51 protein-coding genes (1 of these 51 running past the window's edge) are annotated in these 57,671 nt (G+C 44.8%); 19 read left to right on the top strand and 32 right to left on the bottom strand.

Annotation, left to right across the window (positions count from 1 at the left end):
* The 4 genes from ACHUET_RS13025 to ACHUET_RS13010 all read right to left on the bottom strand — a co-directional run.
* Positions 1-762 carry the beginning of a hypothetical protein gene (locus tag ACHUET_RS13025; RefSeq protein ID WP_394213387.1) on the bottom strand. The gene continues 1,458 nt to the left of window position 1, outside the view, so only the first 762 of its 2,220 coding nucleotides appear in the window; the start codon lies at positions 760-762; the stop codon falls past the left edge of the window.
* A 158-nt stretch (positions 763-920) separates the two neighbouring features.
* Positions 921-1,346, bottom strand: coding sequence for a hypothetical protein (locus tag ACHUET_RS13020; RefSeq protein WP_394213386.1), 426 nt, complete (start codon positions 1,344-1,346; stop codon positions 921-923).
* Positions 1,347-1,351: 5 nt separating this feature from the next.
* Complete coding sequence (locus ACHUET_RS13015) at positions 1,352-8,938, bottom strand: two-partner secretion domain-containing protein (RefSeq protein ID WP_394213384.1); 7,587 nt, start codon at positions 8,936-8,938, stop codon at positions 1,352-1,354.
* A gap of 263 nt (positions 8,939-9,201) precedes the next feature.
* Entirely contained in the window at positions 9,202-10,995 is a 1,794-nt protein-coding gene (locus ACHUET_RS13010; protein ID WP_394213382.1) for a ShlB/FhaC/HecB family hemolysin secretion/activation protein, read from the bottom strand.
* Between the two features lie 294 nt (positions 10,996-11,289).
* Between ACHUET_RS13010 and ACHUET_RS13005 the strand changes: the two genes are divergently transcribed.
* The 4 genes from ACHUET_RS13005 (at position 11,290) to ACHUET_RS12990 (ending at position 13,670) form a co-directional block, all read left to right on the top strand.
* Positions 11,290-11,595 carry an IS630 transposase-related protein gene (locus ACHUET_RS13005; RefSeq protein ID WP_394213380.1) on the top strand — a complete coding sequence of 102 codons (306 nt, stop codon included), beginning with the start codon at positions 11,290-11,292 and terminating at the stop codon, positions 11,593-11,595.
* Positions 11,570-12,133: a transposase gene (locus ACHUET_RS13000; RefSeq protein WP_394213378.1), complete on the top strand. Its 564-nt coding sequence runs from the start codon at positions 11,570-11,572 to the stop codon at positions 12,131-12,133. The genes ACHUET_RS13005 and ACHUET_RS13000 overlap by 26 nt, the downstream gene beginning before the upstream one ends.
* Before the next feature lie 693 nt (positions 12,134-12,826).
* Positions 12,827-13,132, top strand: coding sequence for an IS630 transposase-related protein (locus tag ACHUET_RS12995; RefSeq protein ID WP_075103765.1), 306 nt, complete (start codon positions 12,827-12,829; stop codon positions 13,130-13,132).
* Positions 13,107-13,670 (top strand): transposase, encoded by a 564-nt coding sequence (locus ACHUET_RS12990; protein WP_394213376.1) that lies wholly within the window; start codon positions 13,107-13,109, stop codon positions 13,668-13,670. The genes ACHUET_RS12995 and ACHUET_RS12990 overlap by 26 nt, the downstream gene beginning before the upstream one ends.
* Here the strand turns inward: ACHUET_RS12990 and ACHUET_RS12985 are convergent.
* The 4 genes from ACHUET_RS12985 to ACHUET_RS12970 form a co-directional block, all read right to left on the bottom strand.
* Complete coding sequence (locus tag ACHUET_RS12985; RefSeq protein WP_394213374.1) at positions 13,637-13,906, bottom strand: hypothetical protein; 270 nt, start codon at positions 13,904-13,906, stop codon at positions 13,637-13,639. The genes ACHUET_RS12990 and ACHUET_RS12985 overlap by 34 nt on opposite strands.
* A 187-nt stretch (positions 13,907-14,093) precedes the next feature.
* On the bottom strand, positions 14,094-15,428 hold the full coding sequence (locus ACHUET_RS12980; protein WP_394213372.1) for an ATP-binding protein: 1,335 nt from the start codon (positions 15,426-15,428) through the stop codon (positions 14,094-14,096).
* A 111-nt stretch (positions 15,429-15,539) separates the two neighbouring features.
* The gene (locus tag ACHUET_RS12975) at positions 15,540-15,683 is read right to left on the bottom strand and encodes a hypothetical protein (RefSeq protein WP_394213370.1); all 144 of its coding nucleotides are present in this window, start codon (positions 15,681-15,683) and stop codon (positions 15,540-15,542) included.
* The gene (locus tag ACHUET_RS12970; protein ID WP_394213368.1) at positions 15,683-15,919 is read right to left on the bottom strand and encodes a hypothetical protein; all 237 of its coding nucleotides are present in this window, start codon (positions 15,917-15,919) and stop codon (positions 15,683-15,685) included. Before ACHUET_RS12970 ends, ACHUET_RS12975 begins: the two co-directional genes overlap by 1 nt.
* 332 nt (positions 15,920-16,251) lie before the next feature.
* Between ACHUET_RS12970 and ACHUET_RS12965 the strand changes: the two genes are divergently transcribed.
* Entirely contained in the window at positions 16,252-16,755 is a 504-nt protein-coding gene (locus tag ACHUET_RS12965; protein ID WP_394213366.1) for a GNAT family N-acetyltransferase, read from the top strand.
* A 73-nt stretch (positions 16,756-16,828) separates the two neighbouring features.
* Here the strand turns inward: ACHUET_RS12965 and ACHUET_RS12960 are convergent, their stop codons facing one another.
* Entirely contained in the window at positions 16,829-17,002 is a 174-nt protein-coding gene (locus ACHUET_RS12960) for a hypothetical protein (protein WP_394213364.1), read from the bottom strand.
* A 241-nt stretch (positions 17,003-17,243) separates the two neighbouring features.
* Between ACHUET_RS12960 and ACHUET_RS12955 the strand changes: the two genes are divergently transcribed.
* The 9 genes from ACHUET_RS12955 to ACHUET_RS12915 all read left to right on the top strand — a co-directional run bounded on the left by ACHUET_RS12955 (position 17,244) and on the right by ACHUET_RS12915 (position 27,404).
* Positions 17,244-18,227, top strand: a complete 984-nt coding sequence (locus ACHUET_RS12955) for an ABC transporter substrate-binding protein (protein ID WP_394213362.1) — start codon at positions 17,244-17,246, stop codon at positions 18,225-18,227.
* Positions 18,224-20,194 (top strand): Fe(3+)-hydroxamate ABC transporter permease FhuB, encoded by a 1,971-nt coding sequence (fhuB, locus tag ACHUET_RS12950; RefSeq protein WP_394213360.1) that lies wholly within the window; start codon positions 18,224-18,226, stop codon positions 20,192-20,194. The genes ACHUET_RS12955 and fhuB overlap by 4 nt, the downstream gene beginning before the upstream one ends.
* Before the next feature lie 417 nt (positions 20,195-20,611).
* Complete coding sequence (locus ACHUET_RS12945) at positions 20,612-22,879, top strand: TonB-dependent siderophore receptor (protein ID WP_394213358.1); 2,268 nt, start codon at positions 20,612-20,614, stop codon at positions 22,877-22,879.
* Between the two features lie 135 nt (positions 22,880-23,014).
* Positions 23,015-23,089 carry a pyrroloquinoline quinone precursor peptide PqqA gene (pqqA, locus tag ACHUET_RS12940; RefSeq protein WP_075107140.1) on the top strand — a complete coding sequence of 25 codons (75 nt, stop codon included), beginning with the start codon at positions 23,015-23,017 and terminating at the stop codon, positions 23,087-23,089.
* 79 nt (positions 23,090-23,168) lie between these two features.
* Positions 23,169-24,080, top strand: a complete 912-nt coding sequence (gene pqqB / locus ACHUET_RS12935; protein ID WP_394213356.1) for a pyrroloquinoline quinone biosynthesis protein PqqB — start codon at positions 23,169-23,171, stop codon at positions 24,078-24,080.
* Positions 24,081-24,122: 42 nt separating this feature from the next.
* Positions 24,123-24,881 (top strand): pyrroloquinoline-quinone synthase PqqC, encoded by a 759-nt coding sequence (gene pqqC, locus ACHUET_RS12930; protein ID WP_394213422.1) that lies wholly within the window; start codon positions 24,123-24,125, stop codon positions 24,879-24,881.
* Complete coding sequence (gene pqqD / locus ACHUET_RS12925) at positions 24,878-25,174, top strand: pyrroloquinoline quinone biosynthesis peptide chaperone PqqD (RefSeq protein WP_238038351.1); 297 nt, start codon at positions 24,878-24,880, stop codon at positions 25,172-25,174. Before pqqC ends, pqqD begins: the two co-directional genes overlap by 4 nt.
* Positions 25,171-26,352 (top strand): pyrroloquinoline quinone biosynthesis protein PqqE, encoded by a 1,182-nt coding sequence (gene pqqE / locus ACHUET_RS12920; protein ID WP_394213354.1) that lies wholly within the window; start codon positions 25,171-25,173, stop codon positions 26,350-26,352. Before pqqD ends, pqqE begins: the two co-directional genes overlap by 4 nt.
* Positions 26,353-26,354: 2 nt before the next feature.
* Positions 26,355-27,404, top strand: coding sequence for a dipeptidase (locus ACHUET_RS12915; protein ID WP_394213352.1), 1,050 nt, complete (start codon positions 26,355-26,357; stop codon positions 27,402-27,404).
* 48 nt (positions 27,405-27,452) lie between these two features.
* Here ACHUET_RS12915 and ACHUET_RS12910 read toward each other — a convergent pair whose 3' ends face one another.
* From ACHUET_RS12910 to ACHUET_RS12845, 14 genes are all read right to left on the bottom strand, one after another.
* The gene (locus ACHUET_RS12910; RefSeq protein WP_394213350.1) at positions 27,453-27,770 is read right to left on the bottom strand and encodes a hypothetical protein; all 318 of its coding nucleotides are present in this window, start codon (positions 27,768-27,770) and stop codon (positions 27,453-27,455) included.
* A 431-nt stretch (positions 27,771-28,201) separates the two neighbouring features.
* Positions 28,202-29,251, bottom strand: coding sequence for a zinc-binding alcohol dehydrogenase family protein (locus ACHUET_RS12905; protein WP_394213420.1), 1,050 nt, complete (start codon positions 29,249-29,251; stop codon positions 28,202-28,204).
* Positions 29,252-29,356: 105 nt separating this feature from the next.
* A complete protein-coding gene (locus ACHUET_RS12900; protein WP_394213349.1) occupies positions 29,357-30,211 on the bottom strand; it encodes an SDR family NAD(P)-dependent oxidoreductase in 855 nt (284 codons plus the stop codon).
* A 355-nt stretch (positions 30,212-30,566) separates the two neighbouring features.
* The gene (locus ACHUET_RS12895; RefSeq protein WP_394213347.1) at positions 30,567-31,694 is read right to left on the bottom strand and encodes a M14 family metallopeptidase; all 1,128 of its coding nucleotides are present in this window, start codon (positions 31,692-31,694) and stop codon (positions 30,567-30,569) included.
* A gap of 178 nt (positions 31,695-31,872) precedes the next feature.
* The gene (locus ACHUET_RS12890; protein WP_394213345.1) at positions 31,873-32,697 is read right to left on the bottom strand and encodes a DODA-type extradiol aromatic ring-opening family dioxygenase; all 825 of its coding nucleotides are present in this window, start codon (positions 32,695-32,697) and stop codon (positions 31,873-31,875) included.
* 120 nt (positions 32,698-32,817) lie between these two features.
* The gene (locus tag ACHUET_RS12885) at positions 32,818-33,273 is read right to left on the bottom strand and encodes a DoxX family protein (protein ID WP_371532260.1); all 456 of its coding nucleotides are present in this window, start codon (positions 33,271-33,273) and stop codon (positions 32,818-32,820) included.
* A gap of 194 nt (positions 33,274-33,467) precedes the next feature.
* Positions 33,468-33,890, bottom strand: a complete 423-nt coding sequence (locus ACHUET_RS12880) for an acetyl-CoA carboxylase biotin carboxyl carrier protein (protein ID WP_394213343.1) — start codon at positions 33,888-33,890, stop codon at positions 33,468-33,470.
* Between the two features lie 54 nt (positions 33,891-33,944).
* Complete coding sequence (locus ACHUET_RS12875) at positions 33,945-35,132, bottom strand: NRAMP family divalent metal transporter (protein ID WP_394213342.1); 1,188 nt, start codon at positions 35,130-35,132, stop codon at positions 33,945-33,947.
* Between the two features lie 72 nt (positions 35,133-35,204).
* On the bottom strand, positions 35,205-35,939 hold the full coding sequence (pxpA, locus tag ACHUET_RS12870; RefSeq protein ID WP_394213341.1) for a 5-oxoprolinase subunit PxpA: 735 nt from the start codon (positions 35,937-35,939) through the stop codon (positions 35,205-35,207).
* Positions 35,929-36,852, bottom strand: coding sequence for a 5-oxoprolinase subunit C family protein (locus ACHUET_RS12865; protein ID WP_394213340.1), 924 nt, complete (start codon positions 36,850-36,852; stop codon positions 35,929-35,931). Before ACHUET_RS12865 ends, pxpA begins: the two co-directional genes overlap by 11 nt.
* Positions 36,853-36,891: 39 nt before the next feature.
* A complete protein-coding gene (gene pxpB, locus ACHUET_RS12860; protein ID WP_394213338.1) occupies positions 36,892-37,545 on the bottom strand; it encodes a 5-oxoprolinase subunit PxpB in 654 nt (217 codons plus the stop codon).
* A gap of 70 nt (positions 37,546-37,615) precedes the next feature.
* On the bottom strand, positions 37,616-38,962 hold the full coding sequence (accC, locus tag ACHUET_RS12855; RefSeq protein WP_394213337.1) for an acetyl-CoA carboxylase biotin carboxylase subunit: 1,347 nt from the start codon (positions 38,960-38,962) through the stop codon (positions 37,616-37,618).
* Between the two features lie 48 nt (positions 38,963-39,010).
* A complete protein-coding gene (gene accB / locus ACHUET_RS12850) occupies positions 39,011-39,532 on the bottom strand; it encodes an acetyl-CoA carboxylase biotin carboxyl carrier protein (RefSeq protein WP_394213336.1) in 522 nt (173 codons plus the stop codon).
* Positions 39,533-39,609: 77 nt separating this feature from the next.
* A complete protein-coding gene (locus ACHUET_RS12845) occupies positions 39,610-40,401 on the bottom strand; it encodes a putative hydro-lyase (RefSeq protein ID WP_394213335.1) in 792 nt (263 codons plus the stop codon).
* Between the two features lie 250 nt (positions 40,402-40,651).
* Between ACHUET_RS12845 and ACHUET_RS12840 the strand changes: the two genes are divergently transcribed.
* Positions 40,652-41,512 (top strand): hypothetical protein, encoded by an 861-nt coding sequence (locus tag ACHUET_RS12840; protein WP_394213333.1) that lies wholly within the window; start codon positions 40,652-40,654, stop codon positions 41,510-41,512.
* 129 nt (positions 41,513-41,641) lie between these two features.
* Here ACHUET_RS12840 and ampC read toward each other — a convergent pair whose 3' ends face one another.
* The gene (gene ampC / locus ACHUET_RS12835) at positions 41,642-42,862 is read right to left on the bottom strand and encodes a class C beta-lactamase (protein ID WP_394213332.1); all 1,221 of its coding nucleotides are present in this window, start codon (positions 42,860-42,862) and stop codon (positions 41,642-41,644) included.
* Positions 42,863-43,234: 372 nt separating this feature from the next.
* Here ampC and ACHUET_RS12830 point away from each other — a divergent pair, with 372 nt between their 5' ends.
* Positions 43,235-44,230, top strand: a complete 996-nt coding sequence (locus ACHUET_RS12830; protein ID WP_394213330.1) for a phosphatase PAP2 family protein — start codon at positions 43,235-43,237, stop codon at positions 44,228-44,230.
* Positions 44,231-44,394: 164 nt separating this feature from the next.
* On the opposite strand, the gene ACHUET_RS12825 is transcribed toward ACHUET_RS12830, so the two are convergent.
* Both ACHUET_RS12825 and ACHUET_RS12820 read right to left on the bottom strand, forming a co-directional pair.
* On the bottom strand, positions 44,395-45,516 hold the full coding sequence (locus tag ACHUET_RS12825; protein WP_394213329.1) for a hypothetical protein: 1,122 nt from the start codon (positions 45,514-45,516) through the stop codon (positions 44,395-44,397).
* Between the two features lie 148 nt (positions 45,517-45,664).
* Positions 45,665-47,080, bottom strand: coding sequence for an aminotransferase-like domain-containing protein (locus ACHUET_RS12820; protein WP_394213327.1), 1,416 nt, complete (start codon positions 47,078-47,080; stop codon positions 45,665-45,667).
* Positions 47,081-47,374: 294 nt separating this feature from the next.
* Here ACHUET_RS12820 and ACHUET_RS12815 point away from each other — a divergent pair, with 294 nt between their 5' ends.
* Together ACHUET_RS12815 and ACHUET_RS12810 are read left to right on the top strand one after the other, a co-directional pair.
* On the top strand, positions 47,375-48,301 hold the full coding sequence (locus ACHUET_RS12815; protein WP_394213325.1) for a DMT family transporter: 927 nt from the start codon (positions 47,375-47,377) through the stop codon (positions 48,299-48,301).
* 187 nt (positions 48,302-48,488) lie between these two features.
* Positions 48,489-48,878, top strand: a complete 390-nt coding sequence (locus ACHUET_RS12810) for a tautomerase family protein (protein ID WP_394213323.1) — start codon at positions 48,489-48,491, stop codon at positions 48,876-48,878.
* Positions 48,879-49,011: 133 nt separating this feature from the next.
* On the opposite strand, the gene ACHUET_RS12805 is transcribed toward ACHUET_RS12810, so the two are convergent.
* From ACHUET_RS12805 to ACHUET_RS12785, 5 genes are all read right to left on the bottom strand, one after another.
* Positions 49,012-50,076, bottom strand: a complete 1,065-nt coding sequence (locus ACHUET_RS12805; protein ID WP_394213321.1) for a 2,3-butanediol dehydrogenase — start codon at positions 50,074-50,076, stop codon at positions 49,012-49,014.
* Positions 50,077-50,318: 242 nt separating this feature from the next.
* Positions 50,319-51,794, bottom strand: coding sequence for an ABC transporter ATP-binding protein (locus ACHUET_RS12800; protein WP_394213319.1), 1,476 nt, complete (start codon positions 51,792-51,794; stop codon positions 50,319-50,321).
* Positions 51,791-52,594 carry an ABC transporter permease gene (locus ACHUET_RS12795; RefSeq protein WP_394213318.1) on the bottom strand — a complete coding sequence of 268 codons (804 nt, stop codon included), beginning with the start codon at positions 52,592-52,594 and terminating at the stop codon, positions 51,791-51,793. Before ACHUET_RS12795 ends, ACHUET_RS12800 begins: the two co-directional genes overlap by 4 nt.
* A gap of 109 nt (positions 52,595-52,703) precedes the next feature.
* Positions 52,704-53,642: an ABC transporter permease gene (locus ACHUET_RS12790; RefSeq protein WP_394213317.1), complete on the bottom strand. Its 939-nt coding sequence runs from the start codon at positions 53,640-53,642 to the stop codon at positions 52,704-52,706.
* Between the two features lie 69 nt (positions 53,643-53,711).
* Positions 53,712-55,271, bottom strand: coding sequence for an ABC transporter substrate-binding protein (locus ACHUET_RS12785; RefSeq protein WP_394213315.1), 1,560 nt, complete (start codon positions 55,269-55,271; stop codon positions 53,712-53,714).
* Positions 55,272-55,554: 283 nt separating this feature from the next.
* Here ACHUET_RS12785 and ACHUET_RS12780 point away from each other — a divergent pair, with 283 nt between their 5' ends.
* A complete protein-coding gene (locus ACHUET_RS12780; protein ID WP_394213313.1) occupies positions 55,555-56,001 on the top strand; it encodes a DUF2798 domain-containing protein in 447 nt (148 codons plus the stop codon).
* A 175-nt stretch (positions 56,002-56,176) separates the two neighbouring features.
* On the opposite strand, the gene ACHUET_RS12775 is transcribed toward ACHUET_RS12780, so the two are convergent.
* A complete protein-coding gene (locus ACHUET_RS12775; protein ID WP_394213312.1) occupies positions 56,177-57,307 on the bottom strand; it encodes an NAD(P)-dependent alcohol dehydrogenase in 1,131 nt (376 codons plus the stop codon).
* Between the last annotated feature and the right edge of the window lie 364 nt (positions 57,308-57,671).

Genomic DNA, 57,671 nt, shown 5'->3' with positions numbered 1-57,671 from the left:
TTGTACATCATCAAGCGTAGGCGCAGCAGCAGCCACACCACCTGTCGTCAATGCTCCTTCTACACTACCTGTACCCAATGCTCCAAGCACGGTGTGAGCCGCGACTCGGTAAATACCACCTTCATCCCATTTACTGATGGCTGCCATCTTTTCATCGGCACTCAGATTGGGATTGGCTCTAATAGCATCCATACGATTTTGTGAGAACTCAGCCACGGCCTTCGGCGCTTCCTTACCAAACTCCTGCGTAATCTGCGTCTGCGCCCCAAGCTCTTTATTAACTCGATTGGCATCAAAGCTATTCTCAAGGATGCCTGCATACTCGGCACGGTTGTCCGTGATGATGTCTTTATTACCAGCGACACCCGTAATACCTGCACGAGTCACACTGCTATCACTGTCACTGTCTGTGCCATAACCAATACCATTCATACTGGCTTGTGGTTTGTTATTGGTGCTGCCAATGCTGATACCTGCTTGGATGGCATCGCCGTCATAGCTCGTGGTGTTTTTAAGGTCGGTTGCGGTCACGCCTTGCTTGAAGACGATATTGCTCTTGCCATTGGCTTGAGCCTCCTCTGAGGTCGTGAACACAGCTCCTGTGAAAGTGCCTTTGCCTTCAACCACTAAATCGGCTTCATTGGCGAAAATGCCTGACTGCTCACCAACCCCTTTATAGTCTGCATTTAAGTCAGTCTTACTACCATTGACCGAGAGACTGGAGCCTGCACCTTTTAGATCAAGGTCAGCACTAAAGCCCATGTTCTTTTGCTTGCTGGCGTAGGTGGCGGTGTCTTAGTTTTAGATACGAAAAAAGCTACGATAATTAATGTATCGTAGCTTTTTTTGATTTAAATCGTTTTAGGATTGTGAGCCCTACCTCGCCTGTAGTAAAACAATACTATACAAATGATTAATAACTAAATATTCATTAAATCTTCAATGTCTTCACAATCACCTGAAACTTCAATAACATACCAATTTACAGCAATTAAAAAGCTCAAGTCACTGTTTGATAAAAAGTACTCAATGCCGAAAGATTCTTCCATCAACTCACCGACTCTTTGCACATTTTCAACTTCCAAAACTAAATTTCTATCAACTCCTTCTTGGTCAAAAAACAGGTAACCTTTTTGCTTTTTTATTGCTAAAGTATATGTAAACTCATTCTCTTCTAGAGAAATAACTTTACTATTATCTGATATTGCTAAATGACCACTCGTTCTTAAAGGATCAAACTTTTTAAAAATTTTAGAGATTAATTTTTCAGCTTCTACTCCCTTGATAATTGAATAATTGAGACCTATTTTATCTGCATTCGATTTTAATTCATTTATAATATACATTACCTTTATCTCCTTGTCGTTGGAATATGATCTACAAATATATGCCCTCTAACTCTATCTGAACCTTTACCAGGAGTCTGATATCCTATATGTGGCTGGTGAGGTCCTTCACCTAACTGACCGTTACCTTTTACATTATTAAATTTAGGTATATCTATATTGACATTAGCACCATTAGGACCTACATATTCAGTAGGGATTGTTTTTCCATTGATATCTTTACCCCATTTTGAAACTTTAAAACTTGTTCTAGGAATGCCAGTTTTTTGAAAGGCTAGATTTAAAGCATCTCTATAATTTGAAGAAGTTCCTCTTAAATCAAAATCTTTTTTAGGATTGAACTTCCAATTACTTCCAGTCAATCCTTTTCCTACTACAGTTGCTTTACCAATACGCGAAGCACCTATACCTACTGCGCCTTGAGCTATTACTCCAAGAATACCATCTTCTCTATACGCCGCATCACCTTGCCATCTTAAACTTTGATTTGCAAACTGATCGTTGTTAAATGTTACCCCTGAACGTAAGCTTCCGGTTCCAAGGCCACCTAGATTCTCTATCTGAGAATACAATTTAGGATCAAAAAGTGTATCGCCATTATATCGCTCGCTTCCAGCATAGTAGTTTTTAATATGCTGCCCACATCTTTGATAGCTGTAATTTGTCTCGCAATCATTAGTAAACGCAGCTTGCTGCTTTTTATCAAGGTTCTTATAATACGTATTAATCTCATCTATACGTCTTCCGTTTCCTTTCGCTTTTTTCAAGTCATTAATCCATTGTTGCAGTTGGATATGATTCAAATAATTATTCTGCGTCTGATTCACACTGTTAGCTGCACCTGCGGTATTTCCGCCAACGACAGTTCCAACGCCTGCTGATAGTCCTAGAAGCAATGCTCCTTTAGTCGTCTCATCTACGCCTTGCTCGTCTAAGTAACGACCTACCGCTGGAATAGAAACCGCCGTAGTACCACTTGCTAAGGCACCATCAACGCTACCAGTTGCAATAGCACCCACTAACGTATGTAAGGCAACCCGATAAGCGCCACCTTCTGCCCATTTATCGGCTTCATCTACTTTACCTTCATTGATAAGATCTAATTGACGGTTACTCGCAAAGTCTCCTACCGCCTTCGGCGCTTCCTTGCCAAACTCCTGAGTAATCTGCGTCTGCGCCCCTAGCTCTTCATTCACTTGACCAGCATCAAAGCTATTCTCAAGGATGCCCGCGTATTCATCACGGTTGTCCGTGGTAATGTCTTTATTACCAGCGATGCCAGTGATACCCGCGCGCGTAACACTGCTATCACTGTCACTATCACTGCCATAGCCAAGGCCATTCATGCTAGGGTTTTTATCTTTACCCACACTTAAACCTACAGAGATCGCATCACCCTCATAGCTCGTGGTGTTCTCAATATCTTGGGTGACTATACCGCCAAGACTCGTATAGTTATTGCGTCCAGCCGCTACTGCCGCATCAGTGGTGGTAATGGCACCACCTATCAGCGTGGTTTTACCGCCAGCGGTAAGATCAAGACCACCATCGCCTGTGAAGATGCCTGACTGCTCACCAACGGCTTTATAGTCGGCATTTAAGTCAGTCTTGCCACCATTGACAGACAAACTAGAGCCTGCACCACCACCTGCTATGTCGATATCAGCATTAAAACCCATGTTCTTTTGCTTACTATCGTAAGTAGCGGTGTCCTGTAATGACTCTATGTTGACATCGCCACCGATAACTCCTTGAGCGCGACCTGTGTTGATGACGCCGCCTTTAATGTTGACATCATTACCGATATCAAGGGTGGTGGTGCCGCCCACGTTGATTTGGCTATTGGCATAGGTGGTGCTATCGCTGTTGGCATAGCCTTTGCCACGACTGGCGCTGGCAGTGATACCTGCACTAGTGTTTTGACCAAAGCTGGCATAACCACCAATAGCGGCGCTTGAGCTCTTATTATCACTACGAGTATTGCTGTTTTGCGCCACACCATTAACGTTTAAGTCATTGTCTGCTTGGAATAGCGCGTCATTACTGACGGTGAGACTGCTGCCATTAATATTGATGTTGCTGTCTGACCCTGCCCCTGTGGCGATTAGGGCAAGGTTGTTAGTATCAATACTTGAGCCTTGATTAGCCTCGGTGACGCTTGAGCTGTTCGATTGGCTCTTTTGACTACCGATAGTTGCTTGGATACGGGTGTTGCCAGCGCCTTTTAAGCTATTCGCATTGATACCGCCAGCCAGTCCTTTTGCGGCATTGGTCGCCTCTTTAGCGAGTGCTTTTGTCTTAAGAACAGCGGCGACACCAGCCATACCTTTCATACGAGTACTTTGGGTATTACCACCCGCGTCAATAAGATTATCAATACTTTTTGCACTGTCTATCAGACTGTTTGATACAGAGACGGTGAGACCGCTTTGCTTAAACTTCTGCTCGCTTTGGTTGGTATAGACGTCCATGACGTTGTCAATGTTGATGTTTTGGGCACGGATGACGGTGTTACCGCGATCGGGGTCTGTTATATCTTTGCTGCTGTCAGCGCCCATTCCGGCAACGATATTGCTGCCCGTCTGCTGGTAGTTGCCACCTGCATCAATGATGACGTTGCCATCAATCGCACCTACTTTACTGGCGGTATGAGTAAGCGCCGTTTTGGCATTACTGTCATCGCTTTGTTGCTTACCAATGGTGAAGCCTAGACCGCCACTTGTGCCAAACAGTCCTGATTTTTTGGTTTGACTAAATGAGCTTTCACTAGACGTGTTCTCAGCTGCTAGAATATTGACATCACCACCAGCGCTCAGCTGGGTGCCACGATCACTGATAGCGTTGATGGCTGTGAAGTTGATGTCTTGTCCCGCTTTAACGATGACTTTGTCACCTTCGATATTGCTGCTGATGGCACTATCGCTTTGCATGTCATAGCGATCTTGGGTGGTCTTTTTACTTAAGAAACCCTTATCAGTGGTTTTCACCGCGGTACTGAGGTTCTGTTTGTTTCTGCCTTCTGTAAAATCGACATTGCCGTCAGCTAAAATACCAACCGTGCCATTAGCACTGGTTATTTGGCTGGCGACTCCTGTGATATTTTTGCCTGCTTTAAGGATAAGGTCATTTGTACCGCTAAGTTGACTGCCGATATCAGCAGACGCGCCTTGCTTAAAGTAGTTATTGGCATCACCAATACTATTGGACTGGTAGCCCACGTTGACAGCATCAAGCTTAATATCGCCTTTGGTGTCAATGACACTACGGCCCCCTCGATTGTCAAAGCGTCCAGCAGCAAAGGTCGTATCGCCACCGACATTGGCGGTAAAGGTAGTTAACGCGTTGCCTTTGTCGTCTACTTGATCTTTGAGACCATCACCAACATAAATGCTGGCTATTTGGCTAATGCCAGTACGTGTACTGTTGCTAGCCTCTTTGACAGAACTGGTACTATAAGTGAGACTTTGATTGTTCAAGTCACCACCTACGTCCAGCTGCATGGCACTGTTGGCACCTATTGTCCCGCCTAGATTGTTAAGATCATTCTTGGTATTAATTTGGACGAAGTTACCTTTGATCAGACCGCCATTCGCATTGGTCAAGTTTTTTGCATTAATGTTGACGCTTTGATGACCCACAATATTGCCTTGGTTATTCAAGTCACCTGTCAGCTGCATATCAATACGGTTAGCCGCAATTAAATTGCCTGTACCATCGATTTGACCGACCGCTTGGCGGGTATAGACTTTGGGGACAAGCACCTTTTGACTGCTACCATCATCTAACGTAATACTCTGCTGTACCAGCCAGACGATGTCGGTGGTCAGTTTGGCGACTTGGTCATCAGTGAGCGCAATCCCTGGACGTAGGTTTAGCGTCTGCGCAGTGGTGATACCCGCATCCATAAGCCCTTGGTACTGCGCGTCTTGATTGCTGTAGTCTTCTAGGTAGTAGCGACCTGTCAGCATCATGATTTGATCACGGATATACTGCTGCTCATAGTAGCCATCACCGAGACGCTTTTGCGTGATATTAGGGTCCAGCTGTAGTCGATCTAGCATATAGTCAGATGACAGCCAGTTTTTATAGTTGGCAAAGGCAGGATCGGTCTCAATGAGGTAATCGGCGCTGCTGTCAGGGTTGGTACTATACAGGCTGCTGTTTGGTAGCGTTGGCGCGTCATTACTGCTACGAATTTCTTCCGTCGGGATATTGCTGGTTTGTGGCGCGTTACTGTCCGTCACCTCATAAGCCACGACGGTTTTGTCTATATTTTGGTTTAAAATAGGGAGCTGAAAAGTGTTTATTACCCTACTGTCATCAGCCACTGTATAAGGACCATTCTCATAAGTATAAGGACGATCACTCAAAGGGTTGTCTGATCTGGTTTTATCTTTAGTTCTATAAGAGTAATAAATACTGTTAACATTTTTTAGTACCGTATTGCCCTCAGTACTAATATTTTGAAAACCGAATCGAGAAGTTTGGGTAGGATCATCCTCTAAAACTAATGTAAGACCATCAATTACTAAACTATGATCATTAATCGCTTTAGGCGCATTTATAACAAGATTACCTCCTGCTCTGATTAAACTTGCATCACTCGTTTTGGTCTGCTCTTCGTACCGTTCAACATCATATTTAAATTTTTCATAGTTGTTGAAATCACCATCAACTGTTCTTAATGTTTTCTCCCAATCATCATTCCAGCCATGAACATAAATTTCAATATCTGCTTCATCATATCTGACGGTTTGGTTATCAGGTGAATATTCAATGACCTGATTGCTACTAACAAGAACGTTTTCTTTCTCAAAATCTGCGTTCACATTATTGAGCGTGTCCGTCGTGATACTCATATCCCCTACCGATTCGATAGAGGCGCCTTTATTGGTGACGGTGGTCGCACGGCCTATGGCTTGATGCTCAGCATCTAAGCTGCCAGCAATATATAGCTCGCCATTACTCAGTATTTTGGCCTGACCATTAAAGTCTGAGTTAAATTTGCCTGCGCGTGTCTGGTTGGGATCATTATTTAAACTCACAACGCCAATATCAAGGCGAGTGCGCGCAGCAATTACTGGTGCTGGGGCGGTTGTACTGGCAGTCATAACACCAGTCACAGCATCAGGGCTATTGTTCAGCGTCTTAGCTGATATGGCAATATGGTCACCAAAGATACGACCATTACTGTGGTTGTTGACACGATCTCCAGCTGTAAGATAGGTGTTTGCACCATTGATCAAACCGCTATTATCAATATCTTTTGCCGCATTGAGTGCTGTTGTGCCATTACTGATCAGCTCAGCATTTTTTTGATTACGTATATTTTGTGCGTTGATATTGAGCGCATTTTGTGCAGACAACGTATCTGAATTGGTAAAATTACCTTCTGTCTTGATGGTCAGATTACCCGCTTGTATATCGCTATTAGTACTGTTGATAACAATATCATCAAAGACATCGATAGTGGCGCGCTCAACACCAATCATGGTGCCGCCCATATTGCGATAGCCTTTAGCAGCCACATTGAGGCTTTGATTGGTTTTTATATCACCTTTGTCATTAATAAGCATGCCATCGGTATCAATACTGAGACTGCCTTCGCTGCTGAGTAGTCCTTGCGTGTTGTCTAGCGCTGCGCTTTTGATACGAATACTGTCGTTGGACTGTACCTTGCCTTTGGTATTGTTAAACTGGCCCACTGCTTGCAAGTCAATTTTACCTGATGCCGCAACAATCCCGTTCTGATTGTCAATGCCATCAGCGGACTGGATACGAATACTGTTGGTCGCGGCAATTTGACCATTGCTGTTATCGAAGTTTGCCAATTGCCAGTTAACGTCTTCTAGTTGCAAGCGACTGTCAGTATTAGAGGCGCTACCATTATCAGCGATATTCAGAGTACTGACCGCTAAGCTGGATTTATCTTGGTTAGCCACACTATCGGTTGCAACATTGATCTTACCATTGCTATAGATACTGCCCGTATTGGTGAGATTATTTACGTTAATATTGCCATCACGCGTCACACTTGGTAATGGTGTCGGATTCGGCTCGGATGACTGACTGTTTGGATCTGTGCCAACACTACTGCCGTTATTGGCGGTTGTCGGCGGGACTTTAGAAGGCGGCATGCTGGGCGGCGTGCTCGCGTCAGCATACAGGTCTTGACCAATAATACCGCCTTGCTTATTGATTAGCTGAGAGCTATCAATGGCAAGGTTACCTGAGCCAGTTTGCAGTAGTGAGCCGGTGTTATTCAGCGTAGCAGATTTCATGTCGAAACTGCCTGCCGCAATCTCACCTGAGTTATTAATGCCACCTGTTTGCTGTAGTTTCAAAGTATCGCGGCTACTAACAACCCCGCTATTATTTAAGGCCGCACTATCAATATCAATACCCGCGCGAGAACTTGCAATCGTTCCTGAATTATCGACATCAAAGCCTTTAGTGACGATATTAACCTTACCTTGATTGGCAATCAGACTGCCTGAGTTGATCAGATTGCCATTGTTATCGAGCTGCAAACCACCAGCGCTTGCCACAATACTACCAGCATTAGTCACACCCATGCCTTTGTCGGTACCGATCAGACGGATTTTGCCTGCGTACATGGCACCTAGGGCTGAGACATCCAGTGCCACACCCGTGGCGTTATTAGTAGCATTGTTGTTAGAGGTACTATCGTTAGCAGTAACAACGGTATCAGCTCCCTCTTCCTCATAACTGACCTGATTACTGCCCGTGATAACATCTAGATTTTTAGCATAGACTCCTGCATTAATCTCAGCAGTCCTGGCAATGATCTGCGCATAATCACTACCCATGCTGTCCATACCATCGCCATCGATGCGAACCTTCCCACCTGTCACATTAAAGCCGGTGAGCTTGCCTTGATCCATCAAGGCTTGACCCGTCGTCAACGTGGTACGTGAGGCGTTAATAAAGCCGCAGCCAGCACAGGTGATGCCCGCAGGGTTAGCAATGACCAGCTCTGCTCGGCCACCTGCGATCTCGGTATAGCCTGATAGACGACTTGGATCGCTTGAGTTGACCTCGTTTAGAATCACGCGAGCCTCACCGCGTGCCAGATATGGGTTACCCTCGACCCATCCTGCGAGCTGAGTCTGCGCATTTTTACGGCTGTTATTGAGGATGGCGCCATCAGCACCGACATCAAACTGACTAAAGACGTTACGTGAGACGCCAGCTTTACTTGGCGTCTGAATATTGACTTGGGTTGTGCCATTTGATGATTTTAGTATGGTGGCTTGCTGAGCGGCAGCCGCGTTGCGATCAGCGACAATCTTGGTGCTATCAGCATAGGCGTTATGATTGACACTACCAACCATGGTCGCAAGTCCTAGCACTAGTAGCATATGCGCACGCAGGGGTATGAACTTGCCGCCTTGATAACAGCCCTGTCCATGAGCTGACCCTGATGTCTGCGAAGTGCCTGCTACTTGGCCAATAGTGCTGCCACCCTCGCTAGGGTTGCTTGTTTTACCTTGAGAGCGTGCGGCCTCTGACACCACCATGAGCATTCCACGGGCTTTGTTAAAGATAACTCGGTAGCATTGAGCGTTCATGGTGATGTCCTTTGAGATACGGTTTATGAAATTCGAAATACAGTTTATTAAATAGGTTTGATAGCAAATATAATTTTGATGACGATATGACCTAGGGCGTGTCATCATTTAGATAGCGAGGCTTAAAATGAGATAAATTGTAGTCAAACAAGGAAAAAACTGCAGAGAATATAGGTATATTCGCAAAGTTTTTGACGACGTTTGACAAGATTTAGCCAGTTTAAGATCGCTAAATGATTTAATGGGATAATTGATGACACGCCCTAGTACTGCCATCCTAGGCTAAAGCCAGTGACCCATTCCTTGTCACTAAAATTGTCAGGCTGGGCCAGTGGATAACCGGCAAATACGTCATAACTGGTTCTAAACGGGGTGACATAGCCTTTTACCCCGACGACGCCGCCAACCAAATGATGACCAAGCAGCAAATCATCTTGCTCATCATTATCAAGCGTCACGTACCCTGCATCGACGCCTGCATAAACGGCATGTGGCTTGTCCCCAATATAAGCACTCAGCTCTTGTCTTAAGATGGCACCATGATCCCCGCTCAAGCTGCGCTCACCATCGAAACCGCGCACACTATAACGACCACCAATGCTCAAACGATCATTGGGTACCAGTGCCTCAGTGGCATACTGACCTTTGAAGGTCGCATGATAATTTAAGGCTTGATCATCGACTTGAATGGGCTGGTTGACATCTACACCAACCTTTACGATACCTGCGCGCGCACTGCCTTCATTAAATAACGCCTCAGGCGGGTCGATGGCGTCAAATGCACCCGTACCGCGTTGATACATCACATCGCCAACCCATTGGGTTTTACCAATGACCGTCTCGTAGCCTACCCCTGCTTGGTAGCCTGCGGTACGGCGCTTTTGTACCTCAACCTCGGTATCATCGATAAAGTTGCTTTGCTGCTTGGCAAAACCGCCCGCTTTTAGATAGGTTTTGCTGTGATTATCACGATGCACCAAATGGTTAACGAGCACGTCGGTGTTGTAAGACTCGCCGCTATAGACGTAATCTTGATTGACACCAGCGACCGTTTGATCGTAGTTGTAACCACTATGGGTCAAGGTTAATTGGGTGTTATCGATGGGCAACACATAACCGATGTTGTAGCCCCAGCTACCATTATCCTCGCCATCGCCGCCACCATCTAAGTTATGGTTGTAAGAGAGGTATAACAAGTCGTTGTGCCACGTTGGGTTGTCGAGTGATAGCGTGACATTGCCTTGATAGACGCCTGTGCTGTCTTGACCTGAATCATCTACGGTTGCAGACAGACGCCAGCGCTTGTCCTGTTGCCATTTAACCTGAATATCACTATAGCCAGGTGTTGTCATACGACTACTGGGTGCAATAGAGAAATCGGCGTCAGCGGTCGGCACGCGTTTAAAGTTCTCTAGCGCCTGCTCGATGTCGCGTACATTGAGCAGATCACCAGACTTCATTGGCATGGCAGGAGCAAAGTTGGCAGGGTTACCACTGTTATCGATATAGATAGGGCGAGTAGATTGAACATCGGTGGCAACAATCTGATCAATACGACCAGGAATGAGGGTTAGGAATAGGTTGCCTGACTTGAGGTTTTGGTTTTCTACCAAGACGCGGCTGGTGACATAGCCTTTTTCAATAATACGGTTTTGGACATTGGTGACCAGCTGATTGATGTCATTGGCGGACAGGCAACTGCCTAGTAAAGAACCACTGCCTGTCGTATAAGGCGTTAAAGCAAAGGCGAACTTGTCGTTCAGCTCACCTGTTAGGTAAATATGATTGATGTCGAAACAAGCGGTTGAGGCGGGATCAGTACTCTGAGGGCTGGCTGATACGATAGGAGCAGACGGTGCTTGTTGATACGTATCAGTATTTATATTGACATTGGGCTTGACCAATTGCTGCTGTTTTAAGGCTTCACTACGCTGCTCTTGGTATTGTTCCGGTGTAATGGCATGAGCGCTCATAGTAACCATAATACTAGCCACACTAAGTGATAAAACACTCAACGCGCGATTTGTGATACGCGCTTTTGAAATATCTGTATACATAAGTCCACCATTTTTATAATGGTGGATTATGCTACCGACTGATGTTCAATGCAAGCTGTTTTGTATTCATTAGCTCATTGTTTTGATATGATTTTTTAGAATAAACTCATATCAAGTAGATACATTTTATATAAAGATGGTTAAGGCTATATGTCTATTACTCATATTAAGATATTTACGGTTTCTCTATTCTACGATAGCATCAAAGGGAGAGAGAGAGGAAGAAGATATAGTCACCTGACCACAAAAATGTTATAAAATAAATCAACTAAACGATTACCACAATAAATAACCATGACTTACTCCCTAGATTATCGCAAACAAGTCTTAAAAAGCTTAGATGAGTGCATGACCTTTGCTGAAGCTGCTGTTTTCTATGATATCAGTCCAACGACTATCCAGAAGTGGAAAAAGCGTCTTCATAGTAAAACCACTCGATATATTAAGCCCTACAAAATAGAGGATGAAGCCTTAGCTCAAGATGTCAAAGACCACCCTGACGATTATCACTATGAGCGAGCACAGCGTTTTGATTGTAGCCCAACAGGCATCAGTAAAGCCTTAAAGCGTATTGGTGTTAGCAAAAAAAAAGACACTTGAGCATCCCAAAGCCTGTCCTGTGAAAAGAGCGACTTATCTAGCCAAGCTTAACCACTACATTGCTCAAGGCTTTGCTATTGTCTATATGGACGAAAGTGGGTTTGAGAGTGAAACGATGCGTCCTTGTGGTTATGCACCCATTGGTAGCCCCTGCATTGGCAGTTACAATTGGCAAGCCAAAGATCGAACCAACGTCATTGGTGCACTATATGGCAAAACGCTGTTTGCACTCGATTGCTTAAAGACCAACATTAATAAAAAGATTTTCTATCACTGGTGCAAGTTCACGCTGATACCAAAGCTTAAGAGAAAATGTGTAATCGTTATGGATAATGCAGCCTTTCATAAGCGCGTTCAAAAGCTGCTTAACAGGCATGGTCACAGGCTATTATTCTTACCTCCTTATAGTCCTGACTTAAATCCCATCGAGAAAAAGTGGGCTCAAGTGAAGTTTTTACGCCAAGGTTGGATGGAAAATGACTTATCTAAATTGTTTTATGATATTCATCCAAAACATAACTCTTTTGTAGTGCATTGACTATAGTTATATTAATAGAAGATGGAAGTTGAAGCATTTTCTAATGAGTAGTAAAAAAGCAGTACTGGTAAAAATCAAATCATCTACTGGTTGCTTAGATATTCAGCAGCAATTTAATAACTCGACAAATATTATTTGTATTAATATTGCTAGTCGAAATTTTAGAGATCAAACGAACAGATGGCAATACTCGCCCCTATTACGGTTTTTTGTACATATGATGCTGTTTACAGATGAAAAACTATCTGCTATGAATTAAGTTTTTTTGTATCAAATCATTTACTATAGCGTTCATTATGAGAACAACAGAGGATTTTTGCGGTTTCTTACCATCTATTTTGGATGGTGAAAAGGTAGTGATTTAACATCATTATGGGAACATATTCCTACAATGTTTCTTATGGAAGATGAATGCTAAAGTACTCAAAATAGGTTAATTATTAATTATCACTAAACTTCATATAACTATCATTTTTTTTACCTTCCAGACTGTCCAGTATTTGTGTTATACGATCACTACCATATTGATTGGCATACTTATTCTGTTTTCTTAAATAATGCATAAACTCTTCTGGTAACGACACTTTATAATTTTTTACTAAATGTGGAATCATCATCGTCCAGAGATATAGTCGCCTGACCACAAAAATGTTACAAAATAAATTAACTAAACGATTACCAGTATAAATGACCATGACTTACTCCCTAGATTATCGCAAACAAGTTTTAAAAAGCTTAGATGAGGGCATGACCTTTGCCGAAGCTGCTGTTTTCTATGATATCAGTCCAACGACTATCCAGAAGTGGAAAAAGCGTCTTCATAGTAAAACCACTCGATATATTAAGCCCTACAAAATAGAGGATGAAGCCTTAGCTCAAGATGTCAAAGACCACCCTGACGATTATCACTATGAGCGAGCACAGCGTTTTGATTGTAGCCCAACAGGCATCAGTAAAGCCTTAAAGCGTATTGGTGTTAGCAAAAAAAAAGACACTTGAGCATCCCAAAGCCTGTCCTGTGAAAAGAGCGACTTATCTAGCCAAGCTTAACCACTACATTGCTCAAGGCTTTGCTATTGTCTATATGGACGAAAGTGGGTTTGAGAGTGAAACGATGCGTCCTTGTGGTTATGCACCCATTGGTAGCCCCTGCATTGGCAGTTACAATTGGCAAGCCAAAGATCGAACCAACGTCATTGGTGCACTATATGGCAAAACGCTGTTTGCACTCGATTGCTTAAAGACCAACATTAATAAAAAGATTTTCTATCACTGGTGCAAGTTCACGCTGATACCAAAGCTTAAGAGAAAATGTGTAATCGTTATGGATAATGCAGCCTTTCATAAGCGCGTTCAAAAGCTGCTTAACAGGCATGGTCACAGGCTATTATTCTTACCTCCTTATAGTCCTGACTTAAATCCCATCGAGAAAAAGTGGGCTCAAGTGAAGTTTTTACGCCAAGGTTGGATGGAAAATGACTTATCTAAATTGTTTTATGATATTCATCCAAAACATAACTCTTTTGTAGTGCAGTGACTATAGTAACCATCAGTAAAAACTTTAGTTCGCACAGCAACTTTACTATCAATGATATCTAGCTCAGGCGATAGAAATTCTACTACTTCTATGCCATTTATCAAATATTTATAGATAGTATCTGCATCAGCACTTGATAGTTTGTTAACTTTAGTTCTTACACTTGGAAATTCTTTTGAATTTATTATTGGATTGGCAGTACCAATCATTTCTGAGAAAGGAGCTAGTTTCTTCATGTATTACTCTTCCTATTCTGACCAAACCATCTTACTCAAAATGGCATACTTTCGCTTTCATCAGTTCGGCTCTCTAGTGAGGCCTTGAACATTAAGCTGTATGTAATGGTATCAATAGTTTGAGTTATTGAGATAACGGTAGTGTACTTCATAGTGTATCTATCGAGCGGATCAAGAGACTTTCAACTCAATGTCTAACATCCATAACAAGTCTTGTTTGAGCAAGCTCATCAAGATAGTGGTCTATGATTTGGGTATTCTCTTTATCCAAATGGGCATCCCATTCATCAAGCATGACAACTATACTTTGGTCGTCCTCTCTAATTTCTTGAATTTGCTTGATGAGTTGTTGTCCTGTTGAGCCTTTATGGGTTTGATCTGTTTTGTAATTGAAATACAAATTGTGCTTGGCAGGCAAATAGTACGCTCGTTCTTGGTAGTGGTCTTTTAGTTTGAGTAACATACAAGACTTACCAACACCATTACTACCAATCAGCGTTACCCTACCTTTCTTTGGCAACTGTGTTGAATCAAAAATCTCTCCTGTTTGCTTCACACGTATTTGGTCCGCTTGAATGTAGGTATCTAAATCAACAGTAGTAGGTTGTAAAACATTCAAAATACCATCTAGCATCGTTTTAATAACGCCAATACTGGTATGGTAACCAATCAATGCATAGCACATTTGCAATAGCTGAATTTGTCTTGGCAGCGTGGCAATTAGCACCGCCATCGTCGCGGCATCACTCCAATTTTTATTAAAAATAAAGCCAGTGATCACAAAAACAGGTAGCATGAGTATGATCATGCCTAAGCTTGAATTAATGTGCTGAATGGATGTGGATTTGACACTATTATTCTTTGCGGTCGCAAAGCTTTTTTGAACGATATTATTATAGAGCGTGTAATTATGCTTGTTGAAAATAACAACGTTATCCCAACTGTCAAAAAGTTTAGCGGTTAAGCTCAACCGTGATTGCTGATCTGTTTTGGCAGCGGTTTTTAAAGCATGTCGTCTGAAATGTACAAACGTAGAAGCAAAAACAATACCTACTGCATAACCAAGCAATAATGTACCATCTAAAAACCAAGCAATAACGAGCACGTTAAATAAGACGTTAAGAACCAACGCTGAAATGTCAAAGATACTATCAATGACGGTCTCAAGCGTGTAGTTACTCTCCTGAGCGAGTGTTGTCGTTGTCGTTGCCGTACTCTGTAACTCGTCGCTGGATAACAAATAGGTCTTGCCTAAAAAAACAGTATGGAAAGTGTCGTTGTATAGCTTATGAGCGTCGTACTTAGCGCGCTCCGTATTGGTGACACAGAAATACGCAGGCACATAAACGATCACCAAAGAGGCGGCAAACAGCAGCATATAAGGAAGTAAAGGCCCATTGTCAGCAAAACTTTGTGCAAGTCGAGCAATAAAATACGTTGAGGACGCTACAATGATTTGCTGAATTACTAAAAAAAATAATGCTATACGCAAATACTTGTTTGAGATAATTTTATAAATCAAGATTTTTCGATATCCCTTAAAATTCACACACATAAATCTAGCAAATAACGGCTTCTTGCTGACGTATAATCTGTTCATTAACTTTCAGATTTTTTGTGACTGTATCCTTCTTCATACACAGATTTTGCTAATAGTAATTTCATCTTCGTACTTGCCAGTAGGTCCGTAACCACCTTCAGAGCCGATCACTCCGACCACGCAAGTTTCAAACGACTTATAATAGCTGTCTTGACTAATTTTATTTGAGTCTTTCATTAAAAGCTGCTTGGGATCTGCCACATAGTAGACTTTGCCATTTGCATCCAGCTCATGTATTCAAAGCTTCTCTTAAAGACTCCACGCATTTCTACTTCTTCTGGAATTTGCTTTGCTATGGCTTCTGATGGGTTTTCTTTCACCTCATTAGCACTGTTAGACTCTCTATTACTGCAACCTATACTCATAAATATAAGTGTCGCAAATCCTGCTACTACCAATCTGAGGTTAGACATTTAGCTTTTCCTGTAAAAGATATCCATAAATTAGATTTTCTATGAAACGCAACCAAAAAACTTGGTTATAAATACATTATTTTAGTAGACTATTATCGATTAAAATAAGTGTTTCTACAATATAATTAACACTTTGTAATAGTGAAGCCTTACTTGAGCATTAAGCACCTTAGTAAGACCTTGAGTTTTTATAGTAAATGGCTAACAATCAGGCTGAATTAAGGGTTGGATATTTGGAATGTTGATAACAAGTGTGATGCTTGCCTCATTACCAATGTTGATACTAGCCAACATACTAATTACACAATGATTCGTCTGTAAGGATAAATACAATGAAAATTGAAATACGTCATGCCGAGCCAGAAGATGCAGACGCGTTGCAAGCCATTCATGCCGATGAGGCTTTATATGCAAATACTTTGCAGCTGCCTATGCCTTCCAAGACCCTATGGCGCAAGCGACTGGCGGATATACCTGACAATATGTATATGTTAGTGGCTGAAATTGAGGGTGAAGTGGTGGGAAGTCTCGGGCTTCAGACTATGACATCAAAGCGTCAACGCCATGTCGCAAGCTTTGGGGTCAGTGTAAAAACGGCAGCACAAGGCAAAGGTGTCGGCAGAGCGCTTATAAACGCAGCGCTGGATTTGGCTGATAATTGGTTGGATATAAGACGTATTGAAATTATCACTTATACCGATAACACCGGAGCCATCGGTTTATATAAAAGCTTGGGCTTTGTGATAGAAGGTGAGATGGTGGATTATGCTTATCGCAACGGCGAGTATGTCAATGCCTATCAGATGGCAAGAATTCGGAAAGCTAAAAATGAATAACACGGATAGTTTCTAAGATAGCTTACTTCGGTATTATACCTAAATGCAAAAAGCCACATAACCCGTCGCGACATTAATGTTTGCTCCATATATTGTGTCTGCAAGGGCATGAAATTTTTCTCGTGCTGTCTGCATACTCTGCGCGATTGTCCGTGGTGATGTCTTTATTACCCGCAATACCTGTAATGTCTGCTCGAGTCACACTACTATCACTGTCACCATCGCTGCCATAACCTAGACCATTCATACCAACTTTTCAAATAAAAATGAAAATCATTTGCATTTTTGAGTGATTTTTATTTAGAATGCTTCATTTACTTTAGACGGCTCAGTATGATGTACATGAACAATTTGGGCGTGGCACAAGGTCTGCTTCGCTATATGGATAATGTCTCAAACACCATACAAAAACAGGTTTTACATTCTATAAGTTGGGTAAGCGCTACGCTGCGTACTCACCCTGATGTTAGTCAACAAGTAGCCGTTATATGAAAGCAATGTCTCTCTCCATCCATCTGTTTGTGACAGTATGCTTAGGCTTAGTGTTGAGTAGTTGTCACTCATCTGATGCCACCTCGCCCGCGCCTGCCCTAGAGACGCAAAACACCTTAACGCAGCCCCTGTCGGTACAATCGCCTTCTAAGGTAATGACACCAGATTGGGGCATCGCTGCGACACTCACCGCCATGGGCTACCCGCCAGTGGCAATGGGTGATAAGCCTTTTTATAAAGAATGGGTTGGCAAACCTATTATCCCTGCTACCACATACGACGTGGGTACTCGCTATCAGCCCAATCCCGAAATGTTCTCTCAGCTCGATCTAGATGTGGTGATAGACACCGGATTTTATGAGCATTTGCGTCCTATGTATGGCGACCTGCCCATTCACTCTATTGAGCTGAGCAGTCTAAATAGAGTTGCTAAATGGGAAGACTTTATAGAGCCCACGTTAGAGTTGGGTCGCTCTATTCATCAGCCTCAAGCGGCACAACACTATCTTGACCAGAGTAAAAGTCAAATAACACAAGCAGGTCATACGTTTCATACGCGCTATCCTCATATCAAAAAACTGGCGGTAGTCCAATTTGCTGATACCAATAATTTGCGTATGTTTTCATACAACAGCTTGTTTCAGCCAGCACTAAACGCCATGGGGTTAGAACTGGTGGCTTTCGCAGATGGCAACCAATGGGGCTTTGCGCCCATTATGCTAGGGGATTTGGCACAGCTCGATGACGATACTTGCTTGGTAGTCGTAGAACCTATCGGTGATCTACTTAAGCTGGAGCTAGAATCCAGCTTGGTATGGCAACGCTTGGGATACTCGTTTAAAGATAATCCAAAATCTGCCGATAAAGGTCGCTGTCTAACCCTACTACCGGCCACTTGGAACAATAGTGGCGTGGCTTCTATGAATGTCTTGGCCGATCGATTAATGAATGCCACTCTTGTAGGCAATACCGACTTATGATGAAAAACAATGTTTTGTCTATTAACCGCCTTTATTTGATAGTTACTTTTTTGATAGTGATGGCAGTAGTCAGCAGTTACGCTGTCATACATCAGTTATGGAATCTACCATTCATAGAGCTGTTCACTCCGTCATTTGACTTGTCGCTTTCGGATATGAGTATCCAACTGCAAATCGTGCCGACCATGATCGTGGCATCAACTGCAGGTGGCCTTTTAGGCTTAGTTAGTGTCTTGCTACAACAGTTGGTAAAAAACACGCTGGCGTCAGACACAACATTGGCAGTGGGCAGTGGCGCAAATATGTCACTGCTACTTGTGACATTATTTTTCCCTAGTTTCAATCTAGGAGGCAGCTTTTGGGTTGCCTTTATTGGGGCCATTAGCAGCATGGCAATTGTATTCATCCTTGCCGCACCAAGTCGCATGAATCCTCTGGTACTGGTGTTAGGAGGGTTGGTCACCAATATCTTATTGGGTGCTATCGCCGCCTTATTGATGATTTATTATGCCGAAGAATCCTTAAATGTCATGGTATGGGCAGCTGGCAGCCTCACGCAAAACAATTGGCAAGTGTCTATTGTATTAACCATTGCCAGTGTGGTCGCCTTTATCAGTTTAATGCCCTTGTTAAAGCCGCTAGAAATCATGAGCCTAGACGATAGGCAGGCAAAAAGTTTGGGCATACCTATCAATCTTATTCGAGGACTGGTAGTGGGATTGGTGGCGATATTAACGGCCCTTGTCGTAAGCCGTGTAGGACCTATTGGTTTTATCGGACTGGGTGCCGCTACCCTCGTCAACGTATTTTCTGTCAGACATATCGGTTACCGTCTGCTCTTGGGCTATGGATTTGGGGCGCTTCTGCTGTGGGTGACCAGCAATGTCACCACGATACTACAGCATTACCTAAGCCTAAACATTCCTGCTGATGCGATGACCGCCTTACTTGGCGCGCCATTGGTTATATGGCTAATCGTAACCCAAAGCCAGCCTCATAAAGATGAGATTAGCCCAACGCTTATTTCAGAACGCCGCGAACCGCATTTACTTCTCTGGAGTGTCACCTTAATTCTACTAATTGTCGGCATACTTGTCTTCACTGCCACAGCAAATGGTTGGCAATTGAATGCCGTATGGAGTTTGATTGTTGATTTTAGACTGCCTCGCACCCTGAGCGCGGCTGCCACTGGCGTGATGCTAGCGACTGCGGGCGTACTGCTGCAAACCTTGACGCGCAACCCTATGGCCAGTCCTGAGGTACTGGGCATCAGCTCAGGTTCTGCAATCGGCGTGATATTGGCCTTTGTGTTCTTGCCCAGTTTTGGCTACGCAGGCATTGTGCTGTCAGGATTATTGGGCGCAGCGATTGTGCTCAGCTTGATATTATGGCTGGCTCGTAGAATAAATCCTGCCTATTTGCTGTTGGTTGGCGTGGCGATTGCTGCCTTGATGGGTGGTTTGTTAAGTCTGGTCAAAATATCTGGAGATCAGCGCTTGCAAGCGGTTCTCAGTTGGCTATCGGGCTCCACTTATCTGGCCAGCCCTGAGACTGCATGGCTACTTGTGATATTCGCCCTGTTACTTTTTTTATTGAGTTTTATGCTGATAAAACCACTAGAGATACTGAGCTTAGGCAGCGGGATAGCGCGTGAGCTTGGTGTCTCTTTAAGGCTGTTTCAAAGCTTGATATTAATCTTAGTGGCAGCGCTTAGTACCATATCAACATTGGCAGTCGGTCCGCTTAGTTTTATTGGTCTAATGATTCCACATCTTGCCACGACGCTCGGCGCGGTTCAGCTCAAGCGCCAATTGCCACTGGCGGCTATTTTAGGTGCCGCATTAATGGTGCTGGCGGATTGGCTTGGGCGTTATATCATATTTCCTTACGAGATACCGGCTGGCACCATTGCCGCTATTATTGGTGGTGCGTACTTCTTATACCTGATGCGCCGTATCAAAGCGTGATTCACACCACTACTTATAATACTACTCTATAAAGAGGTGTCTATTTAACGTCATTCACGCTTCTATGAGTGTTGATTAGGCATTGGTTCATCATGGCTTTATCATACTATGCGTTGATATTGTTGCATGCTCATTCCTTTTTTCATCGAATCGGTCAGCTCGCGCCCTATTCATTCATGCAATTTCATCAAATACTCAAGCTCACCGATCAGACACGTAGGCAAATGTGTCAAAAATATCTCTATATTTTATTGCTAATAATTCTCATTATCATTATCATGTACGCAATTGATCGTGACATGTTAAGCCCATTAAACAGCCTGTCACTGACAAAACCGTATATTGATTATTCATTCAATGCTACATCAAGAGAATGTTAAGCCAACTAACCCAATACTTTTATCGAGATACCATCTGATGTTTATCATTACAAAAGGCACCAAGCGACATAAACCCAGCTCCTTGAGTTGGTTCATCAAACAAACGATGCATCTGTCAGCCATTGCTTCATTGGCAGTCAGCTCATCTATCATTCATGCTGAAACCACCGACCGATCCGCAACTGGTGATAGTATCGCCATCAATGATGCTGACAAAAAAGCCGAACCCAGTACCACGCTAGAGACTATCGTGGTCACGGCAGATATAGACGCACAGATTACTGAAAATACCGACCGCTATACTATTCCTACCGCCAGTAGCGCCACTGGACTGGCACTTTCTGCAAAAGAAACTCCGCAGGCCACCAGTGTAGTGAGCAATCAGCAACTCAAAGATCAAAACTCAACCAATCTAACAGAGGTGCTCAAACGCGCACCTGGTATTCAAGTGGGCAGTATCGATGGCGCTCGCAGTGGGTTCTCAGCGAGAGGGTTTGGCATTACTGGTTTTCAGATTGATGGCTTAAATACAGATTTTGTTCAGCAAGCGGCGATGGGTGAATATTCTGCCAATACTGCTATGTTTGATCATGTTGAAATCGTACGTGGTGCGACAGGCTTGATGAGTGGCTCAGGCGACCCTTCTGCCAACGTCAATCTCATTCGCAAACGTGCCGATAGCACAGTGCCCGCCACCGAACTCTCTGCCAACGTTGATCGTTATGGCAACTACGGCGTGAGCGTCGATCGCAGTCAGTCATTGACCAAAGATGGCGCGGTACGTGGCCGAGTCGTGGCAAGCTATCAAGATGGCGACACCTTTATCGATCGCCAAGAACTGGGGCAAAACCTAATCTATGCCACAGTGGATGCTGATGTGAGTGACAACACTACCGTCAGTGTGGGCGCAAGCCGTCAGCACAATAAATCAAAATCGACCATGTGGGGCGGTTTGCCAAGTTATTTGAGTGATGGCTCAAAAGCTGAGTGGGACACCAGTAAAAACGGTAGTGCTGACTGGTCAAACTGGGACTCTGACAATGTTTACTACTTCGCTGACATCGATCATGATTTTAATGAAGACTGGAACCTAACCACCAATGCCAGTTACAACGAGAGCGACAGCAGCCCAAAACTCCTTTACATGTATGCCAGGAGCTTTGATCCTGACGCTGGACTGATTTATAACTTAAATCCATTCCATGCCGATACTGAACGCAAGCAAATCAATGTAAAAACCGAGCTGACGGGTAATTTTGATGCACTAGGCAGAACGCATCAAGTCATCGTCGGTGGCTCTTACAATAAAAGCGATCTTGATACCTTTACCTATACAGCGCCGCCTGATGGACTTTTACCAATATCTGACTTCGATAACTGGGATGGCAGCTATGCTGAGCCAGCATGGGGCGCCAAAACCCAAAGCTCTGATGTCACGACTAAGGAAAAGGCGATCTTTGCCGCCACTCAGCTTAAGCTAACGGATCCCTTGTCAGTGATTTTAGGATCGCGTGTGTCTGAATATGAGCGCTCGGGTTTTCAGTATGGAACTAAAATGAATACTGAATCCGAGCATATTTGGGCGCCTTATGCGGGCATTACCTATGATATTAATAATAATCATAGTATCTATAGCAGCTATAGTACTATTTTTAAACCTCAGTCAGAGCGTGATATCAACGGTACTTATCTCGATCCTGTCGAAGGAAAAAACTACGAGATTGGTCTAAAAAGTGAGTCAGATAATGGCGCACTACAAAGCCAAGTCAGTATTTTTAGAATCGAGCAAAATGATCTTGCTCAAGATAGTGGTCAAACAATACCAGGTGCCGGTCTTGAGAGAGCCTACTTTGGTGTAGATGCTGTAAGTCAAGGCGTTGAAGTCGAAGTTACTGGTCAGCTTAGCGACAAGCTAAAGGCCGCTATTGGCTATACGCATTTTAATGCTGAGGGTCGAGATGGTAAACCCGTTAACACAGGCTACGCCGATACCACGCTCAATCTGTTTGCCACTTATGATATGAACGATATCGTTCCTAATTTGACAGTTGGTGGCGGTATCGATTGGTCAAATGGATACTATGGTATTGTTACCAACCCTGTGACTAGTCAATCTGAAAAGTATGGCCAAGATGATGTGACGCTTGCTAGCATCATGGCCAAATATGCCATCAATGACAACCTAGAAGCACAGCTTAACGTCAACAATTTATTCAACCAAAAGTATCTTGCTGGCGAAAACTTCTTTGGATTAACGTATGGCGAGCCTTTAAATGTAGTCGGTAGAGTGACTTATCGCTTTTAGTCTAAATATTAGGGCGTGTTGAGATTGAAAGTTAACATCTAACAAATTGACATTCAGGGTCGGCTTATAATACCATTGATAACTACTTTCATTCATCTCAACGATGATCCCATAATAACTTTTTGGAGTAATCCCATGCAGTGGACTAAACCAGCTTTTCAAGACATTCGTATCGGTTTCGAAATCACCATGTATTTTGAAGCACGCTAAAAACTCATAGACCTGAATACATTAAAAGCCCTAGATGATTAGGGCTTTTACTTTTTTAGCAATTTGGAAATATTGATCTATGTATATTCACGTTTTAGGCTCAGCAGCGGGCGGCGGTTTCCCGCAGTGGAACTGTAACTGCGAAAACTGCCATGGCGTACGCCAAGGCACCATTGAAGCAAAGACCCGTACCCAGTCTTCGATTGCCATATCAGAAAATGGCACCGATTGGATTTTGTTTAACGCTTCACCGGATATTCGCCAGCAGCTATTTGACTTTAAAGCAGCTCAACCAGCCCGTCATCTAAGAGACACAGGCATCACCGATGTGGTGTTGATGGACAGTCAGCTTGATCATACCACAGGCCTATTAACCTTACGTGAAGGCTGCCCCATCTCTGTTTGGTGTACGAACATGGTACATGACGACCTCAGCACAGGTTTTCCGCTGTTTAACATGTTAAAGCATTGGAACGGCGGCCTACAATACAATCAAATCGACCCAAAACAAAGCTTTCAAATTAACGGCTACAGCAATTTAGAACTGACGCCTTTGGTGATTAGAAGTTCAGCACCGCCGTATTCGCCACATCGCAATGATCCTCATGATGGCGATAATATCGCGCTGATTGTCAAAGATTTAAAAACACAAAAGCAGCTGTTCTATGCGCCAGGCTTGGGCAAAATTGACGATGAAGTCATGCAAATCATGAAAGCGTCTGATTGCGTGATGATTGACGGCACGCTATGGACAGACAACGAGATGCAAGAACGCGGCGTTGGCACTAAAACGGGCCAAGACATGGGGCATTTGCATATCAGTGGTGACGATGGCTCTCTGCATTATTTAGATCAGCTCGATAACGCTCGTAAGGTGCTCATTCATATCAATAATACCAACCCGATATTGAACGAGCAATCTGAACAAGCGGCGACATTAAAACAGCACGGTGTTGAAGTGGCCTTTGATGGTATGCAGATAGAGCTTTAAGACAAACGGTAAGATAAAGACAGCAATCGCAAGGTAAAAATGATGCAAGAACAAACCGCAGCACTCAGCCCAGAAGCGTTTGAACAAGCGATTATGGCAAAAGGTCAGTATTATCATATCCACCATCCTTTTCATATCATGATGCACGAAGGGCGCGCGACGCAGCAGCAAATCCAAGCGTGGGTCGCCAACCGCTTTTATTACCAAATAAATATCCCGCTAAAAGACGCGGCAATCATGGCAAACTGCCCCGACCAGCGCGTTCGTCAAGAGTGGATCCAGCGCATGATTGACCAAGACGGCGTTTATCCTGATGGCGGCGGGCGCGAAGCGTGGCTTGGTCTGGCAGAAGCAGTTGGCCTGACGCATGAGCAGGTGATTTCGGAAGAATTGGTATTGCCCGGTGTGCGTTTTGCTGTTGATGCTTATGTGAACTTTGCCCGCCGTACGTCATGGCGTGAGGCGGCAAGTAGCTCATTGACTGAGCTGTTTGCGCCGCAGATTCATCAGTCGCGTCTAGAGTCTTGGCCCAAGCATTACCCTTGGATCAAAGAAGAAGGCTATACCTATTTTCGCTCGCGCCTTAGCCAAGCTCGCCGCGATGTTGAGCATGGCCTGACCATTACCCTTGACTCGTTCAAAACGGCCGAGCAGCAAGAACGCATGCTTGAGATATTACAATTTAAACTCGATATTTTGTGGACGATTTTGGATGCCTTGAGCCTCGCCTATGTGCATGACCAAGCGCCTTATCAAAGCGTCACCACAGACAATGTCTGGCATAAAGGATTGTTCAAATGAGTATCCCTGCTAGTTTACCTGAGCTGGATCAATCGCTGGTTCCCACATGGCGTCATGGCTATCGCTTCCAGTTTGAGCCAGCGCAAGATGCTTATGTCCTGCTCTACCCTGAGGGGATGATCACCCTTAACGACAGTGCCAGTATCATTGGACAACATATTGATGGCACCGCATCGGTTGCTGATATTATTCAAAAAGTGAAAGCCATGTTTGGCGATGTGCCTGAAATCGAGCAAGACATCATTGAATATATGCTGGTCGCCCAGCGTGAACATTGGATTGACTTAGTATGACTGCACCCGTCGGACTGCCGCTATGGTTACTCGCTGAGTTGACCTATCGCTGCCCCTTACAATGCCCGTATTGCTCCAACCCCATTGATTATGCTCAGTACAAAGAAGAGCTGACGACAGAGGAGTGGTTTGATGTGTTTGATCAAGCGCGGCAAATGGGCGCGGTGCAGTTGGGCTTTTCTGGTGGTGAGCCGCTGGTGCGTCAAGACCTAGAAGAACTGGTCGCTTATGCGCATCAGAAAGGTTTTTATACCAACCTTATCACTTCAGGTATGGGACTTACTGAAGCACGCATTGCCAGTTTAAAAGATGCAGGATTGCAGCATATCCAAATCAGCTTCCAAGCCAGTGATCCGACAGTAAATAACCTCTTAGCAGGTTCAAAACACGCCTTTGAGCAAAAGTATGAAATGTCACGTCTGGTCAAGCAGTACGACTATCCGATGGTACTTAACTTTGTGATTCATCGGCAAAACATCGATCAGATCGACCAGATTATTGATCTCTGCTTAGAGCTAGAAGCCGATACAGTAGAGTTGGCTATCTGTCAGTTTTATGGCTGGGCATTTGAAAATATCGAAGGCCTACTACCGACCAAAGAACAAGTGGTCAGAGCCGAACGCATTACCAACGAATATCGCCAAAAAATCGAAGCACGTGGTATCAAATGCAAATTGATTTTTGTCGTACCTGATTACTACGAAGAGCGACCAAAACCGTGTATGGATGGCTGGGGTAAGATTTTCTTGACCGTCGCGCCTGACGGCACTGCCCTACCGTGTCATGCTGCCAGACAGCTGCCCCTAGCGTTTCCCAATGTCAGGCAGACGCCATTAAAAGACATCTGGTATGACTCAGATAGCTTCAATCACTTTCGCGGTGATGAATGGATGCCTGACATGTGCCAAAGTTGCCCCGATAAAGAACGTGATTATGGCGGCTGCCGTTGCCAAGCCTTTATGCTGACGGGCGATGCCAAAAATGCCGATCCTGTGTGCGGCAAATCGCCATATCACTACCTGATCGAGGAAGCACGTGTTAATAGCGAGACGCCAACTCCGTTTGAAGAGCTGCGCTTTAGGAATCCTAAAAATTCTAAACGGCTAAGTGGCAAAAAAGCCAATGAAACACAAACGAGTCAAGAGCAACTGATTCCCACGCGTACGGTCACGGATTAATAATGAATAACCAGCCTATCATTTTTGATGGTCATAATGATCTGTTAACCCGCCTATGGCTAAGCTCGGCTGACGATCCCGTGCATGATTTTATTTATGGCACCCTACCGGGGCATTTGGATCTAGCTCGTTGTCGACAAGCAGGATGGATGGGCGGCTTGTTTTCTATTTTTTTACCACCCTACGCTTATGTGAAAAACAACCATCCTGATAAGTTATCCAACCCGTCAAACTCAGACTTCACTGCGCAAGAAATCGTTGATATTTGCTGCGCGCAATTAGAATTTGCGCAGCAATTACAAGATCGATCAAACGGTCAGATTCAGATCTGTACGTCTGTTGCACAAATAAAATCCTGTCAGCAGAACCAGCAATTGGCTATCGTTTTGCATCTTGAAGGCGCTGAGTTTTTGGCCATTGAACCTGAGTTACTGGATGTGTTTTATGAAGCAGGACTCAGAAGTATTGGCCCACTATGGAATAGAAAAAGTCTGTTCGGTGATGGCTTAAATGCGTCCTTTCCGCACTCTCCAAATACAGGCTCTGGTCTAACCCGCGAAGGCAAAGACCTTATTTTGGCGTGCCGTGACAAGCATATGCTGATTGATGTGTCGCATATGAATGAGCGCGCGTTTTGGGATACGCTAGAGATTGCCGATCAGCCGATTGTCGCCACTCACTCCAATGCGCACGTCTTATGCGCGCAAGCAAGAAACCTAACTGATCAGCAGCTGGCTGGCATCAAACAAAGCGGTGGTCTGGTTGGGGTGAACTTCGATGTGGCCTTTTTGCGTGCGGATGGGCAGCGAGATACGCAGACCTCACTTGATGTGATTGTCGATCATCTTGATTATCTGATTGACCATCTGGGCGAAGATCAGGTTGGCTTTGGCTCTGATTTTGATGGGTGCTTATTACCTGATGAGTTGTCTGATATCAGTCAAATCTCCAAGCTAATTGAACGAATGCAACAACGTCACTTCTCTGATACGCTGATTGAAAAAATCACGTCAAAAAATTGGTTTAGGGTGCTGGGTGAGATATGGCAGTAATAGTTTATATCTTTGAATACCGTAAGCTTCATCTAAATTGTTTTTTAACTAAAATGGTTTGCTAAGTAGGTAACTAGTAACTTCACTCTCTTCCAGACCTTTAGCACCATTCTTCAACCAGAGTTCAAAATGGTTTAAAAATGAAGAGTTAGCTTCATCTTTCATTATAGGTTGGTGGAAAAAACTTTTATTCTTTCTTAAAAACTCTATGTGCTTAATTGAAAATACATACAACTCTACCTCTTCTTTACTTTTGGGCACATTGTTACAACTATCAGTTGTATGTGTAGACTCTTCTCTTAAGAGATCTAATAAATCTTGAAACCTACCTGATTCAATCATGTTTCTTACGAAATTTTCCAACATATTATTTACTCATCTGAATAATTTTCAAGCATTTATATTAATTATTGAAAGTCAGAATGATAACCTCGAGAGCCTTTAATTGCTTCAAGTAAGTAATCTTTTCCATTATATCTGCGCTCATCCATAATTTCATAACTATTCCTTTGATTATTGATGGATCTTATTTAGCTCAGACTTTTTAATCATTTCAGTTTGTTTTCTATGCATGTCTTTTTTAGTCCCTGAGTCTATTTTTTCATATTCAACACCCATCTCTTCAATTTCATCAGTGGAATAGCGCTTTTGGTTACCCTGCGTGACGGAATTACTATTAGATATTGAAGTACGACTAATTATATAACCACGCAAACCCAAAAAAACCACCCTAGCCATTCAAGCTAGGGTGGTTTTCTATTTTAGTTTTAAAGTCATCCTTTCTAAAACTCTAAATCCTACGCAGGCCAACCGTCCAATACAATCTTGCCATGTGCTTGCTGGTTTTCTAGCATTTGATGTGCACTACGTACATTTTCAGCCGTGATAGTGCCAAGATGATAGGCAACGGTGGTTTTGATCTCGCCTGCATCAATCATATTGGCAACGTCCGTCAATAAACGATGCTGCTCAATCATATCTTGTGTATGGAACATAGAGCGCGTAAACATAAACTCCCAATGTAGGCTCAGACATTTAGTTTTAAGAAGCTTGGCGTCTAATGATTCAGGATCATCGATAAGTCCCAATTTACCTTGTGGCTTCAAGCATTTGATGATTTCTTCATAATGCTCATCGGTGTTATTGAGACTGATGGCGTAATCTACCTCAGTGATACCTGTCTTCTCTAGCTCATCAAACAATGGGTTACGATGATTAATCACATGATCTGCGCCTAAATCCTTTAACCACTGTACGCTCTCATCTCGTGATGCCGTACCGATGACTGTGGCAGAGGTCCGTGTTTTTAATAACTGCGTTAAGATAGAACCAACGCCGCCCGCTGCACCAATAACTAATATTGAGACGTCATTAGCACGCTCATCACTACCGTTTTTATCTGCCGAATTATTAGTAACGGGCACTTGCAGGCGCTCAAACAACATCTCCCAAGCCGTGATCGTGGTGAGTGGTAATGCCGCTGCCTCAGCAAATGACAGCGATGCTGGCATACGCCCAACGATGCGCTCATCAACCAGTTGATACTCAGCGTTGCTCCCCGAACGGGTTAGATCCCCTGCGTAATAAACCTTATCCCCGACTGAGAATAGACTGACCTCGTCGCCAACCGCTGTCACAATGCCAGCTGCATCCCAACCAATCACTGCGTACTCACCCTCTGGTGCAGGACGCGATTGACGGATCTTATAATCCACTGGGTTGACGGATATGGCTTTGACCTCTACTAAAATGTCATGGCCTGATGCAGTTGGCTTATTAAGGGTAATGTCCTGTAGTGCTTGTTCGTTATTAATGGCTAGATTGTCTTGGTAACCAATGGCTTTTATTGTCTGATTTTTCATTGTTTTTATTCCTAATAATAAATAAATTGAGTAGAGTCCTCGCGCGAACCGTACTGAAATACATAGCGCTTAAAAGGTGGTCATATACTTTTAATACAACGACTGTAACACCTGCTGTGTCTGACGTTCCAGCTCTGCAATGGCTTCTTTGTCTAACGCGTCGGCATACGGCTGGCCAAATTCGCCCCTAGCATCGCCATGTGCACCATCTTTGATATCGTTATCAAAGTATTTACCTGTGTCATCTGCGAACTCATCCGAGACAGCCAATGCCGTTAGGATATTTGCGCCTTTATCTGCTGATGACCAGTGATGACCATACGCTTCGTCAACCATCTTGGTGTTCAACAATGATCCCGGATTGACAGCTATCACGTTAATATCATGGCTAGCAACTGTGTCAGCTAAATCCATGCTCCACATCGTGAGTGCCAACTTACTTTGCGCATAGGCAGCTTTGTCATCGAGACGCTCTTGTCCTACAAATGCCTTATATGTTATTGGCGTTTGGGCAGCTGAGCTCAGATTCACAATACGCGCTTTATTAGATTGCTTGAGTAATGGTAGTAGCGCATTGGTCAATTCATAAGGCGCAAGGTAATTGACCACGAAGCGCACGTCCAAACCATCTTTAGTCATCGCTGACGCCGTGGTATAAATGCCTGCATTGTTTATGAGGACATCAAGCTTTGGCAGTGTGTCATTGATTTCTGCCGCCATCTTGAGCACAGCCGTTAGGTCGGAGAAATCCGCGACAAACCCATCAATATGATCTATGGCATCGCCTGTTACCACGGCTTTTACTTCAGCGATGACACTAGCAAGTTTGTCAGCATCGCGGCCATGCAGGTACACCTGATGACCCGCTTCTGCCAGTTTTAAAGCCGCCAATTTGCCAATACCATCCGTGCTACCGGTAATTAAAATTGTTTTAGTTTTACTCATGATTGCAACCATCCTTATTATTTGATTATTTAACTTATGGTTATATTATTAGGTACACGCTACATTTTATCCGTCGTCATGGTATCCATTGTTATGAAAGTGTTGTACTTCATACAGCTACTATTGATCATTTTTCAATATTATTTTAAAAGTCGCGGGCGCTTAATACGGTCATTTACTAGATGAGAATCCTAAAGACAGACAATGGCATCTGTCTATTTCATGGAACCTATACATATAAAGGTATAACAAACAAAAAAACGCCAGTAAGTGAGTACTTACTAGCGTTTAAATAATGCCTAACAGTTTAAATATCTTTTATGAGTTGTCTGTCCAAATCCTCAGTCAGTATCAATTAACGTAAATCATCAACGACGGCTAGCATAGCAATAAGCGATGCTTCCCCTAACTGAATAGAACGCTCTGGTGACCAGCCCATTTCTGCATCAGGCAGATTATCGTTGTCTTTAAATGGCATCTCTAGCGTATTGGCAAGACAATCAAAACGTTCAGCCACCCAGTTGGTCGCGAGCGTCATATTCGCCGCGCCTGGCGCATCAATCTCATAGCCGACCTCGGTCTGAAAGTCAGCACTGGCTAATTTCAATACGTCTGAGAACCGATCACGTAGATGTGCGAGGCGCTCATTATAACTCGGCGTGCCTTGAGAGCCAGCAAGGAATGCATAAGGTAGTGCTTCATCACCATGCACATCATAAAACAAATCAACGCCCGTCTCTTCCATCTTCTTAATCACATAAAACACTTCAGGGCTTTTGTCCAAGCTTGGACTTGCCCATTCACGGTTTAGATTCGTACCGGCGGCGTTGGTGCGTAGATGCCCGCGTACACTGCCATCAGGATTCATATTGGGCACAATATAAAAGTTGGCTTTATCTAATAATAGCCTGCTATTGGCATTGTCGCTATCTAACAAGCTATAAAGCAAACCTTCGACCAGCCATTCGGCCATCGTTTCACCCGGATGCTGACGCGCAGTAATCCAAATGTTGCGTTTGGTCGTATCGCCATCACCAATTTTGACCAATGTTAGGTCGCGCTTATCTAGCGTGTCGCCTAAATGCTCTAATGTCACTAGCGGATGTGTCTGTACAGCGGCTAATAAATCTTGATGACGCTCATAACTATAAGGCGCAAAATAAGCAATTTGGATGGTTTCGCACGCCAGATCTGCCACGATGGTTAATTTGCCATCTTGATAAGTGGTCGGTAGACGGAACCAATGCTGACGATCGTAGGAAGCGACTGCTTGATAATCCTCCCACCCTTCTAGATAGGAAGCCTCCCCTGCATTCATAATATTGAGAACGTACTCTTCTCCAATCTCACCAGAGAGACGGAAGTTGAACCATTGGAAAAATTCTTCGCCAACGTCTGGACGAATGGCGAGCTGAATATTGTTTTTATCTTCTAGGTTAAGTACGTCAATATTACCTGCGTCAAAATTGGCAGTGATACGCATGATCGCTCCTTGATGAGTTGTGATGAGTGGATTTGATAAGCTCAATTGAGGCATAAAGACATATGATAGTCTGTTTTATGCTAGATATGGGCCAATCTAATACAGTAGCGTATTATTTTATTGGTCATCACGCCCTCTTTTTCAAGTGATCAGCTGAATGGCGTTATCTACTTGGACTTTATCCAAACTGGAAAGCAGATAGCTGCGTTTTTAGCACTTGCTCAGAGTAAATTTTATCCCCCTTATCATTGCCTGCGGCACCTGCTACCACCATCAGCGGTAGCAAATGCTCCTCTGCGCCTAATGGATGTGAGGCCATTGCATAAGGGGCTTTTGACCAGTTAGCCAGTGCTGACCAACGCGTCTCCCAATCCGCTGCAACAGTATTGGTCAGCCAGCCGTCAAAGCGCTCTGACGGTGCGGTGAAGTTTGCATCGCCATAGCCGCGCATATTATGAAAACTCATACCGCTTCCGATGATTAACACTCCTTCTTGACGTAATGATTGCAGGGCTCGACCCGCTGCCAGATGCGCTTCTGGGTCTAAATTATTGCGTAGTGACATCTGTACTACAGGAATATCTGCCTCAGGAAATATCACCTTTAACGGTATAAAGACACCGTGATCAAATCCACGCGCCGCATCTTGTTCATTTGGGATTCCTGCCTCAGTTAGCATTTTACTGACTCGCTCAGACAATACTGGCGCACCTGATGCTGGATAAGTCAAATCATAGGTATGCTTGGGAAACCCATAGTAATCGTAAATCAGATCAGGTTTTGCACCAGCAGTAATACCAAACTCAGCCGTCTGCCAATGGCCGCTAATGATCAAGATAGCCTTTGGTCGCTCAGGCAATCGATTCGTAATGCTCGCTAAAAAAGTCGCCATCCCATCCCACATATCTGCAGGTTGCCAATCCATAAAAAAGCAAGGTCCCGCGCCATGCGGGATAAATAGCACAGGTTGAGTAACTGACTCGTTAGATGCGTGTACGCTCATCACTTGCTCCTCGTCACTTCTATGAAATGGTGTTATTAATTGATATGACGTTATCAACGTGAGTCATTACTGTTATTAGGATGACGCCTCTTTAGCGTTACTGACAGCCATTAGAGGGAGCTATGACACACGCCCTAGCTTTTCTGATATTGCCTTATCCATGCTTATAGCACCGCCACCTTGTACTGCTAAAGCAATCAAAGCCACCATCAAGGTCAATGCGTATTCGTAGCCACCATCAGCGGCAAATAGGCCATTGCTGATATGGACAGAGAAAATAGCGACTAGCATCGTAAAAGCGGCGACCAATGCAGCAGGTCGAGTCAGCAATCCTAATACTAAGGCAAGACCACCAAAGAACTCAGCACCGCCTGCTAAGATGGCCATCAGGTAGCCAGGTTCCATGCCCATACTGCTCATCCACCCAGCCGTACCTGCCAGCCCATTGCCACCAAACCAGCCAAATAGCTTCTGCGCACCGTGTGCCATCAAAATCAGGCCCACAGGCACACGAAGGATTAGGGCAGCAACGCCAGCTTTCGATGTTAAAACTCTATTTAATAATGAGGATTGCATTGATGAGTACTCCATAACGTAGTAGTAAAATAAGGTGTTTAGATATTGGTATAAACATACTTTACTATCATCGTTACGGAAGAGTAAGCCAAGTTATATTGAATAATTATCAACGTAATGTTGTTAATTGATTGGATATAAACCTTAATAAGTGTGGAAAAGACACAGACAAAATACCATCGTCGTATGACTCATTAATGTATTATTACATCCAAAATAGGTTGGCCATATTCTACACCGATCCCATCCTTAACCACTATCTCGCTAACAATACCGTCATGCTCACTCACGACAGGGAGCAGGCGCGTCAGCTCTTCAATAAAGCAAACGGTTTGGCCTTTTTCAATACGATCGCCTTTTTTAACAAGATTATCCGTCACGGCGTCAGCGCTTAAATGCACGATACCCACATGCGTGGCACATACCTGCGCAGACTCATTGCTATCATTTTCAGCGAGGTTCTCACCGTTGTCTGCTTCAAATGGTAGACGATGGCGCTGCGAATAAATAGCATTAACCACTTTGATTGACTGACCACCCTCTACGATCGTCATTTCCTGTAATTGGCTGCGCTCAATAAGCTGCACCACTCGCTCGACTTGTTCGATATCCATCATACCCTCCTTATATTATATTTTTTATTCGATACTGTTTTTAGCTCAGCCCAGTTTTTAGCTTAGCCCAAGATATTTGGCAATGGTCATGATACTGAGCACACTCATCGCAATAGCGATCAGCCAGCCAAAGGCAGCAATCCAAATAGGATGCTTATAGTTGCCAACGATGTTTTTTCGATAAGCGGCAATCAGAATAATCACCATCGCAATAGGCAAGACCAAGCCGTTCAATGTACCGACCAGTACCAGCACTTGAGCGGGCTTACCAATGGTGGCAAAAACAAGCGTTGAGATGACGATAAAACCGATAATAAAATAGCGCTTATAGGTTTCAATAAAGGGATGGAAATTGGTCATAAATGACACTGAGGTGTAAGCCGCGCCAATGACCGAGGTCACAGATGCCGCCCAAATGACGATGCCAAAGATCACTTTACCCACGTTACCTAAGATATGCTCAAAAGGCGACATCGCAGGGTTTGACGGATCTAAAGTTAGGCCTTGTGACACCACGCCCAGAACAGCAAGGAATAAAAATACCCGAATCACTGAAGCGACCAAAATGCCCGTGACTGAGCTTTTGGTCACTGAGCTTAGATTTTCCTCACCTGTCACGCCCGCCTCTAGCAAGCGGTGTGCGCCAGAAAAAGTGATATATCCGCCGACCGTACCACCGACCAAGGTCACGATGGCTACCGCATCTATTTTGTCCGGCATGATGGTTTTGGTCGCCGCTTCTGCCAAAGGTGGGTCTGATTTGAACACCACATAGATGATTAAGACAATTAAGATAAAGCCCATGAGCTGAGCAAACTTATCCATTAAAGGCCCTGTCTCTCGGCCCAAAAATATCCCAACGGCAATCACACCACTAATCAGGGCGCCCGTAATTGGCGAGATATTAAACATCGACTGCATGCCAAGGCCAGCACCGCCGATATTACCAATATTAAAGGCAAGCCCGCCTGCAATAATCAAAAATGCCAGTAGATAACCAACTCCAGGAAACACCAAGTTGGCGATTTCCTGTGCGCGTTTTTTGGATACCGCTACCACGCGCCAGACATTGAGCTGGACGCCAATATCCATAATGATTGATATTAAAATAACAAAGCCAAAGCTTGCCATTAAACTTTCGGTAAAAGTAGCGGTTTGGGTTAAGAATCCCGGCCCGACTGCTGAAGTGGCCATCAAAAATGCCGCGCCCAAAATGGCGGTATTGTGCTTTTTTAAGGTACTCATAAACATCCTTGTTTTGTACAGAACAACTGACTTGAGCCATTAACGTTCACACAGCTATCCATCAAATGATTATTATGCAGATATCGTGATACCCTTTCGTTCTAATTGTTCTTTGATCTCTTCAGCAAATAAAATGGCGTGCGCGCCATCGCCATGCAGACAGATACTCTCTGCCTCAACAGGCACGACCTCACCGCAGACACTGGTCACCGTCCCTTGGGTAATCATCTGCAATACATGGTCAATAGCCGCTTGGGTATCGGTGAGAAGCGCGTTGTCTTTACTGCGCGAGACCAATGAGCCATCTTTTTCATAGTTTCTGTCCGCGAATACCTCAGATATCGACACCATCCCCTGACGTTTGGCGGCAGCAACCAGATGACCCCCTGACAGCCCCATGACTTTTAAATTGGGATCAAAGCGTTTGATCTCACTGACCAAAATATCAGCGAGCGACTCATCAACAGCCGCTTGGTTGTATAAAGCACCATGCGGTTTGACATAATCTAATGACACACCGACCAGATCACACAGCGCTTTGGTTGCACCAAGCTGATAGGCCATCAATGCCCGATAGCCTTCCTCGTCCAAAGACTGATTGGTGCGACCAAAGTTTTCTCTATCGTCAAGCCCTGGGTGTGCTCCAACTCTAACGTTGTTTTTTTTGGCCAATTGCAAGGTCGCTATCATCTCTGCATAAGAGCCAGCATGCAGCCCGCAGCAAACATTGGCAGAGCTGACAATGGTAAGCAGTTTATCGTCTTGTCCGCAGCCTTCGGCAACGTCTGCATTCAAATCAATGTTCATAACTATACTCCTGTATCTGATCGATATAATGTTGTCGGTTGTGGCGCGCACGGTGCGCCTGCCTGCTATCTACGAGGGTAAATTGACAAGTTTTACCAAATCTTATTTGTGCCATTAATCCGATATCGGCATCGATAACGGTAGCAATTTTAGGATAACCGCCCGTGGTTTGCCCGTCTGCCATTAGCACAATTGGCTGACCTTGCGGCGGCACTTGAATCATACCCATATCGACACCGTGCGAACTCATCTCGTTGGGCTCTGTTAACTCAAGCGATAACTCACCCGCCAAGCGATAACCCATACGGTTACTGCTGGTCTGTAGCTGCCACGGCTGGGAGACAAAAGCCGTCTGCGCAGATGGTGTAAAGCAATCATACTCGCTACTTTTAATCACACGGATGGTATTGGTTGGTGCAAGAGGAGCCACACCGATGATGGGCAAGCTTGACGGTGCTTTTACCTTTAACCTATCATCCACTTGTAAGTACCTACCGTTAAAGCCGCCGAAACCAGCTTTTAAATTGGTACTACCCGATTGCAATATAGACTCAATATCAAACCCACCATGCACGCAAAGATACGCATACATGCCTTCTATCGAACGTAGTAGCTTGAGGGTTTGCCCCGCTTTTGCATTGATGCGCCAATAACTGGGTATACGCTTGTTATCCAAATATACCTCATAAAGCGCGCCTGTGAGACAAAAGCTGACATCTGCCTCAAACTGCAGCGTCAACTCACCCATCGCCAGCTCAATTGCCGGCTCGTCACGCTCATTTTTTAGTAAAGCATTACCTGCTTGCAGCGCCCAATGATCCATTGCGCCACTTCTACCCACGCCCATACTGCGATAACCAAAACGCCCTAGGTCCTGAATACTGGCCATACCATTGGTCGTTAAAATCTTCATTGCTGCCACCTATTGACTCATTTTTTACAGGGTCTTGTTTTATTCATGAATATCTATTGCGGTAAAGCACAAAGTATCACCTGCACTCAGCAACGTTGGCGAATCTTTGGTCAAGTCAAATAAATCGGTGTCTGTCTGACCCAATAACTGCCAACCGCCTGGAGAGGCAAAAGGATAAATGCCTGTTTGCTCGCCACCAATACCGACCGACCCTGCAGGCACGTGCGTCCTTGGGGTAGTATGCCTTGGGAAATGTAGCGACTCAGAGAGACCGCCAAGGTAAGGAAAACCGGGCTGAAAACCAATAAAATAAACGGTGTAAATAGCGCTGGTGTGCAGATCGACCACAGCGTCAATAGGCATCTCAAGCGACGCTGCCATTGCTGCTAAATCAGGACCGTATTTGCCGCCATAATGTACGGGTATCTCGATATGCTTACCGTCGATGATTTTCTCAGGCATCTCCTCAAGCAGCGCGGTCAGTTTGTTTTGTAGCGCGTTAAACTCATCCCATGCTAGCGGGTGACTAAACACGCTAAGCGTATTCATACCGATAATGACTTCTAACACCTCAGGCATGGTTTCAATAATATCCGCCAGCGCCCAGCACTTTTTCTGTTGATCTAGGCTGATAGGCTTGGGAAAAAACAACACAAGGTTGGTTTCACTGCCGATTTGCCATTGTAGGGTCATCCTTGTACGCTCCATGGTTTTTATTATGTGTTCTGGCTATTATCTTGATAACTTGGCATTTATATCTGTTTTATATATTTTCTTTGATCCATTTTTCTAAGTAATGGATACTCATTTGACCCTCACAGAACCCTTTATCGGCAAACAGACGCTGATGCAGATCAATATTGGTATCAATACCCGTGATCTGCGCTTCCGATAATACCCCTTGCATCTTGGTGATTGCTTGCGCGCGCGACTCATCCTGTACACATATTTTGGCAATCAAACTGTCATAAGTAGGCGGTACGGTGTAGTTGGACTCGATATGACTTTCCACTCTGACGCCAAAGCCTGCAGGCAGGTGGCAATAGCTAATATGTCCTGCATTTGGTAAAAAGGTCTTTGGGTTTTCAGCATTGATGCGGCATTCAAAGGCATGACCACTGATGGTGATGTCTTGCTGCTGGTACGCTAGCGGCAGCCCTGCGGCAATGCGTATTTGCTCACGCACGATATCAACGCCCGTCACCATCTCAGTGATGGTATGCTCCACTTGCACACGCGTATTCATCTCAATAAAGAAAAATTCGCCATTTTCGTACAAAAACTCAAACGTCCCTGCCCCTCTATAACCCATCTGCTGGCAAGCCGTGGCACAAGCCTCGCCTATCTGCTGCCTCTGCTCGTCAGTAATCCCAGGTGCAGGTGCTTCTTCAATGACCTTTTGATGGCGGCGCTGCATCGAGCAGTCACGCTCACCCAGATAAATGGCATGACCATGGGTATCAGACAGCACTTGTATTTCGATATGGCGCGGGTGTTGTAAGTATTTTTCGAGATAGACCACAGCGCTGCCAAAGTTGGCTTTGGCTTCGGTTTGGGTCAAGGAGATGGCAGATAATAGATCGGCTTGTTTTTCAACAACACGCATACCGCGACCACCGCCACCGCTTGCGGCTTTGATAATGACTGGATAACCCACATCATTGGCAATCTGTATGACCGCATCGGAGTCTGTTGGCAGCGCGCCCTCAGAACCGGGCACACAAGGCACGCCAGCCGCAACCATTTGCGCCTTGGCGGCGACCTTATCACCCATGGTGCTTATGTTTTCAGCGGTTGGACCAATAAACTGAATGCCTGATGCTTCCACCAATGCCGCAAAGTCTGCATTTTCTGATAAGAACCCATAGCCGGGGTGAATGGCTTCCGCCTGTGTCATTTTGGCCGCTGAGACAATCGCTCTTTGGTTTAGATAGCTTTTTGCGGCATTGGCAGGACCAATACAGATCTTTTCATCCGCCAAACGTACTGGCAAGGAGTCTTTATCTGCTTCTGAATATACGATGACTGACCTAATACCTAACTGCTTGCAAGCCCGACTGATACGTAATGCAATCTCGCCACGGTTAGCGATTAATATTTTGGAGAACATATATTTTCCTAAAAAAGAGAAATCAGATGTTTATTAAGCCACTGCTGGTTAGTTTCTAGGCTGACTGGCAGGTTCAGTGACGAACAAAGCCTGACCATATTCGACGATATCCCCTTCCTTAATCAGAATGTCTTTGATGATACACGCCGTCTCTGCTTTGACCTCATGCATCATTTTCATTGCTTCAATGATGCAAAGCGTCTGCCCGACTTCGACCTGATCGCCTATGCTGACAAATTCATCGGCGTCAGGCTCAGAACGCCGATAGAACGTGCCCAACATTGGCGCTGATATGTCATTTTTTTGCGGTGTGTTTGCTATCTCTTCAGTCTCATTTGCCCTATCACTGGTATTATTTTCATATTTATTATTATCACTAGATGCAAGCGTGGCCTGTTGTTTATTGGTTGCGCTGCTGACAGTACTGGTAGAAGACTGGCTCGTATTTTGCACAGCAGAATGACACACAATAGCGATGCGTGCGTCACCGTCGGTCACCTCTAACGATTGTATATCGGCGTTTTCTGCGATTTTTATCAGCTTCTCTAAATCATCAAAATTGATATTCATATTGGACACTATTCCTTTAGTTTTTATAAAAAGTTGGCTTGAAACAACTGGCGCAAAATCAAAGCAATTATGATGATTTATAAGACTGCTAAGTCTTCATCCTTAGGATCGCAAATAAACATATATCCCGGTGCATGAGTAATCATCAGCTCAGGACGACTGGTCATGGCGATGCTCTGCGGCGTGACACCGCACGCCCAAAATACAGGCACTTCGCCTGCTTTTATGGTTGATGGATCACCAAAGTCTGGAGAACTGATGTCTTTGATACCGATTAGGCTGGGATCGCCGATATGAATGGGTGCGCCATGCACTTGCGGAAAACGTGAGGTGGCTTGCACGGCTTTTGTGATTAACGGATAAGGTATCGGTCTCATACTGACCACCATTTTTCCGTGAAATTTTCCAGCAGGCTCTGTTTCTATATCAGTGATGTACATCGGTACATTGTGGTTGTCTTCGATGTGTCTTATGGGGATGGAGGCACTCAACATAGCCGTCTCAAAAGAGAAGCTACAGCCTAAAAGAAAGCAGACCAAATCGTCGCGCCAATAGTTTGTCAAATCAGATACTTCATCGACCAGCTCACCATGCTGGTATATTCGGTATCTAGATAGATCAGTTCTGAGATCGGCCCCTTTTGCCATTAGCTTCGGCTCTGCGCTACCGATATCGGTGACGTCTAACACAGGGCAAGGCTTGGGATTTCTTTGTGCAAATAACAAAAAGTCGTAAGCCAAATCTTTGGGCACAATGACCAAGTTGGCTTGTATATGACCTTTGCACATACCAGAGGTAGGTTTGTCTATTTTGTTATTTCTGATCAGCGCCCTGACGTCTTGTGGCGACAAGTTCCCTATGTCTGGCATGGTTGTTCCTTTTTATGCGTCATACTAAGAATAGTAAGCTATTGTCTGATAAAAGCATCCTAACAAATATAAATTGATGTGATTGATTTGGCTTCAAACTGTTACAAAAAACACCACGCTTTATATCGTGCTGAATCATGCGTTGACCACTACAATATTAGTGACCGATTAATGATGACAGCCTGCGATATATGAGAGCCGTTATATGAAAGCCATCTCATATATATCGGCGACCTTTAGGAGCATGACCATGTTTGACTCTCATAAGCCCTTGTTATCTACAAAAATGAAATCGCTATTGTTTTCTGCCTGTCTGGTAGGTGGCGTATCACTACTCACCAGCTGTGACTCACAATCCTCAACTACTGATGACAATACAGCGCAAATGGATAAGAATACAGCAGCCTCACAGACGGATACATCCGCGCCTGTTACTGCTGATAATAATGAAACCGCAATAGATAAAGAGCCTATAACTATAGATACAAGCCCGCCTGATGACCAAATGGTGAGTCCATCAGGCTATCAAAAACTGGGCTTTGGGCAAGTCATTACCCCCGCGATTTTGGCGGAGTTAGGCCTGACCAAACAGGAGAGTGACAATGAGCAATGCTACTATGTGAGCGATCCAAAACAGTATTACATGGATCAATCTTATGGCAAACGCGCGTCTGTCCTATATCAAGTGATAGATGGCAAAGTAGCACTGATTACGATTCGAGATTCCAAAACGCCGTTTTATACGGGCGTTCATGTCGATGATGCGGTAACAGCGGTGATGAGCGCGCATGATGACAGTCTTACTTACGAGGTTGATAAATATGCGGTGGATGGTGACTTTTATAACCTAATTGCAAACGTCAACTTTATCGTGACTGGCGATGCAGATGCGGGCGCACTCTTAAAAAAAGAGGATATTAAGCTCAATAATGCCAATGATACCTTACCCATTCAAGTTGAATATCATATCAAAGGTGGTCAAAAACTCAGTAATAACACCATTAGCGAGACTGAATGGACGGTAGAAAATAAGCGTGTATTAAAAGGCAACGTAGAAAGTATTGATATCGGTATTCCAGAAGCAATTTATTTGGTCGAAGGCTGCTCATAAAAATTGGACTTTAAACCCAGAACTAAATATTACACCCTAAACATAAAGAACCCGATAAGCAATCCTACTTATCGGGTTCTTTGTCTGCTATAACGCTACCTAATGTGATGACTATAAGATGATTATAAATCACTCATTCAACGCTTGGCCATGCAATGCATGGCCTAATATCGTATATGCTGCCTTAACTCGTTCTGTATTGGGATATTTTTTATTTGCCAAAATGACAATGCCTATTTTTTTGGCAGGTACATACGCAATATAAGCCCCAAATCCATTCGTTGACCCGGTTTTATTGACCCACACATCATTTAGCACAGGCGTTGGTGGCTCATTCACTTGGATAGCTTGAGGGTTTAAAATAACCTCTGTTGAATTGCCATCTAACAGCATCTGCAGCGTCGTCGGTAACGAATACATCTCCCAAGCCAGCCCTTGCGTAAAGTATTTGGTTTGATAATAGCCTTTTCTATTATTCTCAAGTGCTTGCTGCATCTGAGTATCTACCGTTACCAGCCCCATATTCGCCGCCATGAAGCGTGTCATATCGGCACTGGTTGATTTGATACCGTACGCTTCTGCATCTAGAATACCGGGGTTGACCCTGATTGGCTCACCTGCCTTGTTATAACCAAAGGCATAATCTTTCATTTTATCCGCAGGGACATTGACAAATGTATTGGTCATCTTAAGCGATGGCAACACAGTGTTTTCTATGAGCTTGGTATAGTCATCACTCATACTCAGGGCAGAGATATGGCCGAACAGTCCGATACTGGCATTGGAATACAGACGGGCTGAATCAATAGGAAACTTAGGTTGCCAAGATTTATAATATTGCAGCAGCTCCTTATTATTCTCAATATTTTCAGGCACCTGTAATGGCAATCCGCCTGCGCTATACGTACCCAAGCTGATGAGCTTTGTATTACCAATGGCACTGTTTTTTAGGTAGGGAATGTACTTGTCCGCGGTATCATCGAGTGACAAGGTGCCATTTAATTCTGAATAACTGGCCAGAGTGGCCGCAAAGGTCTTACTCACAGAACCCAGCTCAAAAATTGTGTGCTCTGACACAGGCTGGTTGCGCTGCTTGTCAGACAAACCATAGTTGTAAAAATGTGATTTACCATCGACGATGATTCCAAATGCCATACCAGGGATCTGATATTGGCTCATTAACTGTTCGGCCTGATTATCCACTTCTTGCTCTAAGCGATCATTAGTACTGGCGGCTTGCGCTGGTTCAGATATCAGTAATGTCGATAGCAGTACGCTCAGCGTTAGGCCAAGGAGCGGTTTTTGCATAGATGGTTTTTGAGCAGTCAGTGTTGATGTAAATACGTTCATAAGTAATTTATTAATGCCGTCTGTTTAATTGTGAAAAGGTTGGCTACTAAAGGTAGCAGCTTTTATGGTCATTTATCACCTTGTTTTTTACACTTTATGTTTTTAGCGCCAATGTCCTCTTAGTACTTATTAGCACTTACGCAAAAACAGTAATAAATGGCGCAAAACGCTCAAATAACGACACACCGTAAAGAAAATCAGACAGCAATGAGCGTGTGGTCTGCTACAGTATCAGCCGATTATTCAGACTAGGCGTTATCAAACACGTCATCTATAGTCCCGATCCTTGTATCCAACCAACCGACATAGTAGACACGATGATAAGCGCATTATTCAATGCCATATCAGCCACGATAAAGGAATAAGCCATCCATGATTGCGCTCATTGAACAACACCCTCAGCTCATCAGCTTAGGCATGGTGCTTATTTTGACGATAGCGCTATTATGGCTGATACAACACCTCATGATTCGCTATGGTAAGCGAATATTGGGATTGATTTCTCGTGTCGATTTTTGGCTGCGTGAACATATCGCACGCCTACCACTAATGGTAGGTCTACAGCAAAAATACCCAGCAATGTTTGGCTTTATTACTAAGCGCTTTGCCCGTGGTCACTTTTCTGGTCTGATTCTCACCATTTTGACACTCTTGAATATATATATTTTGGCGCTGTTTGCAGGGTTGGTCGAGGATGTGGTGAACGCGGACTCTATTGTGACCACCGATCTGTTTGTATCGCAGCATATGAGCGTGCTACAAGATTCGAGCATCGTGCCTGCCTTTGTTTTTATCACCAGTTTGGGCTCTACACCGATTACTTGCTTAGTCATTCTGCTGACGGCAATCCTCTGCGCGGTCGTGCGCCAGCCTTATATTTTGGTCGGTCTCCTGATCTCGACCATCGGCAGTACCGCTTTTACTTTTGTGAATAAGATGGTTTTTCAACGTGCCCGCCCGATTGATATTTTATTGCAAGAGCACACCTATTCGTTCCCAAGTGGTCATGCCACCATCAGCATCGCGCTCTATGGATTTCTCGCTTATATGGCGATTCGCTTTAGCCAAAGATTTATTCACCAAGTGCGGATATTATCGCTCGCGCTTTTATTATGTCTGCTTATAGGGTTGAGTCGAATCGTGCTCAATGAGCATTATCTGAGCGATGTGATGGGCGGGTTTTTGGTGGGGACATTATGGCTGACGATTGCCATTAGCATGATGGAATGGCTGACCGCACGGGGGAAAATCAATTGGCGTATCGTATGGTCAGCGCCTCAGCGATATATGGTGTGGTTCAGTGTCGTTGCTGTGCTGATTGCGACCTTTGTATACGCTACTGTTTATCAGTTTCCGTTGCTTGGGTAGTAGTAAAAACTGGAATGATCAAGGCTCGAGTTTAGGGCTTATCATTCGACTTTGATATGGCAAACGCTTGGGAGAATATATCAAAGATGTGCAAATCAGACATTCGGTTGATCTTTATCTTTATATTCTAACGCGACTAGAAAAATGATACATTTCTTATTTCACTACTCTGCTTTAGTTTTAATCGGTGATAATGTTATATCAGGATATGATTCATAACTTCCTTCCCAATTCTTATCTCCTGGAATTACTTTTATTTCCCGCCAGTATTTTACATCGAGAGCTTGATGCTCTATTTTTTCAGGCATAAACGTTTGTGGTATACAGAGCTTTGATTGTTCTGGTAAATATTGTTCTAAATTCGATCGACTAAAATTAATATCGTTTATTTTTGAAGTGACCTCGACCAGTATAATTAAGGACATTAATGCTAAATGAGTATCTTCATAAGAAGGAGTGATACCCTTGTGAATGAAAGCATTTCGAGCGAATCTTGCTTTACTAAGAGACGAGTAAAGATCTTCTTCTATAAGACCTTGCTGATAGAACATTTCTACTTTGTGAGCAGAGTTCCATTGTTGAGATTCCATAAATTTACGCCTCTTAGGTATATTTACAGACTTAGCATCTTCAACAATTGTTTCTTTCCAAATAAACTCTAACATTTGCTCTACGCCAATCCAAGTATGGGCTAGTGCTTCTCGTAATTGATGCTTCTTGTAATATGTAAATGCATTAATGAAAAGCGACGGTGATAACGTTGGCAACTTGGCTAACACCTTATGCCCATAATTATATGCTGATATAACTTTACCAGCTTCCAAAATTTCAGGCTGAAGTAACCTGATGGAAGCTAATGAACCTGCATCACATTCGCCAATAGCACGATGAAAGTCAGAATTACTACTATGAGTTGATGAATGACGATAATAGCCTGTCATATTCATGCTACCTCTCGATATATCTAAAGGTGAGATTGACTCGACATAAACCCCACCTAAGAACACTGAGGCAAGAATACGGTTGAACTCTTCAACAACTAAATTATCGTTTTTAAACTCAGCAATGAATGGAAATATTAAGCTTCCGTCAAAACCAAAACATGCAGGCATTTGTTTTGGTAAGTGCGCATCGAAAAACTTACTTGCTCTATGAAGTTTTACATAATCATAAGTAGAGCTATTTATTTCTTTTAAACTAGGTTGCCATAAATCCAAATTGTCACGTGAGATTAATCTGAAAGGTTTAAAGTTCGCAATCAAAATTGGAGTCTCAATTTTACCCATATATTGCTCGATATTTTTGTAGCACATAACATCTTATTCTCTACTATTTTGGGAGTCTATAAAACCCCAAAATAACTTTTAATAACTTTATTGAAAATATTCATAACCCATATCTATACATAGTAATCAATATATTTAAGCCTAGGCACTAAGTATCATCATATCTTGTATCATTCAACTTTGACACAGCAAGCGCCTGCCCCAATACCTCAAAGACGCGCGGATCAGTCGACTGTGCCACATTAAAGCGCATAAAGCTATCAGCGTCGTCTGCTTGACTAAAGACACTACCAGGGGCAAGCACAACACCGTGTGTCATACAGTGATTGGCCAATAATGAGGCGCTTTGACCCTCAGGCAGCCGGCACCAAAGAAACATCCCTGCTTGCGGCACGAGCCACGGCGTAATACCCACGGCGGCCAAACGCCGAAGCACTTGCGCTCGCATCAGCGCCAGACGATGATATAGCGCATTCATGTGCTTGTGATAGCCGCTATCACTCAGCGCAGACAGTATGACCGCTGCCGCCAGTTGACCACCACCAAAGCCTGTGGCGATTTTTAAATCCAGTAACGGCTCGATATAGTCCGGAGGCGCGGCAATATAACCGCAGCGCAATGAAGCTGAAAGCGTTTTTGAAAAGCTACCGATATAAAATACCGCCGACAAACCGTCTAGCGCGGCCAACCTCGGCGCAGGCGTGGTTTCAAAGTCTGCAAAAATATCATCCTCAATGATATATGTGCCAGCCGCTTGCGCCAATTGCAGCACCCGATAGGCGCTCGCAGGTGTCAGCGTGGCCCCTGTCGGATTGTGTATCGCAGCGTTGGTGATATATAGGCGCGGCTGATGGGCGTGTAACAGCTGTTCAAAAGCAGCCGTATCAGGGCCGTCTTGATTAAAAGGCACACCGATTACTGTCACCTGATGCGCGCGCAATAGCGCATGAAAGTTAAAATAACAAGGATCATCAACGAAGACGGTATCACCTGCGCTGAGCAGCAAACGGCAAATCAAATCAATCGCCTGTGTGCCCGACTCGGTCAGCATCACCTGTGTAGGTTTGGCCTCAATACCCAAACCTGCCATTCGCCGGACCAACAACTGACGTAGCGCAGGCAACCCAAGCGGCGTCGCGTAGTCACTGATCATCGCCACATCACCGCGAGCAACACGGCGTAGCCCTCGGCGTATACCCGCCTCATAAAGCCAATCTGCTGGTAGCCAGCCGCAGCCTGGTTTTAGGGCATCATTTGGCGTCTCAAGTGACTGGCGCGAGACCCACAGCGGATCGACCTCGCGATCCAAGTTCGGCCTTACAGCCGCTAAAGCGCGCGATTTTGAGACCTCAGCGACATAAAACCCCGACCCTGCACGCGCATAAATCACGCCCTCAGCTTCTAGTCGCTCATAGGCGGTCACGATGGTCGACGGCGAAAACCCCATGCTTGATGCCGCTGCGCGCACGGAGGGTAAGCGACTACCTGAAGCATAAGTGACTGTGGCGATTTTGGCTTTGACATCAGCCATAACCATCTCAATGCGGGTCATTTGACGACTCATTAGAGGTTTATCCTTATTATTCTTTCTAACCGTATTGACCATACTATTTATGAGTATTACTCAATTATCGTAGCACTCATCCCCACAAATCATCGCATCAAAACGGTGCTGATTCAAACTATCTGTTCGCTTATCAGACAAAAGTATCTACAACTGTATGGGTACAACTGACCAAACAGTTCGGATTTATTGTACTGGACTGTACGTGGTGGGCATCGTCTGCTTTTGTTGTAATGGTCTAACAGTCAAGCAGCACAAAGCGCAGCTGATACCCCCTAACAAGGCAGAATGATAATGATAAAAACAGCGCAAGTAACACAGGCAACGACCACACAAGGCTGGATAAGCGGCCTTATGGGTGTGATGATTTTTGCAGGCTCTCTACCCGCGACCAAACTTGCTGTCATGGGTTTTGATCCTGTGTTTTTGACCGCCATACGAGCCACGCTTGCTGCCTTGCTTGGCGGCGCTATATTGCTGCTGTGCAAACAGCGGCGACCCACCAAAGCTGACCTGCCTGCACTGATCGTGGTCGCACTTGGCGTGGTGGTTGGCTTTCCACTACTGAGCGCACAAGCGTTGCAGTATATTACCTCTGCACAAGCCATTGTGTTTGTGGGAGTATTGCCGCTATTTACTGCAATGTTTGCGGTGCTGCGCGGTGGTGAGCGCCCATCTGCTTTGTTTTGGCTATTTGCCTTGCTTGGTAGCCTGTGTATCGCAGGCTATGCGGCTGCTCATAGCGGTGAAATGTCAATACTGGGGGCGCTGTGGATGCTGGGTGCGGTCATCACCTGCGCTGTCGGTTATGCCGAAGGCGCACGGCTGTCTCGAATCCTTGGCGGCTGGCAAGTGATCAGCTGGGCGCTGGTCATATCATTACCAATGATGCTACCTATCGCATATTTGACCACACCTGTAGACGTATTTAGTGCCAGCGCGACCGCTTGGCTCGGCCTACTTTATGTGTCGTTTTTTAGTATGTTTATTGGTTTTGTCTTTTGGTATCGCGGTTTGGCATTGGGCGGTATTGCGGCTGTCGGTCAGTTGCAACTGTTGCAGCCGTTTTTAGGATTGATATTGGCGGCTTTTTTGCTACATGAAGCGGTTGATTTGGGTATGGTGATCAGCACAATAGGTGCGCTGCTATGCGTGGTGGCCGCTAAAAAGTTCTCGACATCGCCAGCAGCAATGACCGCATCAAGAAATACTTCTCAATGACAGACGTTTTTAGTTAATAAAAATCTGAATATTGACCCTCCAGCAATTCATATCAAAAAATAATTACGAGAATATCACTGAAGCCAAAGCAGCTATCGATGATGATAGCTGCGACTATTATCATCGCATGAGCGCACTGGGCGTCAATGACGATTTGCTATAACTATAATTATATAAGGATAACAACATGCCGCTAGTACGAATAGACGTGACTGAAGGTCGCAGCGACGACGAGCTTAAAATATTAATGGATACGGTGCAAGACTGCGTCGTGAGCGCGTTTGAAGTGCCTGAGCGAGACCGATATAAAATCGTCACTGAGCATAAGCCCGGACGTATGATTTTGCTCGATACGGGTTTGGGATTTGAGCGCACAGAAGCCGCCATCGTTGTTCAAGTATTTACCAGCCCACGCGCAACAGTGATGAAAAAGAAATTTTGTGAGTTGATGGCAGACAAGCTCCAGACGCATTGCACACTTGACCCAAAAGATTTATTTATCTCTTTTATGACCAATACTGATGTGGATTGGAGTTTTGGCTATGGTGAAATCCAATATCTGAACGGTAAATTGTAAAGCCGATTTCAATTTTTCAATCACGGCATATACAGTCAAAAACTTATAAAAAAAGCGCCATTCTAATAAGATGGCGCTTTTTTCTTATCATTGGCTATCACTTTACAAAGCCAATTTTAATCAGATATATCACTTATAGATTTGGATTCACGATGATTTTCACCGCAGATTCATTGTTATGAATCAAACGCTCAAACCCTTCTGAAATCAAATCATCTAGCTTGATGCGCTGGGTAATAAACGGCTCAAGATCGACAAGTCCGTCTTCGACCAGTTTGATGGTGTCTTCGTGATTGTTCACATATCCAATAGTACCGCGAATATCCAGCTCTTTCATCACCACGCTATGCACGCTGATTTCTGCAGGATGGCTCCAGATAGAGACAATCACCACCACGCCAGCAGGTTTGGTCAGCTCAACCAAGGAGTCGAGCACCGCATTGACACTGGTACATTCAAACGCCACGTCTACGCCGCGATCGTCAGTGATTTTCATCACCTCTTCCTTTAAATCGACTTCGGTCGGATCCAAGACATAGTCAGCCACGCCGCTGTTTTCGGCTTTTTCTTTGCGTTTGGCGCTCAGCTCGGTCAGAATCACCGTCAAACCTTTGGCTTTTAAGACTGACGACAATAACAGACCAATCGGGCCACCGCCGCCGACCAGTGCCACATCGCCTTTTTTTGCGCCGCTGCGGACAAAGGCATGATAGCCGACCGATAAAGGTTCAATCAGAGCGGCTTGGTCTAGTGGAATATCGTTTGAGATCGGATGTACCCAACGGCGTTTGACCGCGATTTTTTCGGACAAACCGCCACCACGTCCGCCTAGACCGATAAAGTTCATGTTTTCTGATAAATGATAGTTCTCCCCTTCAGCGGTAGAGACGTCATCGGCGATGATATACGGCTCAACCACCACGTGCTGACCGACCTCAATATCATCGACACCCTCGCCGACTTCGTAGACCACGCCCGAGAACTCATGCCCCATGGTGATGGGTGCGGACTCGCCTGAGATGGGATGCGGGTGACCACATGGCGGGATAAAAATAGGCCCTTCCATAAACTCATGCAAGTCCGTGCCGCAAATACCGCACCATGCCACGTCGATACCGACCGTACCCGCCTCAACGGTAGGCTCTGGGATGTCTTCAATACGGATATCACCTTTGTCATAAAAACGTGCCGCTTTCATATCATGCTCCTTTGATAAGTCTAGTCGTGGTTAATATGCTGCAATGAGGGTTACTCGCCACCATCATGCCCAGATTAAAGTTGGGCTGTCAACGATGGCCACGTATGCAGTTGTTAAGCGAAAGTAACGCTACTGCATACGCCCAGCCAAGCTATTGATATCGTTAGGAACGGACGTTAAAACAATGAAATAAACTCGTCTTTTATAAAAAATATCAACAGTTGCTTATTTTTTAACAGCCATTACAACTTGGCAAAATCCTCCAAATCAATCACTTGATGGCAGTAATGGCGCATGATGTGGTGATCATGACTGACCATCACCAGCGTGCACTGCTGCGCTTGACACTGCGCCACCAGTAAATCCAGCGTTTCTTTTTGAGTAATGGGATCGAGTCTAGAGGTGACCTCATCAGCGAACAACAACACAGGATTGAAAAGTAGCGCGCGCAAAATCGCCACGCGTTGCAACTCTCCACCTGAGACATTGAGCGCGTTACGTTCAAGAATCCGTTTATCCAGCTTTAACTTTTCTAATAACTCAGGCACACGGTTGGCATCTAACCGATGCTTGCGTATGACATCATTAAGCAAAGTTTGCAGTGGTACATGTGAGGCAAAAGCAGCAGGCGGATCTTGATACAGTTTGAGCACTTGATGGCGCTTGGGTTTGGTCTGCCATGTGATAGCACCGCTAGCTGGTTTTAACAGGCCGCAGAGCGCGTCTCCTAATGAGCTTTTGCCAATTCCGCTGCCACCAATCACGCCAAGCACCTCAGCGCGCTTGAGACTAAAACTCAACCCCTCAAACAATACCCGCTTACCACGCGCTAAACTCACATCTTTTGCGGTCAGTAAGGATTGCTCTTCAATGATTGCGCTATTTTTTGCTGGCCAATTATCAGGCGCGGCAGCGATGAGTTGTTTGGCGTAGTCTGACACGGGTTGATTGAGTACCTGCTCGCCTTTACCTTGCTCCAGCAGTTTGCCTTTTTTCATCACCATGATGCGGTCATCAGCACCCACGCTCAGCGCTCCTGCCACATCGATATCATGAGTGATGGTCAGTAGTGTGCCGCCATCGCGGGCGACGTTTTTGAGCAGATTAATCACCGCTTGTTTGTTGATCTCATCTAGACCTTTGGTCGGCTCATCAGCGATGACAATATACGCGCCGCCCGAGGTGGCAATTGCAAAAGACGCGCGCTGCGCCATGCCGCCTGACAGCTCGTGCGGATAGTAATTGGCAAATTTGCCCAGCCCGAGCGTCTCTATCTTCTCTTGTGCCAATTGCTTACTGACCTTGTTGTCTTGTTTGGCGACAAAATACAGGCTCTCCCACACTTGGCTGAGCACGTCCATCGTAGGATTCAGCGAACGGCTTGGCTCTTGCGGCAGCATCGCCATACGGCGTCCCCAGTAGGCACGCAGCTGCGGCTTGGTCAACGCTTGGTTTTCGATCAAAATATCGCCGCGGCTCAATAGCTCATCAGGCAATGCGCCCATGATGGCTTGTGCCAGCAAACTTTTACCCGAGCCTGTTTCACCCAAAATGGTCAGATTTTGGCCTTTGTATAACGTAACGCTGATGGGCTCAACCAAACCCAGCCCAGACTTGGTAAATACCGCCAAGTCGTCCGTTTTTACCAATACATTTGTGGCGGCCTTATCAACATTGGCAGCATTAGGAGCATTGTCTCCTGTAGTATGCGCGATCATTTCATTTTTCCTGAGAGTAATTGTAGGCTTAATACCAGAATAAAGACGGCAATAATAGGCTGAAGAAACACAAACGGCGCTTGATAGTAATACGGAAACAGCTCCGTCATCATCAGGCCCAGCTCAGCGGTAGATGGACGCAAACCAACATTGATAAAGCCTAACGTAGCCAGTGCCAGCACCGCATTACCTGCCGCAAAAGCACTTAGAGTGGCAACAACAGGCAAAATCTTGGGCAAAAAGTGCCGTTTAAAACAATAGAAAAAATCCATACCCATCAAACGCGACGCTTCGATCTCGCGGCTGCTGGCGATGGTTTGGGTCATGGCACGCACCATGCGAAAGAACTCAACCCAAAGCACCAAGGAGATACCCAGATAAAGTGACCAAAAGGTGTTAGGCGCAATCGCTGCAAATAATAAGACGAACAGCAGCCCCGGTAGCGCCATGATAATGTCACATAAAAAGGTGCATATCTTATCCACCCAGCCGCCAAAATAGCCGCTGAGCACACCCATCAATAGTCCAAAGAATAGGGCAAAACCCACTGATAGGACAATCAGTAAAAACGACAACCGAATGGCAGACGCGACCCGTGCCAGCATATCTCGACCAAAGTGATCGGTGCCAAACCAATGGCTGACACTGGACGATTGCAGCATATTACCAAGGTCTTGTATGTCGGCATCTATCGGATAGTACAGCGGCTGCAAAAACGCAAAAACTAATAATAAAATGAGTAGTAGTCCGCCAAATTTTTGTACTGGTTGTAGGGCATGAACCCCGCTAAAAATAGTCATAAAATCATAATTCCTCATGTGGCTTCAGTTTGTGGCTTTAATTTATGGCTTGGGTTTGTAGTTGTCATTCTGTGATAAAGCGTTTTGACAATAGCTTTGGCAGTAATGATTAACGTGCCAAATCAATACGCGGATCAATCAACCCACTGAGCAAATCCACCACCATATTGAGCACCACAAACATACCGCCCATAATCAACGCGGTGCCTTGTATCATCGGCACATCACGCGCGACGATGGCATGCACCAACGCATGACCACTACCAGGCCAAGCAAACAAACTCTCCACAATCACCACCCCTTCAACCAAATACACGAGCTGTACTGAGTGATAAGCCAAAATCGGAATGGTCACGTTACGTAAACCATGCCGACAAAACGCCGTCCATTTATTCAGTCCTTTAAGCTTGGCAAAATCATAATATTCAGACGTTTGTACCTGTACCATCGCATGGCGACTCACGCGAACCGACACCGCAGACAGCCCAATTGCCAAGGTCAATGCAGGTAAAATATAATGCTGCGGCGTGCCATAACCTGCAGCGGGCAGCCATTTTATCTGGACGGCGAGTAGCGTGATGAGCGCGATACCAATAATAAAGATAGGCACAGAACGCAGTACGGTACTCGCCACCAACGTCAGACGATCAAACACCCCATTGGGGCGCTGCGCCGCCAGCAAACCCAGCGGTGGCCCGATAAAAACCGATATCGCCAGTGCCGCCAGTGCCAAAGACAGCGTGTGCCCAAACTGATGCGCAATCTCCGCCCATACTGACTCGCCACTGACCAAAGAATGCCCAAGGTTAAACTGCACCAAATCCAGCAACCAATCAAAATAGCTTTGCCACCACGGTTGATCCAATCCAAGCTCTGAGCGCACCAGTGCGGCGGCGGCGGCGTCCGTTTGGTCATAGCCGTAGCGACTGGCGGCGATACGGTACGCCATATCACCGGGCAAGCTGCGGGTCAGCACAAAGGTCAGCGTACCAACCGACCAGACCACCAAGAGCAGCTGCAGCACCCGATGAGCAATATATTTAAACATAGTTATCCATTACAATTTTTTAGGGTTATAAAGCATTGTGGTTGTCGCGCAAATGACAGTAAAAACGCCTTACCAAGACAGCTTGTTTAGATAAAAGTTGCGCTCCAAACCATCAATCTCTAAGCCTTTTAGTGACTTATGCGCGGCGGCGTTTTGTTGGTAGTACACCACAGGTACAACAGGACGCTCATCAAAGATGATCTGTGAGACGCGTTGTTTGGTCGCCGCATCACTGTCTTTGGTCGTTTCAAGCGTTGATAACAACTCGTTAAGCTCCGCATTGCGCCAATTCATCACGCCCCAATCGCTGCCTTGTGGGTCAAAATCTTCGACCAGTGAGCCGATTGGATCAGGGGTCATGCCGTAGTTACGCGCATAGAGTCCCATCTCAAGCGTGCCATCTTGATGACCTGAGGGAATCTCTGAGAAATTACCGACGGACACGTCGACGTCGACGCCGAGTTTTTTCCACTGCGCTTGCAAGGCGGTGGCGATGATAGGCAGCTCAGGACGGTCTGAGAATGTGCGTAAGGTAAACTTAAAGGGTTTGCCGTCTTTTTGGAGCATGCCATCACTACCTTCAGTGAAGCCTGCGTCTAATAGGCGCTGCTTGATAGCTTGTGGGTCAGGCTGCTGGTTTGGGGTGTTGATTTGCCAGTCTTTGAAAATCGGCGGCAAAATTTGCGCGGCGGCGGCATTATCAGCATGCATCACAGATTGGGCAATGGCTTGTCTGTCGATGGCATCACTGAGTGCTTGGCGCACGCGTACATCACGGAACAGCGGATGGTCCGCATTGACTTTGTATTCGATGGTACGCGCCAAGGACTTTGACTGAACTTGTAGATTCGGGTCTTGCTGTAGGCGGGCGAGACTGGCTGAATCTAAGGTAAATACGAGGTAATTAGGTTTGCTCTGTGCCAGCAGGGTGCGGGTTTCGCTGCGACTGTTGGCTAAGTAAGTAATGTCTTGGATCTTGGCTTTTTCGCCCCAGTAGTCGGCAAAGGCTTTTTGCTCGATTTTTTGTGGTGGCTCAAATTTGGTGACATAGTATGGCCCTGTACCGATCAGCTGAGTGACCTCATTATTCTCATCAAACGATGAGCTGGCCAAAATGATACTGGTCGCATGCGCTAAATAAGCGGGGAAAGACATCAGCGGCCGCTCTAGGCTGATTTCAACTGTTTTGTCATCAACGGCTTTGATGTCTGAGATTGCAGCCGACTCCAACGCAGTGGGCTTGCTAAGCGAGACCTGCAGGCTTTTTACCACATCATCCGCTGTCAACGGCGAGCCATCATGAAATTTCACCCCATCACGCAACACAAACGTCCATACATCGCCCTTATCATTAGACGACCAGTTTTGTGCCAGCATGGGCTGTAGCTCTGCATTTTGTTTGGCGTCCACCAACGTCTCGGCAATTTGCAAACGCTGAAAGATAAATCCAGACTTACTGGGATCAGCGGAGGTTAGCTCCCACGGCGTCACCACGATTAAATCCTGCTGACTGTCATCGTTTGCCGCTGTATTCGTCGCGTTATTGCCCACTGTTTGCGCACCAGCAATGACATACCATGCCAGCCCTGCTAGCACCACCAATACCGAAATCAAGCCAATTTTTTTCATATATCTTCCGTTATAGTATAACATTTCAAAAAAACGTTATGTTATAACGAAAGGTATTAAAGGTAAACCTTTTTCTACTAAGGCTAAGTACTAATCCTCATGCCATTTTATGAGTTCAAAACGATACTAACCTTATAAAAATACATTGCTTACGCATCATAATTTTTATAAAAATATCGAGTAAATTCATCGCTTTGTACAGAGAAAAACCAAAAGAACAAGACTGCCTTTCGCAAAAATATATGGCTATACTGCGTTTGAATTATTTAATATAGATAAGTAAATGCTCCAAAATTTCAAAAAAATATTGGTCATTTTTAGTATAGTAGCGGTTATTGGTGGGACACTAACCTTTGTCATGACTTGGAATAATCTTGGTTTTGGGGATGGTTTTCTGCGGGCTTGGCTGAGCTCTTTTGCGCTTTGCGTCATCTGCATTGCACCTATCGGTGGCGTGATCGCCTTACTAATCAATAAAATATTACGGGCGGTATTGCCAGATATTTCCACCGTGCAGATGAATGTCATTTTTGGTCTATGCATGGCAGTCATCATGGAATCGATCATGGCCGTGGTTACCACGATTAATCTCAATGACTTCTCTGATTGGCATCACTTTCTTTCTATGTGGATTGCCAGTTTATTGACCGCCCTTCCGATTGGTATTTTCTTTTCAATCATTCTCTCGTTAATCATCAAACCCAAACTTGAGCTTTTTTGGGCAAAATAATTGTGGAATAAAAACAACGAATTCATAGAAGAGCGGTCGATAAAACAAAAAAGGTCTGAGCGAATGGCTCAGACCTTTTTATATTTAAATGAAAGTTTTTATACAGATTTGCGATACCAGCTATCAATAACATACCTGATAATATATTTGCCCATTTTTTATAGACAAATAGCTTTTAAGCATTATCGGCAATACGGATGATAGGCTTTAAGGTAGTACCCTCGGCACTGTCTTTTGCCGCTTGATTGATGTCTTTAAAATCATAGTATTTGACCAATTTATCAAAGGCAAAACGTCCTTGTAAATAAAGCTCTACCAGCTGCGGGATAAATATCTTGGTAGTCGCGTCGCCCTCAACGATACCTTGGATGGATTTGCCGCCAAGCAGCAAGTCATTGACATCAAAGTTGGCATCTGTCTCAAGCGCCGGTGCGCCTACGACACCAATGGTGCCAAGTGTGCCTAGCGAGTCGATACCTTGACGCAAGACAGCTGGAATACCCGTTGACTCTAAGGCAAATAGCGCGCCGCCGCCTGTGATGTCGCGTACTTTTTCGACGACGTCTTCTTCTTTACTATTGATAACGTGGGTCGCGCCAAGCTCCTTGGCAAGCTCCAACCGTGAGGGCACCACATCGACCGCAATGATGGTCGTCGCGCCTGCTACTTGTGCGGCCAGTACTGCAGACAAGCCCACAGCGCCTGCACCGAAAGTCACAAAGCTCGTGCCTGGGCGCACTTTTAGCGAATTGATGACCGCGCCTGCTCCTGTCTGAATGCCGCAGCCTAACGGGCCAAGCAATTCAATCGGGGCGTCTTTAGATACCTTGATGGTATTGCTCTCTAAGCTGAGCGCATAGGTCGCGAATGAGGACTGGGCAAAGAAATGGTCGTTGAGCGGGTTGCCGTCAGCGTCTTGAATGGCGTTATTGCCGTCCATGTCACTGCCGCCAAAGTTGCGCGGGTAAAACTCTTTACAATAGGGCTCGTGACCTGAATGACACGAACTGCATTGTGAGCAATAGCCATAGCTCAGCACCACATGATCGCCTACTGCAATGTCTTTGACCAGTGGCCCGACTTTTTCGACGATGCCTGCACCTTCGTGACCCAATACCAGCGGCAGCGGCACGGGGTAATCTTGGTCACGCACGATCATATCGGTGTGACACATGCCTGTGGCGACGATTTTCACCAGTACTTCATCGTCTTTGGGCGCGCGAATTTTGGCTTGCTCCAAGGTAAAGTCAGCGCCCTTTTCTCGGGTGACGGCGGCGGTAATGTCGGTATATTCTGTTGTACTCATGTCTAAAATCCTTTTTTATCATATGCGGTGAAGCCTAGCGCTGATAAGCACTGCATCTATTCTATATGCCTGTTTTAGGGCGGAGTGCTTGCTACTAGAGCATTTTTTATGCTGAAATATTATATTTTTTATAGAATTGTGGCATGACTGAAATAGACTTTTTTAAAACCGCTACTTTACAGCGGACACTTTAAAGTAAGTCTATCTAAAATATACGTGAGCGCCGCAGGCAGTGTCAACACAGAAACTGGCGCTGTATCCGTTTTGATACAAACGTACTGGACAGCACTAGGGCGTGTCTTCAATTCATCTTACAATGAACGATAGTACATGCCAGATAAAGCATTGACTTAAAATTACGAGC

It is taken from the genome of Psychrobacter piscatorii, assembly GCF_043641605.1.
In the GTDB taxonomy this organism is placed as follows: Bacteria; Pseudomonadota; Gammaproteobacteria; order Pseudomonadales; family Moraxellaceae; genus Psychrobacter; species Psychrobacter piscatorii_C.
Note: the sequence above shows the minus strand (reverse complement) of the source record. Positions and strands in the feature narration are given on the sequence as shown.

Excerpts from the sequence above, each read along its gene's own strand:
- ACHUET_RS13020 (WP_394213386.1), bottom strand. The coding sequence starts at position 1,346 with ATGTATATTATAAATGAATTAAAATCGAATGCAGATAAAATAGGTCTC.
- ACHUET_RS13015 (WP_394213384.1), bottom strand. The coding sequence starts at position 8,938 with ATGAACGCTCAATGCTACCGAGTTATCTTTAACAAAGCCCGTGGAATG.
- ACHUET_RS13010 (WP_394213382.1), bottom strand. The coding sequence starts at position 10,995 with ATGTATACAGATATTTCAAAAGCGCGTATCACAAATCGCGCGTTGAGT.
- ACHUET_RS13005 (WP_394213380.1), top strand. The coding sequence starts at position 11,290 with ATGACTTACTCCCTAGATTATCGCAAACAAGTCTTAAAAAGCTTAGAT.
- ACHUET_RS12995 (WP_075103765.1), top strand. The coding sequence starts at position 12,827 with ATGACTTACTCCCTAGATTATCGCAAACAAGTTTTAAAAAGCTTAGAT.
- ACHUET_RS12985 (WP_394213374.1), bottom strand. The coding sequence starts at position 13,906 with ATGAAGAAACTAGCTCCTTTCTCAGAAATGATTGGTACTGCCAATCCA.
- ACHUET_RS12975 (WP_394213370.1), bottom strand. The coding sequence starts at position 15,683 with ATGAAAGACTCAAATAAAATTAGTCAAGACAGCTATTATAAGTCGTTT.
- ACHUET_RS12970 (WP_394213368.1), bottom strand. The coding sequence starts at position 15,919 with ATGTCTAACCTCAGATTGGTAGTAGCAGGATTTGCGACACTTATATTT.
- ACHUET_RS12965 (WP_394213366.1), top strand. The coding sequence starts at position 16,252 with ATGAAAATTGAAATACGTCATGCCGAGCCAGAAGATGCAGACGCGTTG.
- ACHUET_RS12960 (WP_394213364.1), bottom strand. The coding sequence starts at position 17,002 with ATGAATGGTCTAGGTTATGGCAGCGATGGTGACAGTGATAGTAGTGTG.
- ACHUET_RS12955 (WP_394213362.1), top strand. The coding sequence starts at position 17,244 with ATGAAAGCAATGTCTCTCTCCATCCATCTGTTTGTGACAGTATGCTTA.
- fhuB (WP_394213360.1), top strand. The coding sequence starts at position 18,224 with ATGATGAAAAACAATGTTTTGTCTATTAACCGCCTTTATTTGATAGTT.
- ACHUET_RS12945 (WP_394213358.1), top strand. The coding sequence starts at position 20,612 with ATGTTTATCATTACAAAAGGCACCAAGCGACATAAACCCAGCTCCTTG.
- pqqB (WP_394213356.1), top strand. The coding sequence starts at position 23,169 with ATGTATATTCACGTTTTAGGCTCAGCAGCGGGCGGCGGTTTCCCGCAG.
- pqqC (WP_394213422.1), top strand. The coding sequence starts at position 24,123 with ATGCAAGAACAAACCGCAGCACTCAGCCCAGAAGCGTTTGAACAAGCG.
- pqqD (WP_238038351.1), top strand. The coding sequence starts at position 24,878 with ATGAGTATCCCTGCTAGTTTACCTGAGCTGGATCAATCGCTGGTTCCC.
- pqqE (WP_394213354.1), top strand. The coding sequence starts at position 25,171 with ATGACTGCACCCGTCGGACTGCCGCTATGGTTACTCGCTGAGTTGACC.
- ACHUET_RS12915 (WP_394213352.1), top strand. The coding sequence starts at position 26,355 with ATGAATAACCAGCCTATCATTTTTGATGGTCATAATGATCTGTTAACC.
- ACHUET_RS12910 (WP_394213350.1), bottom strand. The coding sequence starts at position 27,770 with ATGTTGGAAAATTTCGTAAGAAACATGATTGAATCAGGTAGGTTTCAA.
- ACHUET_RS12900 (WP_394213349.1), bottom strand. The coding sequence starts at position 30,211 with ATGAGTAAAACTAAAACAATTTTAATTACCGGTAGCACGGATGGTATT.
- ACHUET_RS12895 (WP_394213347.1), bottom strand. The coding sequence starts at position 31,694 with ATGCGTATCACTGCCAATTTTGACGCAGGTAATATTGACGTACTTAAC.
- ACHUET_RS12890 (WP_394213345.1), bottom strand. The coding sequence starts at position 32,697 with ATGAGCGTACACGCATCTAACGAGTCAGTTACTCAACCTGTGCTATTT.
- ACHUET_RS12885 (WP_371532260.1), bottom strand. The coding sequence starts at position 33,273 with ATGCAATCCTCATTATTAAATAGAGTTTTAACATCGAAAGCTGGCGTT.
- ACHUET_RS12880 (WP_394213343.1), bottom strand. The coding sequence starts at position 33,890 with ATGATGGATATCGAACAAGTCGAGCGAGTGGTGCAGCTTATTGAGCGC.
- ACHUET_RS12875 (WP_394213342.1), bottom strand. The coding sequence starts at position 35,132 with ATGAGTACCTTAAAAAAGCACAATACCGCCATTTTGGGCGCGGCATTT.
- pxpA (WP_394213341.1), bottom strand. The coding sequence starts at position 35,939 with ATGAACATTGATTTGAATGCAGACGTTGCCGAAGGCTGCGGACAAGAC.
- ACHUET_RS12865 (WP_394213340.1), bottom strand. The coding sequence starts at position 36,852 with ATGAAGATTTTAACGACCAATGGTATGGCCAGTATTCAGGACCTAGGG.
- pxpB (WP_394213338.1), bottom strand. The coding sequence starts at position 37,545 with ATGACCCTACAATGGCAAATCGGCAGTGAAACCAACCTTGTGTTGTTT.
- accC (WP_394213337.1), bottom strand. The coding sequence starts at position 38,962 with ATGTTCTCCAAAATATTAATCGCTAACCGTGGCGAGATTGCATTACGT.
- accB (WP_394213336.1), bottom strand. The coding sequence starts at position 39,532 with ATGAATATCAATTTTGATGATTTAGAGAAGCTGATAAAAATCGCAGAA.
- ACHUET_RS12845 (WP_394213335.1), bottom strand. The coding sequence starts at position 40,401 with ATGCCAGACATAGGGAACTTGTCGCCACAAGACGTCAGGGCGCTGATC.
- ACHUET_RS12840 (WP_394213333.1), top strand. The coding sequence starts at position 40,652 with ATGTTTGACTCTCATAAGCCCTTGTTATCTACAAAAATGAAATCGCTA.
- ampC (WP_394213332.1), bottom strand. The coding sequence starts at position 42,862 with ATGAACGTATTTACATCAACACTGACTGCTCAAAAACCATCTATGCAA.
- ACHUET_RS12830 (WP_394213330.1), top strand. The coding sequence starts at position 43,235 with ATGATTGCGCTCATTGAACAACACCCTCAGCTCATCAGCTTAGGCATG.
- ACHUET_RS12825 (WP_394213329.1), bottom strand. The coding sequence starts at position 45,516 with ATGGGTAAAATTGAGACTCCAATTTTGATTGCGAACTTTAAACCTTTC.
- ACHUET_RS12820 (WP_394213327.1), bottom strand. The coding sequence starts at position 47,080 with ATGAGTCGTCAAATGACCCGCATTGAGATGGTTATGGCTGATGTCAAA.
- ACHUET_RS12815 (WP_394213325.1), top strand. The coding sequence starts at position 47,375 with ATGATAAAAACAGCGCAAGTAACACAGGCAACGACCACACAAGGCTGG.
- ACHUET_RS12810 (WP_394213323.1), top strand. The coding sequence starts at position 48,489 with ATGCCGCTAGTACGAATAGACGTGACTGAAGGTCGCAGCGACGACGAG.
- ACHUET_RS12805 (WP_394213321.1), bottom strand. The coding sequence starts at position 50,076 with ATGAAAGCGGCACGTTTTTATGACAAAGGTGATATCCGTATTGAAGAC.
- ACHUET_RS12800 (WP_394213319.1), bottom strand. The coding sequence starts at position 51,794 with ATGATCGCGCATACTACAGGAGACAATGCTCCTAATGCTGCCAATGTT.
- ACHUET_RS12795 (WP_394213318.1), bottom strand. The coding sequence starts at position 52,594 with ATGACTATTTTTAGCGGGGTTCATGCCCTACAACCAGTACAAAAATTT.
- ACHUET_RS12790 (WP_394213317.1), bottom strand. The coding sequence starts at position 53,642 with ATGTTTAAATATATTGCTCATCGGGTGCTGCAGCTGCTCTTGGTGGTC.
- ACHUET_RS12785 (WP_394213315.1), bottom strand. The coding sequence starts at position 55,271 with ATGAAAAAAATTGGCTTGATTTCGGTATTGGTGGTGCTAGCAGGGCTG.
- ACHUET_RS12780 (WP_394213313.1), top strand. The coding sequence starts at position 55,555 with ATGCTCCAAAATTTCAAAAAAATATTGGTCATTTTTAGTATAGTAGCG.
- ACHUET_RS12775 (WP_394213312.1), bottom strand. The coding sequence starts at position 57,307 with ATGAGTACAACAGAATATACCGACATTACCGCCGCCGTCACCCGAGAA.